The sequence below is a fragment of the Helicobacter japonicus genome (assembly GCF_000762845.2).
GTDB classification, from domain to species: domain Bacteria; phylum Campylobacterota; class Campylobacteria; order Campylobacterales; family Helicobacteraceae; genus Helicobacter_C; species Helicobacter_C japonicus.
On sequence record NZ_JRMQ02000008.1, the window covers coordinates 1 to 57,671 of the forward strand.

At 36.6% G+C, this 57,671-nt stretch carries 54 protein-coding genes and 1 tRNA gene (1 of these 55 running past the window's edge); 24 read left to right on the top strand and 31 right to left on the bottom strand.

Features of this window, described 5'->3' with window-relative positions:
* Positions 1-1,547, bottom strand: a 1,547-nt coding sequence (locus tag LS65_RS06270) for a midas domain-containing protein (RefSeq protein WP_138129795.1), incomplete at its 3' end; no start/stop codon positions are given.
* Positions 1,548-1,626: 79 nt separating this feature from the next.
* Between LS65_RS06270 and LS65_RS06275 the strand changes: the two genes are divergently transcribed.
* The 4 genes from LS65_RS06275 to LS65_RS06290 all read left to right on the top strand — a co-directional run bounded on the left by LS65_RS06275 (position 1,627) and on the right by LS65_RS06290 (position 6,519).
* A complete protein-coding gene (locus LS65_RS06275) occupies positions 1,627-2,172 on the top strand; it encodes a phospholipase D-like domain-containing protein (protein WP_034360748.1) in 546 nt (181 codons plus the stop codon).
* A 154-nt stretch (positions 2,173-2,326) separates the two neighbouring features.
* Positions 2,327-4,594, top strand: a complete 2,268-nt coding sequence (locus tag LS65_RS06280; RefSeq protein WP_034360746.1) for a heavy metal translocating P-type ATPase — start codon at positions 2,327-2,329, stop codon at positions 4,592-4,594.
* 10 nt (positions 4,595-4,604) lie between these two features.
* Positions 4,605-4,817, top strand: a complete 213-nt coding sequence (locus LS65_RS06285) for a copper ion binding protein (RefSeq protein WP_034360744.1) — start codon at positions 4,605-4,607, stop codon at positions 4,815-4,817.
* Positions 4,801-6,519, top strand: coding sequence for an ABC transporter ATP-binding protein (locus LS65_RS06290; RefSeq protein WP_034360742.1), 1,719 nt, complete (start codon positions 4,801-4,803; stop codon positions 6,517-6,519). The genes LS65_RS06285 and LS65_RS06290 overlap by 17 nt, the downstream gene beginning before the upstream one ends.
* On the opposite strand, the gene LS65_RS06295 is transcribed toward LS65_RS06290, so the two are convergent.
* The 7 genes from LS65_RS06295 to glmU all read right to left on the bottom strand — a co-directional run bounded on the left by LS65_RS06295 (position 6,516) and on the right by glmU (position 13,747).
* The gene (locus tag LS65_RS06295) at positions 6,516-8,072 is read right to left on the bottom strand and encodes a phospholipase D family protein (RefSeq protein ID WP_034360740.1); all 1,557 of its coding nucleotides are present in this window, start codon (positions 8,070-8,072) and stop codon (positions 6,516-6,518) included. The two genes, LS65_RS06290 and LS65_RS06295, sit on opposite strands and share 4 nt — an antisense overlap.
* Positions 8,073-8,114: 42 nt before the next feature.
* A complete protein-coding gene (locus LS65_RS06300; protein WP_034360738.1) occupies positions 8,115-8,861 on the bottom strand; it encodes a fumarate reductase iron-sulfur subunit in 747 nt (248 codons plus the stop codon).
* The gene (locus tag LS65_RS06305; protein WP_034360736.1) at positions 8,858-10,837 is read right to left on the bottom strand and encodes a fumarate reductase flavoprotein subunit; all 1,980 of its coding nucleotides are present in this window, start codon (positions 10,835-10,837) and stop codon (positions 8,858-8,860) included. The genes LS65_RS06300 and LS65_RS06305 overlap by 4 nt, the downstream gene beginning before the upstream one ends.
* Positions 10,837-11,595 carry a fumarate reductase cytochrome b subunit gene (locus LS65_RS06310; RefSeq protein ID WP_034360734.1) on the bottom strand — a complete coding sequence of 253 codons (759 nt, stop codon included), beginning with the start codon at positions 11,593-11,595 and terminating at the stop codon, positions 10,837-10,839. The genes LS65_RS06305 and LS65_RS06310 overlap by 1 nt, the downstream gene beginning before the upstream one ends.
* A gap of 220 nt (positions 11,596-11,815) precedes the next feature.
* Complete coding sequence (locus tag LS65_RS06315) at positions 11,816-12,178, bottom strand: hypothetical protein (RefSeq protein WP_034360732.1); 363 nt, start codon at positions 12,176-12,178, stop codon at positions 11,816-11,818.
* A 1-nt stretch (position 12,179) separates the two neighbouring features.
* On the bottom strand, positions 12,180-12,383 hold the full coding sequence (gene thiS / locus LS65_RS06320) for a sulfur carrier protein ThiS (protein WP_034360730.1): 204 nt from the start codon (positions 12,381-12,383) through the stop codon (positions 12,180-12,182).
* A 2-nt stretch (positions 12,384-12,385) separates the two neighbouring features.
* Positions 12,386-13,747 (bottom strand): bifunctional UDP-N-acetylglucosamine diphosphorylase/glucosamine-1-phosphate N-acetyltransferase GlmU, encoded by a 1,362-nt coding sequence (gene glmU / locus LS65_RS06325; protein WP_034360727.1) that lies wholly within the window; start codon positions 13,745-13,747, stop codon positions 12,386-12,388.
* Between the two features lie 185 nt (positions 13,748-13,932).
* Here glmU and fliP point away from each other — a divergent pair, with 185 nt between their 5' ends.
* Complete coding sequence (gene fliP / locus LS65_RS06330; protein ID WP_236096668.1) at positions 13,933-14,661, top strand: flagellar type III secretion system pore protein FliP; 729 nt, start codon at positions 13,933-13,935, stop codon at positions 14,659-14,661.
* An 11-nt stretch (positions 14,662-14,672) separates the two neighbouring features.
* A complete protein-coding gene (locus LS65_RS06335; RefSeq protein WP_034360722.1) occupies positions 14,673-15,875 on the top strand; it encodes a tRNA (uridine(54)-C5)-methyltransferase TrmA in 1,203 nt (400 codons plus the stop codon).
* A gap of 2 nt (positions 15,876-15,877) precedes the next feature.
* Here the strand turns inward: LS65_RS06335 and LS65_RS06340 are convergent, their stop codons facing one another.
* Both LS65_RS06340 and LS65_RS06345 read right to left on the bottom strand, forming a co-directional pair.
* Positions 15,878-17,059, bottom strand: coding sequence for an MFS transporter (locus LS65_RS06340; protein WP_034360720.1), 1,182 nt, complete (start codon positions 17,057-17,059; stop codon positions 15,878-15,880).
* Between the two features lie 18 nt (positions 17,060-17,077).
* Positions 17,078-17,803 (bottom strand): DUF2716 domain-containing protein, encoded by a 726-nt coding sequence (locus LS65_RS06345; RefSeq protein ID WP_034360719.1) that lies wholly within the window; start codon positions 17,801-17,803, stop codon positions 17,078-17,080.
* Between the two features lie 151 nt (positions 17,804-17,954).
* On the opposite strand from LS65_RS06345, the gene LS65_RS06350 reads away from it, so the two are divergent.
* Genes LS65_RS06350 through fliR form a run of 9 tightly spaced genes read left to right on the top strand, consistent with a single transcriptional unit; the run spans position 17,955 to position 25,967 of the window.
* Positions 17,955-18,791, top strand: a complete 837-nt coding sequence (locus LS65_RS06350; protein WP_034360716.1) for a peptidylprolyl isomerase — start codon at positions 17,955-17,957, stop codon at positions 18,789-18,791.
* Between the two features lie 3 nt (positions 18,792-18,794).
* Positions 18,795-19,880: a hypothetical protein gene (locus LS65_RS06355; protein WP_034361810.1), complete on the top strand. Its 1,086-nt coding sequence runs from the start codon at positions 18,795-18,797 to the stop codon at positions 19,878-19,880.
* Entirely contained in the window at positions 19,855-20,295 is a 441-nt protein-coding gene (gene rnhA / locus LS65_RS06360) for a ribonuclease HI (RefSeq protein ID WP_034360714.1), read from the top strand. The genes LS65_RS06355 and rnhA overlap by 26 nt, the downstream gene beginning before the upstream one ends.
* On the top strand, positions 20,288-21,001 hold the full coding sequence (rnc, locus tag LS65_RS06365; protein WP_034360712.1) for a ribonuclease III: 714 nt from the start codon (positions 20,288-20,290) through the stop codon (positions 20,999-21,001). The genes rnhA and rnc overlap by 8 nt, the downstream gene beginning before the upstream one ends.
* 3 nt (positions 21,002-21,004) lie before the next feature.
* The gene (gene aroC, locus LS65_RS06370) at positions 21,005-22,084 is read left to right on the top strand and encodes a chorismate synthase (RefSeq protein ID WP_034360710.1); all 1,080 of its coding nucleotides are present in this window, start codon (positions 21,005-21,007) and stop codon (positions 22,082-22,084) included.
* 52 nt (positions 22,085-22,136) lie between these two features.
* Complete coding sequence (gene gatA / locus LS65_RS06375; protein ID WP_034360708.1) at positions 22,137-23,477, top strand: Asp-tRNA(Asn)/Glu-tRNA(Gln) amidotransferase subunit GatA; 1,341 nt, start codon at positions 22,137-22,139, stop codon at positions 23,475-23,477.
* A 9-nt stretch (positions 23,478-23,486) separates the two neighbouring features.
* Positions 23,487-24,932 (top strand): IMP dehydrogenase, encoded by a 1,446-nt coding sequence (guaB, locus tag LS65_RS06380; protein ID WP_034360706.1) that lies wholly within the window; start codon positions 23,487-23,489, stop codon positions 24,930-24,932.
* A gap of 10 nt (positions 24,933-24,942) precedes the next feature.
* Positions 24,943-25,185 carry an exodeoxyribonuclease VII small subunit gene (xseB, locus tag LS65_RS06385; RefSeq protein WP_034360704.1) on the top strand — a complete coding sequence of 81 codons (243 nt, stop codon included), beginning with the start codon at positions 24,943-24,945 and terminating at the stop codon, positions 25,183-25,185.
* 5 nt (positions 25,186-25,190) lie between these two features.
* Positions 25,191-25,967, top strand: a complete 777-nt coding sequence (fliR, locus tag LS65_RS06390) for a flagellar biosynthetic protein FliR (RefSeq protein WP_034360702.1) — start codon at positions 25,191-25,193, stop codon at positions 25,965-25,967.
* 27 nt (positions 25,968-25,994) lie between these two features.
* Here fliR and carA read toward each other — a convergent pair whose 3' ends face one another.
* From carA to LS65_RS10415, 4 genes are read right to left on the bottom strand one after another with little or no spacing between them, the layout of a single operon-like run.
* Positions 25,995-27,137: a glutamine-hydrolyzing carbamoyl-phosphate synthase small subunit gene (gene carA / locus LS65_RS06395; RefSeq protein WP_034360700.1), complete on the bottom strand. Its 1,143-nt coding sequence runs from the start codon at positions 27,135-27,137 to the stop codon at positions 25,995-25,997.
* Entirely contained in the window at positions 27,134-27,679 is a 546-nt protein-coding gene (locus LS65_RS06400) for a DUF507 family protein (protein WP_034360698.1), read from the bottom strand. Before LS65_RS06400 ends, carA begins: the two co-directional genes overlap by 4 nt.
* A gap of 59 nt (positions 27,680-27,738) precedes the next feature.
* Complete coding sequence (locus tag LS65_RS06405; RefSeq protein ID WP_034360695.1) at positions 27,739-29,742, bottom strand: transglycosylase domain-containing protein; 2,004 nt, start codon at positions 29,740-29,742, stop codon at positions 27,739-27,741.
* A gap of 18 nt (positions 29,743-29,760) precedes the next feature.
* Positions 29,761-31,131 (bottom strand): methyl-accepting chemotaxis protein, encoded by a 1,371-nt coding sequence (locus tag LS65_RS10415; protein WP_138129796.1) that lies wholly within the window; start codon positions 31,129-31,131, stop codon positions 29,761-29,763.
* Between the two features lie 272 nt (positions 31,132-31,403).
* Between LS65_RS10415 and fur the strand changes: the two genes are divergently transcribed.
* Both fur and prfB read left to right on the top strand, forming a co-directional pair.
* Positions 31,404-31,859 (top strand): ferric iron uptake transcriptional regulator, encoded by a 456-nt coding sequence (fur, locus tag LS65_RS06415; RefSeq protein ID WP_034362471.1) that lies wholly within the window; start codon positions 31,404-31,406, stop codon positions 31,857-31,859.
* 100 nt (positions 31,860-31,959) lie between these two features.
* The gene (prfB, locus tag LS65_RS06420) at positions 31,960-33,066 is read left to right on the top strand and encodes a peptide chain release factor 2 (protein WP_034362473.1); all 1,107 of its coding nucleotides are present in this window, start codon (positions 31,960-31,962) and stop codon (positions 33,064-33,066) included.
* 14 nt (positions 33,067-33,080) lie between these two features.
* On the opposite strand, the gene pseF is transcribed toward prfB, so the two are convergent.
* Complete coding sequence (pseF, locus tag LS65_RS06425; protein WP_034362476.1) at positions 33,081-33,767, bottom strand: pseudaminic acid cytidylyltransferase; 687 nt, start codon at positions 33,765-33,767, stop codon at positions 33,081-33,083.
* A 36-nt stretch (positions 33,768-33,803) separates the two neighbouring features.
* Positions 33,804-34,529, bottom strand: a complete 726-nt coding sequence (gene flgH / locus LS65_RS06430) for a flagellar basal body L-ring protein FlgH (protein WP_034362478.1) — start codon at positions 34,527-34,529, stop codon at positions 33,804-33,806.
* Positions 34,530-34,678: 149 nt separating this feature from the next.
* Here flgH and LS65_RS06435 point away from each other — a divergent pair, with 149 nt between their 5' ends.
* The 4 genes from LS65_RS06435 to LS65_RS06450 are packed head-to-tail and all read left to right on the top strand — an operon-like array spanning position 34,679 to position 38,902.
* Positions 34,679-35,659: a DMT family transporter gene (locus tag LS65_RS06435; RefSeq protein ID WP_052061113.1), complete on the top strand. Its 981-nt coding sequence runs from the start codon at positions 34,679-34,681 to the stop codon at positions 35,657-35,659.
* Positions 35,643-36,863, top strand: coding sequence for a threonine ammonia-lyase (gene ilvA / locus LS65_RS06440; RefSeq protein WP_034362479.1), 1,221 nt, complete (start codon positions 35,643-35,645; stop codon positions 36,861-36,863). The genes LS65_RS06435 and ilvA overlap by 17 nt, the downstream gene beginning before the upstream one ends.
* An 8-nt stretch (positions 36,864-36,871) precedes the next feature.
* Positions 36,872-38,203 carry a glycosyltransferase family protein gene (locus LS65_RS06445; protein WP_034362480.1) on the top strand — a complete coding sequence of 444 codons (1,332 nt, stop codon included), beginning with the start codon at positions 36,872-36,874 and terminating at the stop codon, positions 38,201-38,203.
* Between the two features lie 15 nt (positions 38,204-38,218).
* The gene (locus LS65_RS06450; RefSeq protein ID WP_034362481.1) at positions 38,219-38,902 is read left to right on the top strand and encodes a hypothetical protein; all 684 of its coding nucleotides are present in this window, start codon (positions 38,219-38,221) and stop codon (positions 38,900-38,902) included.
* Here the strand turns inward: LS65_RS06450 and LS65_RS10420 are convergent.
* The 10 genes from LS65_RS10420 to serB all read right to left on the bottom strand — a co-directional run bounded on the left by LS65_RS10420 (position 38,899) and on the right by serB (position 46,922).
* Positions 38,899-40,284, bottom strand: coding sequence for a methyl-accepting chemotaxis protein (locus LS65_RS10420; protein WP_034362483.1), 1,386 nt, complete (start codon positions 40,282-40,284; stop codon positions 38,899-38,901). The genes LS65_RS06450 and LS65_RS10420 overlap by 4 nt on opposite strands.
* Before the next feature lie 85 nt (positions 40,285-40,369).
* Positions 40,370-40,445, bottom strand: a tRNA-Lys gene (locus tag LS65_RS06460).
* Positions 40,446-40,565: 120 nt separating this feature from the next.
* Positions 40,566-41,558, bottom strand: coding sequence for a beta-ketoacyl-ACP synthase III (locus LS65_RS06465; protein WP_034362484.1), 993 nt, complete (start codon positions 41,556-41,558; stop codon positions 40,566-40,568).
* Between the two features lie 8 nt (positions 41,559-41,566).
* Positions 41,567-42,559: a phosphate acyltransferase PlsX gene (gene plsX / locus LS65_RS06470; protein ID WP_034362485.1), complete on the bottom strand. Its 993-nt coding sequence runs from the start codon at positions 42,557-42,559 to the stop codon at positions 41,567-41,569.
* A gap of 25 nt (positions 42,560-42,584) precedes the next feature.
* Complete coding sequence (gene rpmF / locus LS65_RS06475; RefSeq protein ID WP_034362486.1) at positions 42,585-42,734, bottom strand: 50S ribosomal protein L32; 150 nt, start codon at positions 42,732-42,734, stop codon at positions 42,585-42,587.
* Positions 42,735-42,736: 2 nt separating this feature from the next.
* Positions 42,737-43,129: a DUF177 domain-containing protein gene (locus LS65_RS06480; RefSeq protein ID WP_034362487.1), complete on the bottom strand. Its 393-nt coding sequence runs from the start codon at positions 43,127-43,129 to the stop codon at positions 42,737-42,739.
* Complete coding sequence (gene ndk, locus LS65_RS06485) at positions 43,130-43,543, bottom strand: nucleoside-diphosphate kinase (protein WP_034362488.1); 414 nt, start codon at positions 43,541-43,543, stop codon at positions 43,130-43,132.
* A gap of 126 nt (positions 43,544-43,669) precedes the next feature.
* Positions 43,670-44,848, bottom strand: a complete 1,179-nt coding sequence (locus tag LS65_RS06490; RefSeq protein ID WP_034362490.1) for a glycosyltransferase — start codon at positions 44,846-44,848, stop codon at positions 43,670-43,672.
* Positions 44,848-46,281 carry a mannose-1-phosphate guanylyltransferase/mannose-6-phosphate isomerase gene (locus LS65_RS06495; protein ID WP_034362492.1) on the bottom strand — a complete coding sequence of 478 codons (1,434 nt, stop codon included), beginning with the start codon at positions 46,279-46,281 and terminating at the stop codon, positions 44,848-44,850. Before LS65_RS06495 ends, LS65_RS06490 begins: the two co-directional genes overlap by 1 nt.
* A 2-nt stretch (positions 46,282-46,283) precedes the next feature.
* Positions 46,284-46,922: a phosphoserine phosphatase SerB gene (gene serB, locus LS65_RS06500; RefSeq protein WP_034362494.1), complete on the bottom strand. Its 639-nt coding sequence runs from the start codon at positions 46,920-46,922 to the stop codon at positions 46,284-46,286.
* A 79-nt stretch (positions 46,923-47,001) separates the two neighbouring features.
* On the opposite strand from serB, the gene LS65_RS06505 reads away from it, so the two are divergent.
* The 3 genes from LS65_RS06505 (at position 47,002) to LS65_RS06515 (ending at position 52,615) form a co-directional block, all read left to right on the top strand.
* Complete coding sequence (locus LS65_RS06505; protein WP_034362495.1) at positions 47,002-47,832, top strand: methylenetetrahydrofolate reductase; 831 nt, start codon at positions 47,002-47,004, stop codon at positions 47,830-47,832.
* An 87-nt stretch (positions 47,833-47,919) separates the two neighbouring features.
* On the top strand, positions 47,920-50,034 hold the full coding sequence (locus LS65_RS06510) for a site-specific DNA-methyltransferase (RefSeq protein WP_034362496.1): 2,115 nt from the start codon (positions 47,920-47,922) through the stop codon (positions 50,032-50,034).
* Positions 50,027-52,615, top strand: coding sequence for a DEAD/DEAH box helicase family protein (locus LS65_RS06515; RefSeq protein WP_034363309.1), 2,589 nt, complete (start codon positions 50,027-50,029; stop codon positions 52,613-52,615). Before LS65_RS06510 ends, LS65_RS06515 begins: the two co-directional genes overlap by 8 nt.
* A gap of 53 nt (positions 52,616-52,668) precedes the next feature.
* On the opposite strand, the gene LS65_RS06520 is transcribed toward LS65_RS06515, so the two are convergent.
* The 5 genes in view from LS65_RS06520 to argC are tightly spaced (at most 43 nt apart) and all read right to left on the bottom strand, a layout consistent with a single transcriptional unit that may run on beyond the window.
* A complete protein-coding gene (locus LS65_RS06520) occupies positions 52,669-53,163 on the bottom strand; it encodes a chemotaxis protein CheW (RefSeq protein ID WP_034362498.1) in 495 nt (164 codons plus the stop codon).
* Position 53,164: 1 nt separating this feature from the next.
* Positions 53,165-55,543, bottom strand: a complete 2,379-nt coding sequence (locus LS65_RS06525; protein ID WP_138129797.1) for a hybrid sensor histidine kinase/response regulator — start codon at positions 55,541-55,543, stop codon at positions 53,165-53,167.
* 43 nt (positions 55,544-55,586) lie between these two features.
* Entirely contained in the window at positions 55,587-56,513 is a 927-nt protein-coding gene (locus LS65_RS06530) for a chemotaxis protein CheV (RefSeq protein ID WP_201274341.1), read from the bottom strand.
* A gap of 20 nt (positions 56,514-56,533) precedes the next feature.
* Positions 56,534-57,433, bottom strand: coding sequence for a metallophosphoesterase family protein (locus LS65_RS06535; protein ID WP_052061115.1), 900 nt, complete (start codon positions 57,431-57,433; stop codon positions 56,534-56,536).
* A gap of 8 nt (positions 57,434-57,441) precedes the next feature.
* Positions 57,442-57,671, bottom strand: partial view of an N-acetyl-gamma-glutamyl-phosphate reductase gene (gene argC, locus LS65_RS06540; RefSeq protein ID WP_034362501.1) — the end only. Its footprint extends 814 nt past the window's final position; only the last 230 of its 1,044 coding nucleotides appear in the window; its start codon lies off the right edge, out of view; its stop codon occupies positions 57,442-57,444.

Here is a 57,671-nt window from a genome sequence, read left to right on the forward strand (position 1 = left end):
GTATCTTCAGCAATTTCATCTTGTTCTATTTGTTCTGTGTTTTCAGATTCTAAAGGCTCACTCACATCTGCTAATTCTTTATTTTCATCTAATGCAGTATCTGCACTCATTTCATCAGATTCTACTTCTTGTGTTACTTCTAAATCATCTCCACTCTCTAAAGATGCTTCTTCTGCTACACTCTCTCCCAAATCATCTAAACCTGCTAAATCCTCTGTTGCTTCAGCAGTTTGAGAATCTACTTCATCCGTAGGCATATCAGCTTCTTCCATATTTTCTAAGTTTTCTAAGTTTGTAGAATCCTCTACATCACCTAATTCTTTAGAATCTTCCAAGTCTCCTAAATTCTCCAAATCATCACTAGGCATATTTGCTTTACTTGTTTCTTCTGCTTCTTTTTCTTCTAAGGTGTCTAGAGATTCTATGGATTCTGGGTTCTCTTCACTTGCTGGTGTGGATTCTGCTTCTTGGTCGTCTGCTTCTATATTTTCGTCTTCGCATAATTTATCTAAACCGCTCAAATCAAGATCTACATTTAATCCATCATCTAATTCATCATTTGATGATGTGTTTGCGGGAAATTCTAAATCATTTTCGATAGAGCCAGAATCCGTATCTTCAGCAATTTCATCTTGTTCTATTTGTTCTGTGTTTTCAGATTCTAAAGGCTCACTCACATCTGCTAATTCTTTATTTTCATCTAATGCAGTATCTGCACTCATTTCATCAGATTCTACTTCTTGTGTTACTTCTAAATCATCTCCACTCTCTAAAGATGCTTCTTCTGCTACACTCTCTCCCAAATCATCTAAACCTGCTAAATCCTCTGTTGCTTCAGCAGTTTGAGAATCTACTTCATCCGTAGGCATATCAGCTTCTTCCATATTTTCTAAGTTTTCTAAGTTTGTAGAATCCTCTACATCACCTAATTCTTTAGAATCTTCCAAGTCTCCTAAATTCTCCAAATCATCACTAGGCATATTTGCTTTACTTGTTTCTTCTGCTTCTTTTTCTTCTAAGGTGTCTAGAGATTCTATGGATTCTGGGTTCTCTTCACTTGCTGGTGTGGATTCTGCTTCTATATTTTCTGGTGTATTTGAAGCAAGCATCTCATCTGTCTCTTCTAGGAGTGAATCTATTTTGCTTAAACCACTTTCGAGATTATCAAGGCTAATGTTTTCGTGTTCTTCATCAAGGGATAATTCAGAATCTTCTAGGGTTTTTTGTGGATTTTTTTTGAGCTGTTCTGTAAAAATATCTAAAATGCTTGTTGGTAAAAAAGGTTTTTGTATGTAGTCATCAAAACCCTCAATGCGCTTAGAACCTTTGTTATAAATAAGGCATTTGCGTTTGTCTTTGAGATTATCAAGATAAATTTTCTTATCAAGCAAAAGGCAATCATCATCAATAATTACATAATCATATTGCGTTAAATCTCCCATTTTGCTTGATTCTGTAATGCTTGTAAGCTGTGCCCCCGCCTTTTTGGCTGTGATTTCAACGAGCTTTTGGACAATTTGGTTAGTATTAATCAGCAAAAATTTCATAGGAACTCCCGCAAGTTTTATTGCTTATTTATGATAAAAACTTAAAATTATAGCTAAATCGATACCACAAGGGAATAAAATGTATCAAAAATTAAGAAAATTGCTTTTTTTGTGCTTCTTTATGGGTATATTCTCTCTTTACGCTTTTGCAAAAGATAGCTTTTATATGCTCCCATACGAGCAAACCATAGCTCTCAATGCTCTTAAAAATACTCTTAAAAATGCGCAAAGTGAGATAAAGATTAGCATTTATAGTTTCACCTATAATGATATTGCCAAAATTTTGCGCGATAGTGCAAAAAGAGGCGTAAGGGTTTATATTATTTATGATAAAGAAAGTAATATGAATAATAATGCCTCGACTTTGGGCTATCTTGCTAAATATAATAATATTTCAGTATGTCTTCTTAGCGGTATGCGTGCAAAAAATAAAAATTATTATGGCATTATGCACCAAAAAATGGCTATTGTGGATAAGAAAACTCTTATACTTGGTTCAGCAAATTGGAGTAAAAATGCGTTTGAAAATAATTTTGAAACACTCCTTATTAGTCATAATGAGGATTTTGTCGCAAAAGCCTTACAAGGCTATGATAAGATGATGAGTGCTTGTGTGCAATTTTAGGTTTGTGTAGGAAAGATTTTAAAATACAAAGTGGTATTTTGAATGCAATTAAGTTAATATACATATACCCCCTATATGTATATTAACTTAAATTTGTTAGAATGTGTAAATATTTATAATGATAAATAAAGATTATCTTTAGGGAGTGTCTTAAATGAAAGAAGATTCATTTTTTATCGAGCAAATGACTTGTCAAGCGTGTTCAAGTGGTATTGAGCGTGCTCTTAGACGTAAAAGTTTTTGTGAAGATATTGAGGTGCATTTACTCACCAAAAAGGCGCGTATTCGCTATGATGAAACACAAACGAACCTAGAGGATATTTTTGCACTCATTAGAAAAATGGGATATGAGCCTCATTATGAAGATAATACCCAAAAAGCTACTGCATTAGATACGCAAGATGCATCTCATAATATGTCTAGCATACCAAATAGATTCTCTGTTAATGCCCTAATAGAATCTTTTGATGCACGTTTTCTCTCCCCCAAAAAAAAGATAATTATTAGCATTTGTGCTACACTCATTACGCTTATACTTTCGTGGGGTGAGATGTTTCATCTTTTCCATTTACCTTTTGAAGTGAGCTATTTTAGTATGCTTTTTTTGAGTTTGGTTGTAGCGCATATGGGACGTGGATTCTATATTCGTGGGTTTAAGGCACTTTTTATGCGCAATCCTAATATGGATTCGCTCATTGCCATTGGCACGACAAGTGCATTTTTGTATAGTTTGCAGGGTATGTTTGGCATAGAATCTCACGCCTATTTTGATAGTGTGTGCGTGATTATAACACTCGTTCTTGTAGGAAAGAGTATTGAAAATGTATCTAAAAAAGATGCGCTTGATAGCGCATCTTTGCTTCTAGAAATAAATCAAAAGAGCATTCAGAGACTTACAATGAGCGTAGATTCACAAGTGATTTCAGAATCCCAGCTCTCTCAAATGTCGTGTGAAAATATTCTTGCTCAAGATGTTAAAGAGGGCGATGTGCTCAAAGTATTGCCCGGTGAGATGATTATGGTTGATTGTGTTGTGCTAGGGGGAAGCTCAAGTCTTGATACAAGTGCGATTAATGGTGAATCTGTGCCTACTCTAGCCCATAATGGCGAGGAAGTTTTTTCAGGGAGTATCAATTTAGATTCTGTATTATATGTGCGTGCGCAAAAAAATGCCAAACAATCTGCTTTAGCGCAGATTCTCTCTCTTGTGCAAAAAGCACAAGAAAGCAAAGCTCCAATCGCTTCGCTTGCAGATAGAATCGCAGGTATTTTTGTGCCAATCGTCATAAGCCTTGCCTTGATTGCAGGGGCATTTTGGTGGGGTATGAGGGATTTTGAATTTGGCTTAAGCATTTTTATTGCTACACTTGTTATCTCTTGTCCTTGTGCTTTAGGGCTTGCCACACCAATGGCAATTTTACACGCTCAAAGTATTTCAAATAAAATGGGTGTATTTTTTAAAGACGCTAAAAGTTTGCAGATTCTAGGTGAAATTACACATATTGCTTTTGATAAAACAGGCACACTCACACAAGGTTTAAGTATAGAGCAGATTCAGATTTTTGATAATTCCAAAAATGAGCAGGAGGTATTTAATCTTGCCTATACTTTAGAATCTACAAGCTATCATATCATCGCGGAAGCTTTCCAGACACATCCTTTAAGTAAAAATGCTACGCTTTATCCTCTGCAAGAATCCCAAAATGTCATAGGACAAGGCATTAAAGCAAAAATCAATGATGTGTTTTATTTTTTAGGCAATATCACACTTTTGCCCAAGCATCTACAAAAGAGTGCTCAAATTAAAGATGACAAAATCACACTTTTTCTCGCTACTGATGAATGTATCATCGCACAATTTTCCTTGCAAGACCATATAAAGGCAGATGCGTCTTTAGCTCTTACATACTTTAAACAAAAAGGGATAGAATCTAGTCTTATTAGTGGAGATAATGCACAAAATACGCAAAAAATCGCACAAATGCTTGATATTAGCGATGTGTATCCACATACATTGCCGAGTGAAAAAATGCGTATTTTACAAGAAAAAAGCACAAAGCATAAGGTGCTTATGGTAGGCGATGGCATTAATGATGCTCCAGCTCTTGCTTCTGCTTTTACTTCAGCTGCTTTTGCTTCTTTGCACGATATTGCCACGCAAAGTGCTGATATTATCATCTATAATCACAAGGTGATGAGTATTTATAACGCATATGCCCTCTCAAAAGCGACTATTTTAAATATAAAACAGAATCTTGGCTTTGCTTTTTGTTATAATGTTGCATTTATCCCATTGGCAATGGGAGTGTTTGGGGGATTTGGGATATTCTTACACCCAATGTTTTGTGCTTTGGCAATGAGTTTATCAAGCCTTAGCGTGGTATTTAACGCCGCACGGCTTAAAACTTTTAAGATTCTCTAAAGGAGTGAGTATGACAATAGAATTATCAGTAAGCGGTATGCGTTGTGGTAAATGTGTAGATAAGATTGAAAAATTTATCGGTGAAATAGAAGGTGTGAGCCTTATTGATGTGAATCTAGAGAAAGCGCAAGTGAGGGTTGAGTTTAATACTCCTGCAACACAAGAGATGATTATTGAAGCAATCCTTGATGCGGGATTTGAAGTCAATGCGAACAATTCTTGATTTTTTTAGGAAGTTTTTTCCATACATTAGAGGGCATTATGGCTCTTTTGCTATTGCCATAAGTGCTTCTATTGTTGTCGCGCTTTGCACCGCAGGGATTACTTATCTTATTGACCCATTGCTTGATACATTATCTGGCAAAACGCCTCGTGCAAACCCATTTTTTAGCTTTGATGAGCTTGTCCAAAATGGCACAATGGCTTTAGCTATGGTATGTATGCTTGTAGGCGTGTATTTTGGTAAATCTGTTGGCACATATATTCAAACATATTTTATGAATTTCATTGGGCAGGATATTGTGCGTCAAATTCGAGATAGAATGCTTGCACATATGCTTAGCCTTGAAATGGCATTTTTTAATAAAATGCGTGGGGGGGAGTTAATAGCGCGTATCACGAATGATATTGGCATTATTCGCTCGGCTGTATCAAATTATATTACAGAATTTATTAGGGAGAGCGTTACAATTATAGCTCTTGTGGCAATTACGATTTATCAAAGTCCAAAATATGCGTTTATAGGGCTTATTGTAATTCCTTTGGCACTTATACCACTTAATATAATTATTAAAAAATTAAAGAAATATTCTCGGAATATTCAGGAAAAAAATGCGGATATTACTGCAAAACTCAATGAAATTTTTAATAATATAGAAGTTATTAAATCAAGTAATGGTGAGGTGTTGGAGCATAAAAACTTTAGCGCACAAAATCTACATTTTTTTAAGATCAATATGAAAGCGGTGCGTGTAGGGGAGCTTGTCGCACCGATTATGGAGCTTTTGGGGGCTATTATGCTTGCTTGTGTGATTTATATGGCAATCGTGGATATTGCTGCTGGGAAATTGACTGCAGGGCAATTTTCATCGTTTGTTGGCGCACTTTTTTTTATTTACACGCCACTTAAGCGATTGGTCAATATCTATGCACAAATGCAATCTGCCATTGTAGCAAGTGATAGAATCTTTGAGATTCTAAACCAAAAGCCACAGATTCACGATGGCACTTTGCCTTTATCTACCCCTATCAATGAGATAATTTTTTCAAATGTGCATTTTCATTATGATAGCGATTCTCACGCACTTAAAGGTGTGGATATGACTTTTAGCAAAAATAAAATTACCGCACTTGTAGGAAAAAGTGGTAGTGGCAAAAGTTCGATTGTTAATCTCATTTTGCGTCTTTATGAAGTAAATGGTGGTGAAGTAAGTATCAATCATCGCAATATTAAGGATTATACGCAAAAAAGCATACGCGATAATATAGCTGTGGTAACGCAAAGAATCTTTATTTTTAATGATAGTATCGCAAATAATGTCGCTTATGGCGGGGTAATGGATACACAAAGAGTGATTGAATCTTTGAAACTTGCTTATGCGTGGGATTTTGTAGAAGCAATGCCACAGGGCATACATACGCTTTTAGATGAGTTTGGCACAAATTTGAGCGGAGGACAAAGGCAAAGAATAGCTATTGCTCGTGCAATTTATAAGAATCCTGAAGTGCTTATTTTCGATGAAGCAACTTCAGCACTTGATGCAAAGACCGAAGAGGCTATAAAAGAGAGTATAAGACATTTGAGTAAGGATAAGATTGTAATCATTGTAGCCCACCGCCCGAGCACGATAGAGCTTGCTGATGAAGTGTTGCATTTGCAAGAAGGGCACATTATTCAAAAAGAGCAAAAGACTAAAGAGATTTAAATTTGACTTTCGGGTAGAAGCTTCGATATTGTTTTAAGGAATCTTGTCCAAATACCTGTATCTGGAGGATAGGTAAAGGTTTTTATTTCTCCATTATGCTCTCCTTCCCAACGCGTTTTACCATTCTCATCATACACGCGCCACGCGCTTTGCATATCTTCAATCAAATCTTTTTTAAGTGCTTGTGCAAAATATGGATTATCAAATATGACTACAGATTCTGTATTGAGATTAATTGAGCGTGGGTCAAGATTAAAGCTACCAATCCAAGTGATAGTGTCATCAAAAACAATGCTTTTGCTATGCAGGGAAGCTTTAGATTTTGAGATTTTATCGCGAAGTTTTGACTTACCTTTACCAAAATATTGATACTCATATACTTTTGCACCTTTTTTGATAAGAGCGTTACGATAACGTTCCCACGCTGCATATACTACAAGAGAATCAGTAGAAGCGAGAGAATTTGTGAGAATTTGCACTTCAACTCCAGAAGAAACGAGAGCATTAAAAATTTTCATACCTTCTTTGCTCGGGACGAGGTAAGCAGCCGAGATATAGAGGTTTTTTTGTGTGCGATTGAATATATCAACGAGTGCTTGTGCAATAGGTTTTTGTATTTGTGGGTCTTGCACTTTTTGGGGTTTATCACCTATGTAAAATGCATTGCCCCAATATAGTTCTTTATATTTATATTTATGAATGAGTGATTGTATTTTTTCTTCATACTGCTCCCATTGTGGGGTTGTTTTGATTTGTTCCATTGAGGCTTTAAATTTTTTAATGGGTGCTTTTACTGGGAGGAGTGAAACAGGAATTGAGCGGTGAAAATTCCAATATTCATAAAAATTTTCTTTGGCGTCCATTGAGGCTTTACCAATAAAAAGCACATCAGTATCGACAAAATTAACATTCATATGTTGGTCAAAATAGTTATCAGCAATATTGCGTCCCCCAATGATAAGAGCAATGTCATCAACAATAAAAAGTTTATTGTGCATACGATGATTGATTCTGTTAAAATCAAATACCATTTCAGGATAACGTAGAATCCTAGAGCGATTTTTGTAGGGGTTAAAGATTTTTACCTCAATATTTGGGTGCGTATCAAGAGCAATAATATCGGAAAAATCAGAATCTAATCCATTATCATCAATCAGCATTTTTACAATTACTCCTCTTTGTGCGGCAAGCCAAATTTCGTGCATAAGGATACGTGAAGCAAGATCGTTTTTGTAAATATAGGTTTGCAAGATAATACTTTTTTCAGCCATACGTGCAAGATAGGCTCGGTGTAAAAACGCATCAACCCCATCGCTTACAAGCATACCACCTGTGAGTTTCGGATTGCTTTTAATTTTTTGTGCAAATGGTGCGCCGATAGCTGTTTTCACTGGGTCAAAAATAGGTGGAGGATTTGACTGAAGTGCAGATGGTTCTTTAATATCTTTGGTTGAAGCCACGATAGAGGAGCAACCAGCAAAAATAAAAAGACAGGCAAGCGCAAGTAGGGCAAAGTTTGATGATGAGAAAAAAAGGGATTGGATAAAATACATAGTAATCTTCAGAATCTGCCCTTGCAAGAAGGGCAGGAGGAATTATTTTTTCATACCTACGCTTACCATTTTTCGGCGTAAATAAGCAATTTTACTTTGCAAGGGAAGCTCTTTAGGGCAAGTGTCGTGGCACGCAATAAGGCTCATACAGCCAAATACACCATCATCATTACCAACTAGCTCGTAGTAATCTTCATCAGTGCGTTCATCGTGTGGATCAAGCATAAATCTCACAATACGATTCATTCCTGCAGCACCTACAAAATCTTCACGCATAACTTTTGTTGCACAACTTGCAATACAGCACCCACATTCAATACATCTATCAAGTTCAAAAACTTCGTCAGCAACTTCAGGTTCAATGGGCACTTCGATTTTAGAAATGTCAGGTTGATGCTGTGTGTGAATCCAGCTTTCAACACGTTTTGTCATACCTGCAAACCATTCACCTGTATTCACACTCAAATCCTTAATGAGCTTAAATGCGGGGAGGGGCATCAGTGTGATAACACCATCAGGGAAATCTTGAGTAAGAGTTTTGCACGCAAGTCTTGGGCGTCCATTAATCATCATCGCACAACTACCACAGATTCCAGCACGACATACAAAGTCAAAACTTAAATCTGGATCTTGTTGCTCTCTAATCATACCCAAAGCAATAAAAACTGTCATTGAATGAGCTTCTTCAATTTGATACTCACGAAAATGTGGTTTTGAAACTGCACTTTGTGGATCAAATTTTAATGCCCGGATAGTAAGTATTCTTCCTTTTTGTTGTGTTGCACTCATTTTTTATCTCCTAATCGTTGGTTTCTTGCTTTGTAATGTGGTTGGAGATTGAATGGCATCAAGGCTTCTTGCAAGGCATATCTATCACCACCTTTAGCTTGAATCTCTTGTGTGATTTTATCAATCTCAGCTTGGCGAATGGCACTATTTGGGTGCTCAATAATCATACCCTTAGCACCATAGCCACGGAATCCGGGGGCAATTTCCATTTTCATAATATCCAAATCTTCATAAGTAACCGTCGGTAAGGTTTGATTTGGGTCTTCCCAGCTTGTGAGAGTGCGTTTTAGCCAATTTGCATCATCTCGTTTTGGATAATCTTCACGCGTATGCGCACCACGAGATTCTGTTCTATCAAGCGCACCTTTTGCTACGCATAATGCAATTTTGAGCATTTTTGGTGTGCGGTAAGCATCTTCAAGCTCAGGGTTATTGTGCATTTTTTTGTTTTGCACGCGCACATTTTTACTGCGTTTATAAAGCTCTTCAAGTTTATTAACAGCTTCTTGTAAGCTTTTGCCATCACGGAAAATCCCTACATCATTATCCATAATATCTTTCATTGCATTTTTTAATACATAGACATCTTCGTTGCCTGTGCTATTAAGCAATGAAGCAAGATAATCTTGTTGTTTTTGCACAAATTTTTCAAGCGTAGCCGTTTGCACATCAATTTGTGCTCCTTGGCAGTATTCTGTAAAGTATTCACCAATAATCATACCAGATACCACAGCCTCACTCACAGAGTTTCCACCGAGACGATTAAATCCGTGTAAATCCCAGCACGCTACTTCACCTGCAGCAAAAAGCCCTTTAAGGTATGTCTCACCTCTATAATTTGTGCGAACCCCACCCATAGAGTAGTGTTGCATTGGTCGCACAGGAGCCCAAACTCCCGGAGTAGCTGGGTCAATACCTGCAAATGTTTTACAAATATCTTGCACATCGCGTAAATTTCGTTCTACGTGAGCACGTCCTAAAATTGAAATGTCAAGCCATAAGTGGTCGCCATAAGGAGATTTTACACCTTTACCTTTGCGAATATGCTCAAGCATTCTTCGTGAAACAACGTCACGGCTTGCAAGTTCTTTTTTCTCTGGTTCATAATCAGGCATAAAACGATAACCATCAACATCTCGTAAAACACCACCATCACCACGACAACCTTCTGTAAGTAAGATACCGCTAGGCACAATAGGAGTAGGGTGGAATTGCACAGCTTCCATATTGCCAAGTTTTGCTACACCTGTTTCCATAGCAATTGCTGCACCTGTTCCCTCGCAAATAACAGCATTTGTAGTATTGCGATATACTCTACCATAACCACCTGTGGCAAGTAAAGTGCCTTTTGAAACATACGCGCTAAGCTCACCTGTTACTAAATCACGCACAACAGCCCCATAGCATCTTCCATCTTGATGGATAAGAGAAATTGCCTCTTTTCTGTCCTGAATATCTACCCCAAGTTTGTAAGCCTCATTTGCGACTGCATAAAGCATTGTGTGTCCAGTTGCATCAGCAGTATAGCAAGTTCTCCATTTTTTTGTCCCACCAAAGTCGCGTGAATGGATATATCCGTGTCTAAAATCATCTTCTGTAATTGTTACTTTTTCACCATTAATAACCGCGGGTCTATCACCTTTTTGAATCCTAGTCCAAGGCACACCATATCCAGCCAATTGGCGAATAGCTTTAGGCGCAGTAGTAACAAACATTCTCGCCACATCTTGGTCGCAACCCCAGTCGCTTCCTTTTACTGTGTCTGCAAAGTGCAAGTCTTCATTATCGCCATCACTTTTTACAGAGTTACCAAGACTTGCTTGCATACCACCTTGAGCAGCCGCTGAATGGCTTCTTTTAACCGGCACAAGAGATAATACAATGGTATTTAATCCTGCTTGTTTTGCTGCGATAGAAGCTCTAAGTCCAGCTAGTCCCCCGCCAATAATTAAGGCATCACTATAAATTACTTTCATTATCTACCCCCAAATTCTATTGCATCGTAGTGTTTGTAATTGATATCAGGATTTGTTTGGCTGATACCATAACTCATATAAGCAGCAAAGGTAGCCAATCCTAAAATGATAAAAAATGCACTCATAAGCCACTTGATTGTGCGGAGTGCTTTTAATCCTAAGCCTTCAAGCCAACCCCACTTAATACAGAGACGATATAGCCCGATAGAAGCGTGAAGCTCCACAGCAAAAAGAAGCACAATGTATAAAATCCAGAAATGCTCACTCCAAAAGCGATATGCTGAACCATTTGGTCCAATTGTTTCAGGTTGTGTAAGCATAATAAAGAGATGCACAGTTGCAGTAAAGAAAAGCACAAAACCTGTGAATGCTTGAATTGCCCAAAGCGATGTATCGCTATGTTTCATAAGATTCTTATGCACTTTTAAAGCTAAAAATTGCCGATAATTAATAGGGAATTTTCTCACTGCCAAAAATGCGTGTGCTACAAGTGCAATGATGATTACCACCGCAACAATACTTACGATAAGAGGATTGCCCCCTTCAATTAAAAAGCTGCCTTCAAAAAACTTTGCTACAGCATACATTGCTTCGCGACTAATAAGAATAGAAGCGACAAAAAACATATGTAAAATCATAAACAAAGCAAGAAACAGCCCTGTTGCACTTTGCCAAAAATCAAGCTTTGCTGGATTTTTACTTTTTTTTCTTTGAGGTGTTACTCCTGCGTAACTCTCAATAATCTTATCCTCTCGCATATATCCTCCTGTTTGTAGTTTGACCTATTAAGCTCGCACAAGTGCTTCATAAAGATTCTCTCAAGGCATAAAGCACTTTTGTGGGATTCTCAAAAAAGGTTGAAGTTTCATTATAGATAAATAATGATTAAAGTTTTTTTATACTTCTTTTTTTCTCGCAATATTTTGAATCTAAATCATCATTTCTTTACTCAAAAACTTGTGAGGATAAAAGAGTTATTTAGGGAGCAAGAAGCATATCACTAAAGCTTTTAACACCCTTTTGAAAGACATTTGCCCCTGTGCTAAGAGGTGATGAGGAGAGCTGTATATGGCATTGCATACAGGCATTAAGCATAGTGTGGCTTTTTGCAAGTTGAGGAGATTGAATCTTCTTTATATCGTGGCACGCAAAGCAGTCTGCACCACACCCACCCATATCAATTTGCGCCATTTTTTCATCAGTGTGGCAATTTTTACACATTGTCATAGGACTATGTCTTATATCTTGTGCGTAGTTTAGATTCTGATGGCAAGCTTTGCAATCGCCTGTGCAAGAGAAAGCGACAACATTTAAAACACACAGAATCCATATAAGGCGCATATCACCCTCCTCCTACAAAATCTAAAATTTCTATTTCATCACCATTTTGTAACACATAGCTTTCCCATAGTGATTTTTTAATCACTTGCATATTAATTGCCACTGCCATTGCTTTATGTGTTATACCTAGATTCTCTATAAGTTTTAAAAGTGTGCAATTTGCATCAAGTGGGTATTTTTTGCCATTGAGGAGGACAAAGTTCATTTCTATTCCTTTATGTTAAAAAATTTAAAATAACCATTTTTAATGTGTTTTTGTGGAGTGCGTGATAGCACTAAATCACCCTCTTGCACATCTTTTGTAATTGTGCTTCCTGCACCAATAAGTGTGTGAGATGCAATACTTACAGGGGCGATGAGTTGTGTATCACTGCCTATAAAGACATTTTTACCAATAATGCTTTTATGTTTTGCTTTGCCATCATAGTTGCAAGTAATTACTCCTGCACCGACATTACTTCCAGAATCTATCTCGCAATCACCCAAATAGCTTAAATGTCCAGCTTTTACACCATTTAATACACTCGCTTTGGTCTCGACAAAGTTACCAATGTGTGTAGCTTTAATATAACTTTTTGGTCGTATATGTGCCAAAGGTCCTATGTCGCTAGATTCTATAATGCTAGATTCTATAATGCTATGCGCTTTAATATGAGAATCTTTAATTTCACATTCTCCGCTAATTTGCACACCTTGCTCAATAATACATTCTCCACTAAAGCGCACTTGAGATTCTATATAGATTGTATGTGGCAAGTGCATAATCACACCTTGCTCCATTGCGTTCGTCCTTAAACGATGAAGCATTACTTCTTGTGCTTCTGCAAGTTGTGCTTTAGAATTTACACCCATAAATTCTTCCTCGCATACCTTGAGTGCAGAAATTGGCACATTATCTTGTGTAGCATAAAAAATCACATCAGTGAGATAAAATTCTTTCTGTGCATTAGAATCTTCTAAGCGGAATAGATAGTTTTGCAAAATATCCTTATTGATTTTATACACACCAGCATTGACATCTTGAATAAGTAATTCTTCCTCATTTGCATCTTTTTGTTCGATAATTTTTTGCACTTTATTATCTTTTAATACGACTCGTCCATAGCCGTTTGGATTAGCCAGATGAAGAATACTCATTACAATGGGTGAGGTATGTGCGCATAGCTTTTTGAGCGTTTGGGCACGCACCAAAGGCATATCACCATTAAGGATTAGAATCTCATCATATTTGCAAGCAAAAAGTTGTTTTGGATTGTGAGAAATTGGCGTTTTAGAATCCTTTGAGCCTTGCATAAGCGCACCACCTGTGCCGGGAAAATGTGCTACATCTTGAGTATGAAAGTGTAGCTTGCCCTCATCATAGACTTTTTTATAAGCTTTAAGCACATTTTCTTTGATGAGTGTTTCCTGATGAAAAAGCACGATATGCACATCATCGCTCACCATTAATGCCTCATCAATGCTATAAAAAAGCATAGCCTTGCCACAGATTTTATGGAGCACCTTTGGTGTTTGTGATTTCATTCGTGTTCCAGCTCCTGCGGCAAGAATTATCACAGAAACATTCATTATTTTTCCTTTTTAAGAGAGAATCGCTTTTGTTTTATGTAATTTTAACACACAAAATTTTATAATCTTTCCTCTTATTTTTATTATTTACATAAATATTTGGAGTGGTTTTGAGAAAGTTTTTTTGGCTTTTTTCTTTGTGTGTAATATGTGTATATGCTCAACCAAACACAAATTTAGCTCCAGTGCTTCCTGCACCTTCAAGTATTGAATCTGTGCCATCTTTGCCTAGAAATCCTGTATTGCCTTCAGTTGATTTATCTCTTAGTGCTCCACAAGAGCCTAGTGAGCTTGTCGCGACTTTAAATATCGTCCTTATCATCACACTTCTTGTGATTGCTCCATCACTTGTGCTTGTGATGACAAGTTTCACGCGTATTATTATTGTTTTTGCTTTTTTACGCACAGCACTTGGAACGCAGCAATCACCACCAACACAGATTCTTGTTAGTCTTGCGCTCGTGCTTACTTTTTTTATTATGGAGCCAGTTGTGAGCAAAAGTTATGAGGTGGGCATTAAGCCTTATAGCGAGAAACAAATCTCTTATGATGAGGCATTTGAGCGTGCAATTGTGCCCTTTAAGGATTTTATGATTAAAAATACGCGTGAAAAAGACCTTGCGCTTTTTTTTAGAATCCGTAACCTTGAAAATCCCAAAAGTGTTGATGATGTCCCCATTAGTGTATTAATACCTGCTTTTATGATTAGTGAGCTTAAAACGGCTTTTTGGATAGGTTTTTTGCTGTATCTGCCTTTTTTGGTGATTGATATGGTGATTAGTTCTGTGCTTATGGCAATGGGTATGATGATGTTGCCACCAGTAATGATTTCACTCCCTTTTAAGATTCTCGTATTTGTGCTTGTTGATGGTTGGAATCTTTTGATTGGTAATCTTGCGCAAGGCTTTAAGTAGCGCATTTTATAATGAATTGTCAATATTTTGGTATCTGTGGTGGATGCAATAATTTTGCTCTAGATTACACATCTCAGATTCGGCAAAAATATGAGCGCACTTTAGAAGAATTTGTATCTTTTTTAGCACCACAAAATGTTGATATTGAAGTATTTAGCTCACCACAAAGTGGCTTTAGAGCAAGGACAGAGTTACGATTTTTTCGCTTAGAAAATACCTTAAGTTTTGCAATGAGTGCTTTAGAATCTTCCCATAAGGTTCCCATTACTTCTTGCCTTATTTTGCGCCCGATTTTACAATCTCTTATGCCGCTTTTGTGTGATTTACTCAATACAAAAGAAGTGCTTAAGACTAAGCTTTATGCGTGTAATTTACTTTGTAATTTGCCAAATGGAATAGAAAGCAACACAAAAAGTAATGAAAATATGAATAATGAAGAGGTTATCATCACGCTTATTTATCATAAATATTTAGATATTTTGTGGGAAGCAGAATCTCTTGTATTGCAAGAGAAGCTAAAAAACGCGCTTGGTGTGCCTATACACATTATTGGACGCAGTAAGAATCAGGTTCTTCCTCTTGGTAAAACTTCTCTTTGTGAAACATTATATCTTTTAAATGGAACACATCATTACACTTTTTTCAAACAAGAAGGAGCTTTTAGTCAGCCAAATCCTTTTATTAATATCAAAATGCTTGAGTTTGTCGCCTCTTCTCTTAAAAATTTTTATCCTACACCACAATATGATGCTTTGGAGTTGTATTGTGGGAGTGGAAATTTTACGCTTATGCTCTCATCATATTTTCAAAAAATATTAGCGACTGAAGTGGTAAAATCTGCCATAACACAGCTTAAGATAAATATGACTTATAATCAGATTCATAATATTTTTCCTGTGCGGCTTAATGCACTTGAGAGCATTCAGGCTTTGCGTGAGGAGCGTGCATTCTTTCGCCTAAGAGAAATTGATTTGAAATCATTTCGTTTTGATTGTGTGTTGATTGACCCCCCTCGTAGCGGTGTGGGTGATACAAACATTTTACACTTTTTGCAGGACTTTGCTACGATTATTTATATCTCGTGTAATCCTCTTACGCTCTTGCAAGACTTGCAGATTCTATCACTTACGCATAATATCGTGAGATGTGGGCTTTTTGACCAATTTCCTTATACATTGCATAGGGAATGTGTGATGATTTTGCGTAGAAAATAATTTTAAGTTTTTGTAGCTTCACTTTTTTGCATCACTAAAATAAAAGCAGGGAGTGCAAAAAGTGCTGCAAAAAGGGGATTAAACCCCACGCCCAAAAATGGTGCAACAACGACTAAGCCACCGATTTGATTTGCTAATGCGATACCTACATTAAAGGCGGCTTCATTCACACTCACCGAACTATCCATAGAATCTGGTGTATATTTGCGTGCCATATTCATTGCATTGACTTTAAGTGCTGGGATTGAAGCAAAGGATAAAAAACCCATAAGGGCAAGATTTATAACGACAAGTGCTTGTGAATACGCACTTACACTCACAAGGGCGTAAAAAATCATTTGAAGCAAAATGACAATTTGTAAAGCGCGTTGTGAGCCTTTGTTGTCTGCAAGTCTGCCACCAAAAAGATTCCCCAAAATCGCAAATACTCCATAAAGTAATAAAATATATACAATGGCTTCTTCACCAAAATGGCTTTTTTGCGTAAGCAAATCTGTTACATAAGTATAAAGCACAAATGCTCCGCCACAGGTGCATATCGTAATACTATATGCTTTGAGTAAGCCTTTATGCAAAAAGGCTTTTATAAGGGAGCTAAAATGTGTTTGTGTGCCTGTAAGATTTGGCATAAAAATAAGCGCACTTATAAAGGCAATAAGGGTGCAAAGACAGATAAGTAAAAAAATTGCTTTAAAACCAAATAAATGTCCAATGAATGTCCCTAAAGGCACGCCACTTACAAGAGCTATGGTTAGTCCTGAAACCATAAATGCAAGATTACGAGAGACTTTTTCTTTGGGAGAGACCTGCATAGCTGCAAGAGTAGCAATTACAAAAAATACCCCGTGCTGTGTTCCTGCAATAAATCGAGCAAAAACGCTTAGCGCAAAATTATCACTTACAAAAATCACAAAATTTGCTACTGCAAAAACAAAGAGATTAAGAAGTAACTGCCATTTGCGATTAAAGCTACTTAGGGGTATGGTAAGAATTGGTGCGCCAATTACTACACCCACCGCATACATTGTTGTTAAATATCCTGCTTGATTAGAATCTATATTAAAATGTGCCTTAACATCTTGCAAAACACCAGCAATGATAAATTCTGTAACGCCCATACAAAAAGAACTAAGGGCTAAAACTAAAATTGTTTTGCTTGCGGTAGTGAGAGCAATTTTATTCATTATGTCCTTTCTATATTTTTATTCTAATTTTTTATTATTTTGTAAAAGACCTGCCATCTCTATGATTTCAAAACCAAATATTTTTTCATCATAATATCGCATTTCCTCTATGAAATGTTCGCCAAAAATGGTGATTGTAGTCTTTTTGCCTCTGCTTTCAAAATCAAATAATCCTATCATACCAAAGGCAACTTGATTGCTCTTTGTGTCGTATTTAAAAAAAGCAAAATGGTCTCCATTTGGATAGAATGTAGGGAAGTAAAAATTGTAAATTTCATTTTCTCCATAGGTAATTGAATAAGGATTATACCCATAATCCCCATCGTAATAATATGGAAAATACTCTCCACTAGGCTTTTTGGGATAATAAGCATAGCACGAGTGTTGCCAATCAAGCACAATAATCTCATTTGCTGCTTTTTGCTCCTCTTTTTGAGCATAGGATTTTAAACTTGTAAGATCATATTTATCTAAAACTTTCGCAAAAATTTGCGGCATACTCTCTTGAAAGGCTCTATGATTAACTTTATCAAAATCAGCAATATAAATAATATAGGGCAATTTATGTGGAATCTTTAAAATGTCCCAATGTGGTATCGCATCAAATCCAATTCTTTTATACATAAAATCTGTTTCCTCTTCCCCTAACACCTCATAATTTTCATTTGGCACAATAAGCCTCTTTTTTAAAAATATCTCGCGTTTGCTCTGTGCTTCCTTTGCTAAATATGTTCTTAATCTCATTCTTCCTTTAAAAACCTTATTTCATTATTACTGCAATGATTACAAGAGCGACATTATATTATAATTTTCAAATAGAGTAAGATAAAGATAGAATCCTCTTTGCCGCTTATTGCTTTACATATGATAAAATATGCTTTTGCAAAGGATACAAATGAAAAATATCATTTATGGATTATGTTTGCTCTGTGCGTGTATGTTTAGTGTGTATGGAGAAGTGGTAGCCGGTATAGCCTTACGCGTGAATGGATATGCCATTACATTATATGAGATTCAAAACTTGCAAAAACAGCTCAATATCTCTCGACAAGAAGCGGTTGATATGCTTATTAATGAGCGATTAAAAGATGATGAAATCGAGCGGTTTAAGATAAATGTCGATGATTTTAAGGTTGATGAAGAAATTACAATGATTGCCGCAAATATGAATCTTAGTAAAGAACAGCTTCTTACGCAAGTAACACGTGATATGACTTTGCAAGAGTATCGCTCACAAATTAAAAAACAACTCCAAACTAGAGAACTTATGCAGAGAATCTTATCTTCTAATGTGAGCATTTCAAGTGAAGATGAATTGTTGAGTTATTATACAAAGCACAAGAAAGAATTTTTTATTCCCTCGCAAATGCGTGTAGTGCGCTATTTTTCTCAAAATGATAATGATTTACAAAAAGCTATCGCTTCACCTAAAAAAAATGTGCAAGGAGTGCAAAAATTTAATGAAACCATCTCGCTTTCTTCTTTAAATCCGCAAATTGCACAGGTTTTTATGAATACGCCAAATAATGAATTTACACCCGTTCTAGCCACAGGTGGGAATGGTTTTGTGAGTTTTTTGATTAAGGAACGTTTAGGCGAAAATTTACTTGATTTTGAAGAGGCAAAGCCCCTTATTCAGCAAAAGATTATCGCACATAAAGAACAAAGTGTTATTAGTGAGCATTTTAACAAAATCCGTTCAAGTGCAAATATTGTTACCTTAAGAGAATAAGTGATGTTTTCTTACACAGACCCACTTGTTGGCATTATCATTCTTGTAGCAATTATTGCGCTCGTAACATTTATTGATTACTACCGCAATCGCTACAAAGATAAGCAAAAAGAAAAATCTTTAAAGAATCTAACTAAGTCTTATGAATTTGTGGGACTTACGCAAGGTGTGGAAGAATTTCTCGCGCTTTCAGATAATCCTATCCCTACTCTACAATTTATTGCTAATGCTTATATCCAAAGTGGCAATACACAAGAAGCAATCAAAATTTATTTAAGCATTTTAGAGAAATTACAACATTCTCCAGAAAGTAGCAAGGCAAAGATAAAAATTGAGATTTTACAGAATCTTGGGAATGCGTATTATAGTGCGGGATTTTTACAAAGAGCAAAAAATGTGTATTTGGAGATTCTCAAAAATTATCCTAGAAATCCACAGGTGCTTATTTATTTGCTTAAAACTTATGAGTATTTGAATGAATACAAAAATGCTATTGATGCGCTTATGTGTATTGAAGAAATTTATGAAAATATGCCTCCAAGCAAAAATGAGCATTTTTTTTATGCCCTCGAACTTAACAAGGCTTATTTGCATACACTTTTACTTATTAATAGCCACGATATGCCTATTGCAGAAAAAATTATCAAGCTTAATGAGATAAAGGATAATGAACCAAAGCTTGAAAAAATTGTCCTTTCATTTTTTAAGAGCGTCAATCACTCACTTTTTTGGGAGGAGATGATTAAAAGTAAGCATCAAGAGAAATATATTGATATACTATGGCAATTTGATGATAAAGATGTGCCATTAGAGCAACTTACAGATAAGCAAATCCTTGATGTATATCGTGCAAAGGGATTAGTAGTGGATAATCAAAGTTGCGAAATCTTTGAATTAGAAAATATGAGAATCTTAAAACGTTATTCAAATGTGCCAGTGGATTTAGACTTTGAATATCGTTGCCACGGCTGTAAGCAGATTTTTCCTTTTGAAAATGCACGTTGCTCGCATTGTGGGGAGCTACTCAATAGTGATGTATTATTAAAAATACGAAAGATTGATAATGAAGCAAGTTACCCTTTATTGTGATGGAAGTGCGCTGGGAAATCCGGGTGCTGGTGGTTGGTGTGGGATTTTAAGCTTTGGTTCAAAGCAGAAGATTCTAAGAGGTGGTGAGGCACACACGACAAATAATCGTATGGAGCTTTTAGCTGTAATAGAATCTCTTAAGGCTCTCAAAGAGCCTTGTGTTGTCGAATTGTATAGCGATTCTTCTTATGTGTGTAATGGTATTAATGAGTGGCTACCTAAATGGCAGGCAAAGCAGTTTAAAAATATTAAGAATCCTGATTTATGGCAAAGTTATTTGCAAGTCTCTGCCTCTCATTGTGTAAATGCTCATTGGGTAAAGGGGCATAATGGTATAGAACAAAATGAATTATGCGATAAGCTTGCTAGGGAATCTGCAAAAGGTTTTTTAGCCAAAGGAGAGGAGAATGTCTAAAACTACGACTTTGCCTAAAGCACCTTATTTGCTTGAAAAACAAATTGGTTATACCTTTAAGAATCCAAACCTTTTACTTGAAGCTCTTACACATAAGAGTTGCAAAAAACCTTACAATAACGAGCGTTTAGAATTTTTAGGCGATGCAGTGCTTGATTTGCTTGTGGGAGAATATTTATTTTATAAATTTCCTCATTCACAAGAGGGTGAGTTGAGCAAGCTGCGTGCGTGCATTGTAAATGAAAAGGGTTTTATGAAGCTTGCCAAGTCAATAGAATTAGGTGATTTTTTGCATATTGCTTCAAGTGAGGAGAGTAATAAAGGACGAGAGAAAGCCTCCATTTTATCAAATGCGTTTGAGGCAGTAATGGGAGCAATTTATTTAGAATCTCAACTCACTTGTCTCCGCGATATTGTCTATAATTTACTTGAAAAAAATTATGCAAAAATAGATATGAATACTCTTTTTATGGATTACAAAACAGCCCTACAAGAGCTTACACAAGCTCTTTATGGAGAGATTCCAACTTATAAGTTAGTGAGTGAAAGCGGACCTGATCATAAGAAAATTTTTGAAATAGCTTTATGTATTCAAGGTATAGAGTATGCAAAGTGTAAGGGACATTCTAAAAAAGAAGCACAGCAAAAAAGTGCGCAGATTGCCTATGAAAAAATCTCACAGAAAAACTCATTACACAAGGAGTAAAAAATGAATACCTTTGGCAAAGCATTTCGTGTAAGCACTTTTGGAGAATCTCACGGCAGAGGCATAGGCTGTGTGATTGATGGAGTTCCTGCTGGGTTAGCTATTGATGAAGTGTTTTTAGAATCTGCTATGCGTGAGCGTGCTCCCGGAAGAAATGCTTATGCAACAGCACGCAAAGAGCCCGATAAAGTAGAGATTCTAAGCGGTGTATTTGAAGGTTTAAGCACGGGCGCACCTATTGGGTTATGGATAGCAAATACAGCAACAAAAAGTAGCGATTATGAGAATATCAAGGATATTTTTCGCCCCGGACACGCAGATTTTACATATTTTAAAAAATATGGTGTGAGAGATTATCGCGGTGGAGGACGCAGCTCTGCTCGAGAGAGTGTGGCAAGAGTAGCTGCAGGAGCAATCGCACAAATGCTTTTAAAAGAATGTTGCATTAAAGTAGAGAGTGGAATTTGTGCTATTGGCGATGTATGGGCTAAGGAGTATGATTTTGAGTATGCAAGAGAAAGCGAGATTTTTGCATTAGATAAAATGTGTGAAGATACACAAAAAACATTGATAATAAATGCTAAAAATGCCCATAATAGTATAGGTGGCGTGGCACTTATTCGCGTGTGCGGAGTTCCTGCTGGGTTAGGAGAACCACTCTATCATCGTCTTGATGGTGCATTAGCAGATTCGCTTATGGGGCTTAATGCAGTCAAAGCGGTGGAAATTGGAGATGGAGTGAATGTAAGCGCGCAATATGGTCATGAACATAATGATGAAATGAATGCACAAGGATTTATGACTAATCACAGCGGGGGTGTGTTAGGTGGAATTAGTAATGGTAATACACTTCTATTGAAAGCTTATTTCAAACCAACGCCAAGTATTTTTATCCCACAACACACACTCAATACGCAAAATGAGGAGCAGATATGCCATATCAAAGGGCGGCACGACCCTTGTGTAGCAGTGCGTGGCAGTGTGGTAGCTAAGGCTATGGTATCGCTTGTATTAGCTGATATGCTTCTTTTGCATACGACTTCACAATTATGCTTTATTAAAAAAGTATATGAATCTTTATAGCTATTTTAAAGCAAGAAGATTCTATAATTTCACGCTTATCTAAGGAGATACAATGATAACACTTAAAGAAGCACTCACTAAGAGTGAAGATGAGCTTAAAGAAATAAAAAAGATTATCACGCAAAAAGTTAAAGAAAATATAGAGCTGAATGCGTATATCGGCGAGATACAAGAGAGTAGTAGCGGTGTGCCAATTCTCATTAAGGATAATATTAATGTTAAGGGTTGGGAAATTACTTGTGCCAGCAAAATTTTAAAAGGTTACATCTCTCCATATAATGCAGAAGTGATTAATAAACTTCATAACAACAAAATGTGCGCCTTTGGACGTGCGAATATGGACGAATTTGCGATGGGTAGCACGAGCGAATCAAGCTGCTATGGTAGGGTAAAAAATCCTCTTGATACTTCGCGTGTGCCAGGTGGAAGTAGTGGAGGAAGCGCAGCAGCAGTAGCTGCCGGACTTGCCATTGCTTCACTTGGGAGTGATACAGGTGGTTCTATAAGACAGCCAGCAGGATTCTGTGGTTGTGTGGGTTTAAAGCCAAGTTATGGGAGAGTTAGTCGTTATGGCTTGGTTGCTTATAGCTCAAGTCTTGACCAAATAGGACCAATTACACAAAATGTAGAAGATGCTGCACTTTTACTCGATGCAATAAGTGGATATGATGAGAAAGATTCTACAAGTGTAAATCTCCCTTCTCTTAATACTTTTAAGAACCTAGATTCGAATGCACGTTATAAAATTGCTGTGTTAAAAGATTTTCTCAAAGATGCGACTTTAGAGGTGCAAGAGGCTTATAATCAAACCATTAAGGTATTAGAGTCTATGGGGCATACTATTGTTGAAAGATCTATGCTTGATACGCGCTATCATATTTCTACTTATTATATTATTTGCACGGCAGAGGCGAGCTCTAATTTAGCGCGTTTTGATGGTGTGCGCTATGGTTCAAGGGCACAAGGAGAGAATCTTAAGGATTTATATTACAATACACGTAGCGCGTATTTTGGAGAAGAGGTTAAAAGGCGCATTTTGCTAGGAAGTTTTGTGCTAAGTAGTGGATATTATGATGCTTACTATCTTAAAGCACAACAGGTGCGTAAGAAAATCTGTGCAGAATATGAGGCAATTTTTAATGAATGTGATGCGATTTTATTGCCTATTGCCCCAAGCGTTGCTCCTAAATTTGGTGCATCACATTCTCCGTTGGAGATGTATTTGAGTGATATTTATACCATTGGTGTGAATCTTGCCGGCCTCCCTGCGTTGTGTATGCCCGTGGGAAAAGATGACAATGGTTTAAGTATTGGTATGCAGCTTATTGGGGCGAAGTTTAGAGAACAAATTATTCTAAATGCTGCCTACGGATTAGAAAAAGAACTTGCATAAGGAAAAGCAATGAAAATCATACAAAAAGCTCTCACCTTTGAAGATGTCCTCCTTATTCCCAATTTCTCGGAAATTCTTCCTCAAGAAGTCAATACACAAACCCAATTAAGCAGGAATATCACACTTAATGTTCCTCTTGTAAGTGCAGCAATGGATACTGTTACTGAATATCGCACAGCTATTGCTATGGCGCGATTGGGTGGAATTGGTATCATTCATAAAAATATGGATATTGCTGCACAGGTTGAACAGATTAAACGCGTGAAAAAAAATGAAAGTGGTGTGATTGTCGATCCTATCTATATTCGTGCAGATAGCACACTAGCTGATGCAAAGGCAATTACTGATAATTATAAGATTTCGGGTGTGCCTGTGGTTGATGAATATGGCAAACTCATAGGGATTCTAACAAATCGTGATGTGCGCTTTGAGCACGATTTGAATAAGCTTGTAGGGGAGCTTATGACAAAAGATTCTCTTGTTACTGCTAAAGTTGGCACGACCTTAGAAGAAGCAAAAGAGATTATGCACAAAAATCGTATTGAAAAACTCCCCATTGTTGATGAAAGTTACACATTAAAAGGGCTTATTACGATTAAGGATATTCAAAATCGCATAGAGTATCCACATTCTTGTAAGGATAATTTTGGGCGATTAAAAGTGGGTGGTGCTATTGGGGTGAAGCAGTTTGATAGAGCAGAGGCTTTAGCTAATGCAGGAGCTGATGTGCTCGTGCTTGATTGTGCGCACGGACATTCTATTAATGCGATTAAGACTTTAGAAAAAATTAAATCTAAGCTTGATGTTGATGTAATAGTTGGGAATGTTGTAACTGCACAAGCCACACAAGATTTGATTTCTGCGGGGGCAGATGCTATTAAGGTGGGTATAGGACCAGGTAGCATTTGTACCACACGTATTGTTGCAGGTGTGGGTATGCCACAAATCTCTGCTATTGATATGTGCGCTCAAGTAGCAAAAAAATACAATGTGCCTATTATTGCTGATGGTGGTATTAAGTACTCAGGCGATATTGCTAAAGCTCTAGCAGTTGGTGCTTCAAGTGTGATGATAGGCAGCCTTCTTGCGGGCACTGAAGAATCCCCGGGTGATTTAATTATCTATCAAGGCAGACAATACAAGAGTTATCGTGGTATGGGAAGTATGGGTGCTATGGCTCGAGGCAGTGCAGATAGATATTTTCAAGAAGGCACAGCACAGGATAAGCTTGTTCCAGAGGGAGTAGAAGGGCGCGTGCCATATCGTGGTAAAGTAGGCGATGTTGTTCATCAGCTTATTGGTGGTCTTAAATCTTCAATGGGTTATTTGGGAAGCAAAGATATTAATGAGTTGTGGGAGAAAGCGAGTTTTGTGGAGATTACATCAGCGGGATTAAGAGAATCTCACGTGCATGATGTAGATATTACAAAAGAAGCACCAAATTATCACGGCTAAGGATTCTAAAATGTCAAATCAAAAAACACAAAATCAAGAGCAAATAGACTATTCCCCAGAAGATATTTCTACAGAAGAGCAAGGATTTGAAGAAATGCTCGAGAAGGCAAAAGTGGTGCTTAATAAACTTAATTCTCAAGAGGTTACGCTTAAAGAATCTCTCGCGCTCTATGAAAAAGGTATGCAAAGCCTTAAAAATGCAGAGGAGATTCTAGAACAAGCAAAATTGCGTTATCAAGAGATTAAAGATTAGATTCTATGGAGCTTGTCGCTTACATTACCCAACCCCATAGTGTCGCCGTATTTTTGCTTTTGGTGGCTCGTTTTAGTGGTGTGTTTGCGTTTTTTCCTTTTTTTGATAATCAGCTTATCAGTATCAATGTCCGCGCAGCTATGGTATTTTTTATGAGCGTGGCATTTTTTCCTATCGCAAGCACACATTTGCCCGATATGACAATGGTTGAATTCCTTATTGCTGCTTTGTTTGAGATAATGCTAGGATTCATTGCTTCTATTTGTTTGCAGATTGTATTTGCAATGTTAAGCTTTGGTGGGGAACTTATCAGTTTCACTATGGGGCTTACAATGGCAAGTGCTTATGACCCTGTGAGTGGGACACAAAAGCCTATTATTGCACAACTCATTGCGATTTTGGGTTTGCTGATTGCACTAAGTCTTGATTTTCATCACACGATTTTTCTTATCATTTCGCATAGTCTTAATGCTACGCCACTTGGGAGCTTTGTCTTTGAACCAAAGAGTGTGGCATATTTTGTCAAAGCCTTTGGTAATATCTTTGCAGTAGGATTCTCTATGGCTTTTCCTATTCTAGCGATTATCCTTCTTTCTGATGTGATTTTTGGTATGATTATGAAAACTCACCCACAATTTAATCTCCTTGCCATTGGATTTCCTGTGAAAATCGCTATTGCCTTTATTGTGCTTGTTTTTACAATTTCTACAATTATTTATACCTTTAAAAATGAGCTTAAAAGCGCATTTCTTGCAGTGGGAAAAATATTTTTAGGGCAGTAAAGATAGAAACTTTACTTATGATATACTTTAACCTTTAGTGCAGAGAGTAGCAAATTCTTCAAAAAGCACACGCGCTTCTTTTGGTCCAGGACTTGCCTCTGGGTGATGTTGGACAGAAAAAATAGGCTTATTTTTGTATCGCACACCCTCAATTGTGCCATCAAAAAGATTGCGATGTGTGATTGTGGCAATTTCTTGTATAGATTCTGGGACGCAATAGTTGTGATTTTGAGCAGTTATTTCTACTGCGCCTGTTTGGAGATTTTTAATTGGGTGGTTACCTCCGTGATGCCCAAATTTAAGCTTATAGGTGGGATAGCCGTGCGCAATAGAGAGGAGCTGATGCCCTAAGCAAATACCAAAAATAGGGATATTTGCTTCAATGAGCTGTTTGATTTCTTCTATTTCTTTGTGCAACACGAGAGGGTCTCCTGGTCCATTAGACAAAAACACTCCTTGAATCTTTCCTGATTGAAAGTTTGAAATAATATCTTTTGCACAAAAATAATGAGGCAAAACTTCTACTTCTAATCCTACTGCATTTAATTCATTAAGGATATTGCTTTTTGCGCCAAAGTCAATTGCTACGACTTTAGCGCGAGGCGTAGGAGGTGTGCTAAAGTCAAATTGTGTGAAGTCAAAAATGGAATCTGTATGTGTATAAGGGGTTTGTGTAGAAACCTCTTTGATAAAGTTAATCTCTCCTATCGAAGGTGCAGATTCTAAAGCTTTTTTAAGCTCTTGTGTATCTTTTAGCTCTGTGGAGGCAATCATCATCATTGCACCTTGCGTAGTCAGCATTTTAATTAATCCACGCGTATGAACATTGCAAATTCCCATAATATTATGTTCTTTGAGATAGGTGGCAAGACTTTGCTGTGAGCGGAAGTTTGAAGTAAAATCATTATAAGAAGAAAGGATAATGCCTACGCAAGAAGCACGCGTAGATTCACAATCTTGGCTATTTGTGCCAACTATACCAATTTCGGGCATTGTGAAAACGACAAATTGCCCAGCATAGCTTGGGTCAGTGATAATTTCTTGGTAGCCTGTCATTGAGGTATTAAATACCACTTCACCTATGAAACTTCCTTGCGCACCAAAGCTCTTTGCCTGAATATGCAAACCATTGGCAAAATACAAATGCACATCTTGGAAAAGATTGCTCATAGTAGCCCTCTTTTGCGTAACTCTTCTTCATAGAGTTTGCTAAAGACAATTTCATATTCTTCTGTGCCATAGGTAAGTTTGCGTTTGTATTTTTTGAGCTTTTCAATAACGGCTTCTTCTGCTTTGTCATAGATTTTCGAATATTCATTAATGGCTTTAAAGATAATGTTTTTGATAATAGTTTCAGAAGCATTGATTTTGATATAAGCGTGCAAAGCACTTAGAATCTGATGAGAAAGATCACTGCATCGCTCTTCCCACGCAAGATAAAAGTTTTGTTCATTTGCAATTTGACGCTTACACATTCTAAAAAGCTCTCGTTCGTCCATATTAAAATCTTCAATTTCATCGCTTCGCTCTTCAAGAATTTCGCGCACTTTTTCTTCAATGGCTTGTTCTTTTTGAATATTGCTTTGTAAGTATTCTAATGCGACTTGAGCAATATTTGCAATAGGGACAAGAATCTCTGTATGTGGAGAGTTGCCTAAATCAATACTTATTTTATTTGCGATATATGGGGCGTGTTGCATTTTTAATCTCATAATTTATCCTTTTTAAATTGCGTATTGTAACGCGTTTTAGGTAAAAATGCCTTTAACCCTTAAAATAAAAGTTCTTCATCAATATTTATAAGAGGAGTTTTGCTAGGAAGTGGAGAATCTTCTGTATAGTAGAAATCACCATAATCAAGAGTTTTGAGCCTTACACCATTGGGAATAGTAAATTTACGAGTAATTCCTGGGTCAAAAGTAAGCACTTTAGAGAAAAAATAAGCAAATGCTGGTGGAGCCACAATACCGCCAGATTCGTGAGGACCTATGGGAGTATTATCATCGCGTCCATACCACACAATTGCTTGCACATCGGGTGTGAATCCACAAAACCACGCATCAACATTACGATTTGAAGTCCCTGTCTTGCCTGCCACCTCTAAGCCTACTATACGTGCTCTTGAGCCTGTGCCACGATTAACGACATCACGCAAAATATCAATAGTTAAAAATGCTTGAGCAGGAGTGGTGATATGACGCGATTGTGTAGGGGAACTATACACATTTTCACCTTGCCTATTTGTGGTAGATTGTATAAGTGTGGGATTTAAAATCGTGCCATAATTAGAAAACATTGAGTATTGTCGTGCAACTTCCATAGGGGAAAGCTCAAAACTCCCAAGCACAATAGACATATTTGGTGGGATATTTTCAAAACCATCTTGTTGAAGGGAGTGGTAAAGATCGTTAAAACCAATATTTTGATCTACGAGGTTAATTGTGGCGAGATTGCTTGAAGTGCGCAAAGCATCTTTAAGTGTCATAAAACCATTAAATTTACTTGAATAATTTGATGGACGCCATACTTTACGCTCTGCTTCTTCTGTTGTATCGCTTGCAGCTTCACTTGCGCCTTTAGTTGTAAATTTACGCGGGACATCTGGGACAAAAGTCGCTGGAGATTCACCCTTGTCAAATGCAGTTTGATAAATAAAGGGTTTTATGGAACTTCCAAGTTGTCTTTTGGCTTGAGTAGCACGATTAAACTTATTTTTGACATAATCTACTCCACCAACCATTGCTAGAATCTCACCGCTGTGCGTATCTGTAACGACCATTGCGCCATTTAGAGTATCGTGAGTAAAATCATCATTAAAGGTTTTGGGATAACGTTCTATAAGCCTTTTATTGATTGTCTCATAACCATATATGAGAGCTTCTTGCGCAGCAAATTGATAATCAAGGTCAATATTAAGCTTAATGTAGTATCCGCCAGTTTTAATATCATCAATATGAGAAAGTTCTCGCAAAACTTCATCTACCACATAAGGAGCGACATTCTGTGTAAGTGTTTGGTTAAAAACTTCCGGCACTTCTTGAAGCGCATTTTGTTGCTCTTCTTTTGAAATCCACCCAATATCATAAAGTCTATCAATAATATCATTTGCCCTTGCCATTGAGTATTCTTTATTTTTTGTAGGGTCATAGAAGCTAGGAGCTTTGGGCAATCCCACAAGCATACAAATTTCTTTGAGTGTTAATTCATTGAGAGTTTTATGAAAATATCCTAATGCAGCTGTTTTGATTCCATGGTAGCCGTGTCCAAATGAGATTCTATTAAGATAAAGTTCTAAAATATTTTCCTTGCTTAGATGTCGTTCAATATGAATAGCAAGCATTGCTTCTATAAGTTTGCGTTTGAGTTTCTTTTCTGGGCTAAGGGCAATATTTTTGATAAGCTGCTGTGTGAGTGTGCTGCCACCTTCGACATAGCGCATATTCTTGATATTTTTTAGCATAGCACGTGAAATTGCATCGGGATTAATACCAATATGTTCAAAAAAAAGTGTATCTTCCACTGCAAGGAGAGATTCTATTATGCGTGGAGGTATTTCATCAAAGGTTGCATAGAATCTAAAGTTTTCATCAGTAAATACATTAGCAATAAGTCTATCTTTTCTATCTACGATTTGTGAGGCGAGAGCAAAGTTATAGTTTTTGATTTTGCTTATTTCTGTTTCAACATCATAAAAAAGTTTGATAAGGTATCCACAGATACCTATGCTCACTACGATAAAAAGCACAAAAAAACTATATTTTATCCTTTGCCACATAAAGTTTTATGTCCTAACTTATTCTTCACCTTGGCTTTCTTTTTGGCTTGAGGCTGGTGCAGATGGGTGCGAATCTGGTGACATTTCTTTTTCAAGCTCTTTGATGTCTCGCAAAATTTCTTCTTGTTTTTCGATATACATATCATAAATAGCTTGCATTACGCCATCAGAACTCTTTTCCATTGCAAGGATTTTAGAATCAATGAGACTTTTTGGACAGCTAAGTGTTGTGTCAGCAAAGGTTTGTGCCAATGATATTGCCTCTGTATGCACACCTGCGTGGTAGGCATCAAGTGCTTTGTAGCCTTGTGTATGAGCAAATGCATTTTTACCATCACCTTCAAAATACCATTTACCCAAGCGGCAATTATGATGATCTACGCAATTGAAACTACTATTTAAGCCAAAGATGTATGAGTAGAGATTGTTTTTATAAACTACGTGGTCAAGCTTTGCCAACACACAGAAGATTCTGTTGCTGAGATTAAATGTGCTATGTTTTGTGATAAGGCTACCGATTTTGAGATTGCTTACAATAGAGTTAAGTTCCATTACGCCTTCACGCACATTACCTGTGGCGACATTTGTTTCTTCTGTGCTTGTTTGAATATCATTTGCTTCTTGTTGCATAGACTTAACAACTACGGCAATTTCTTTTGTTGCTTTTTGTGTTTTTTCTGCTAGTTTCCTCACTTCATCTGCAACAACAGCAAATCCTCGCCCGTGTTCTCCTGCTCTTGCTGCTTCAATAGCTGCATTAAGAGCAAGTAAGTTTGTTTGTTCTGCAATATCATCAATAAGTGAGATAACGCTTGTAATTTCATTGCTTCGTTGCATAAGTGAATCTACTAAATCAGAGGCAATTTGCATTTTTTCATAGAGAACTTCGATTTCTTCTAGAGCTTTTGTGCTTTTATTCATCCCATCTTCTGCAGATGTTGCCGCTTTTATGGAGTATTCCGCAACACCAGCAGATTCTGTAAGCACATTTTGTAATGATTCTTGAGTGCCAGTAATCCCTTCTCTCAAACTTTTTGTATAGACTTCAAAAAGATTTGTGCCTGTGCTATTATTGGTAAGGAGTTGAAGAGGTAGTATAGAATAATATACAGTGCCTTCTACTTCAGTATTTGTAACGCTATACTCATCACGCTCACAATGTACACTTGTAGTTTGCTCATTGAGTTGTGGAAGGATACAATCAATTTTTTTGAGGCTTTCTGCAATGTTGTTTTTATATACAATTTCGCCATTTTTTATTCCTATGATTGCTTCTGCTTGAGAAAAACCTACAAGCACTTTGTAGAGTTCAAGCTCTTTAGTAAGATGTTCAATGTGTGCATCTTTTTCCATTATTTGTTGTCGAAGTGCTTTGCTGGAACCAAACATTATCAAACTCCTTATTTTTTTGAGATTATAGCAGTATTGTGCCATTTTTGAGTAAAAATTTTTCAAATTTTTAAATATTGTGGAGCCTTTATAACAGAATTTTGTTAAGAGCAATGCGATATGTTAAAAAAATGCACATTTTAAAAGAGAGAAAATACTTTTATAATTATGATAAGGTTTCTTACTTGCATTTTTGGATAAATTGTTGCTATAATTAAAGAAAAATAAGAATCATATTGCATCACCTCACCAATCTTTAAAGGAGTAATATTATGAATGCTAATCATCGCATAGAAACCTTAGATTCTATTTTTGAGCGTTTGCGCTCTTCTATTAAAAAAAATGGGCTTAAAAATTCTAAACAGCGCGAGGAAATTATTGCTGTGCTTTATAAAAGTGGCACACACTTAAGCCCAGAGGAAATTACAAATATCATCAAAACAACGGATAAAAATGCGAGTATTTCATCAGTATATAGAATCTTAAGTTTTCTTGAAAAAGAGCATTTTATTACTGCACTTGAAGCAGACAAAAGTGGCAGACGCTACGAGATTGCAGCAAAAGAGCATCACGATCATATCATTTGTCTTACTTGTGGTGATATTATAGAATTTGTTAATGGAGAAATTGAGCGTTTGCAGCTTGAGATAGCAAAGCAATTTGGCGGACAGCTTATTAGCCACGATATGCGTCTTTTTGTGAAATGTTCTAAATGTCAAGGGCTTTAATCTTTCGAGAATCTTTATCAACTCAAAAAAACAATGTAGATTCTCCTGCAAATGTGTATGAGTAAGTCATCTTAAAGCAAGAGAAACAAAAAGGGAGAGTATGGATTCTTATGAATATGGTGAATTGCTGAAAACTTTGCGAAGTAAATGTGAAAATATTGCAAAAATTCTCAATCCTGCAGATTTAGAAAAAGAATTACACGAAATAGAAGCCTTACAAAGTGATGAATCTTTTTGGAATGATGCGCATAGAGCTGCGGAAGTAGCAAAGCAAAAGCGTAAATGTGAGAGGATTCTAGGCACTTTCAATACAATGAAGCAAGAGCTTGATGATGCGCAAGAGCTTTATGAAATTGCTTTAAGCGAGGCGGATTCTACTACTTTGGAGCTCCTTTTTGAATCTGCTCCACTTTTGCAAAAGCATATTCAGGATACTGAGATTCAAGTTATGCTTAGTGATGAAAGTGATGGATTGAATGCAATCATCACGATTCAGCCCGGTGCAGGTGGGACAGAATCACAGGATTGGGCAAGTATGCTCTATCGTATGTATTTGCGTTGGAGTGAGCGTAGGGGATTCAAAGTAGAATTGCTTGATTTGCAAGATGGTGAGGAAGCTGGTATTAAAGGTGTGGCTTTTATTATAAAGGGTGAAAATGCCTATGGTTACGCAAAATGTGAAAATGGTGTGCATAGACTAGTGAGAATCTCCCCTTTTGACGCAAATGCTAAACGACATACAAGCTTTGTAAGTGTGCAAGTAAGCCCCGAGATTGATGATGATATACAAATTGACATTGAAGATAAAGATATCCGTATTGATACTTATCGTGCAAGTGGTGCAGGCGGACAGCACGTAAATAAAACAGAATCTGCCATTAGAATCACACATTTTCCAACAGGCATAGTCGTGCAATGTCAAAACGATAGAAGTCAGCATAAAAATAAAGCCACTGCACTTAAAATGCTAAAGTCTAAACTCTATGAGCTAGAGAAGCAGAAAATGACAGAGGGAAGCAATACCGATAAAAGCGAGATTGGCTGGGGACATCAGATTCGCTCCTATGTTTTAGCACCTTATCAGCAAGTTAAGGATTTAAGAAGTCAATATGCTACAAGTGATACAAATGGTGTGCTTGATGGCGATATTGATGGACTTATAGAATCTGTGCTTGTGCATAATAATACGCAAAATAAAGATGAATAGAATATATAAATGATTTAAGTAGAAAAGAGTATTTTATACTTCATTTCTGCTAACTGCCAATCTTGTAATGTGTCAATATCTTGCGCTTCTAGTGAAGAGATAATCACCGCACACGAATGAGGTGCAAATATGGGGAGCTGCTCTCTCCACGCATTCACCTTACCCCAATAAAATTGTCCCGCATCGTGATAGATAGATTCTAAATCTTGTGAGCGTGTGAGATAATGTGTGGGAAAAAGCATTTCTATATCACCATTTTTGATATAAAAGCCTCTATGGGGGTTATAATCATAGGCAAGAGCACAGAAACTAAAGTATTTTGTAGAATCTGCAAGTAAAGACTGCAGGGCATTAGAGAGCGTTTGTGTGCGCAAAAGTGGTGCAGTGGGGTAAATCACACAGAGCAAATCATCATCGTGTAGATTCAGCATATTTGCTGCGTGTGTCGCAACCGATGTTGTTGGCGTGAAATCATCGCTTAATTCTTTTGGGCGCATAAACGGCACATTTGCACCATAATTACGCGCAATGACTGCAATCTCTTGTGAATCTGTGCTGACTACCACTTCATCAAAAAGTGTAGATTCTAAAGCAGTGGCAATAGGATAGGCGATGATTGGCTTGCCACAAAAATGCTTGATATTTTTGTGGGGGATTCGTTTGCTCCCTCCACGAGCAGGGATAAGGGCAATTTTTTTCATCACCTTACCTTAAATTACGCCAAAGTATTTAGAATCTTAGAAAGGATACAAAGATTCTATGCCATCACTTATGGGCTTTTTGTGGTTGGTATCGCTGATTGGTCCAAGAGAAGTGTAGGCGATTTTAGCATTTGCAATATGTTTGCTTTGCACGACATTATCCTTATCAATGTCAAATGAGCGCACAACACCACTAAGTTCTAGAATCTGCTTTTCACCATCGACAAGCACTTCACGCCGCCCGTGGATAAAGTATGTATTGTTATCAAGCACTTTGATGATTCTAGCGGTGAGTGTGGCATTGAGTGCTTCACTTTTTGTTTGTGCTCCTCCACCTTGAAAGTTTGAGGTATTGTTTGCTTTAGTAAGATTATAGGCTGCTTGGTCGTTTAGCTCTTGCACAATTTGTTTATGTTCTTCATCATTGCCTGTATATTCTATTGATGGAGGAGTTACATTTCCACCACTTGCACCATTATAGTTTTTGTTTGTTGTGAAATTTGCATTTGCAGATTCAGTAATAACTACAGTGATAAGGTCATCTGGTTTCATCGCGCGTCTATCGGAGAATAGCGGTCTGTCTCCACTGCCAAATAAACTTCCTGCACGAGGCAATTCGGGAATATCATTATCTGCAGATTCTCGTTCTTCTACCCATTCTGGTGCATTAAAATCAATATTTGCTTCAAAGCCAAAACTTTGATGAGACAACACTATTAAGAGAATGAAAAATCCAAGAATATATATACCTTTCTCGCGCATAAACTATCCTTTTGTAAAACTTTATTGTAAATTAAGCAAAGGGCATTCCATAGATTCTAAGTGTGTTCTTTTTGGCTTTGAAGTTTAGGAGTTTGCCAAAAAAACAGAATCTTTAACTATCATTTTACTTTAAGCACAGGGAGGTTGCGATGAAGCAAAATATTGTGCGAGGCATTTTTGCAATGCTATTTTCTTCATTTTTGTTTGCGCTTATGAGTGCGGAAGCGAAGATTCTTACACAAGAGCTTCCTGCTATGGAAGTTGCATTTTTCCGCGCTTTTCTTATGGTTCTTTTATTGCTTCCTGTGGTTTTTAGTAAGCCACTTAAGAATCCCGCACATAAAAGCGGTGGTTGGTGGTTTATATTTTCTCGCGCAATGGCTGGGGGGTTAAGCTTTGTCGCACTTTTTTATAATATCTCTACAATCTCACTTGGCACAGCTACGGCATTTACGCAAAGTATGCCTTTGTATATTGTGCTTTTATCTCTTATCTTTTTGAAAGAAAGATTTAGTTTTGGTGTGATTTTCTCTACTATTGTTGGATTTGTCGGTGTTTTACTCATTTGCGACCCAAGTATTGAGGGATTAGAGCTTATTAATATTGTCTTTGGGATTTTAAGTGGGCTTTTTATGGCAATAGCTTTTTTGAATCTGCGCGCTATAAAGGATTATTTTAATTCGTGGGTGGCTGTATTTTCCACAGGATTAGCAATGAGTGTTATTGCACTTATTGTAAGCACTTTTTCTATTCCCCCCTTTAATGAATCTTGGGTTATGCCTCAATCGTGGCAGTGGCTACACATTGGATTGCTTGGACTTTTTGGCACTATAGGGCAGCATTTTCTCACACACGCTTATATGCTTGCTCCTGCTGGTATAGTAGCACCCATTGATTATACGCGTTTAGTATTTAGTGTGATACTTGGTGTGATACTTGGCGATAGTTTGCCAAATTTTACTACAAGTAGTGGTATCGTGCTTATTATTATCTCTGGTATTGGTGTGGGGTTACCCATTCTCCTTGCTGATATTAAGACATACAAAATATATTCAAGTTCTCTTAACACAAGAGAGGGTAAAATCCCTCGTAAAAAGCCCCCAAAGGAAAGAAATGAAAAATATATATGAAAAAGCCCTTCAAGCGCAAAAGCGACTAAAAAATGTAGTGATGTCCTCTGCACTAGGCTATGCACCCGTGCTTTCTAAAATTGCAGGGGCGGAGATTTATCTTAAAAAAGAGAATCTTCAGCTTACAGGGGCTTTTAAGATTCGTGGTGCATTTAATAAAATCGCCTCTTTGGTGGAGGGAGATTGCGCGCGCATACAAGGTGTGATAGCAGCAAGTGCTGGGAATCACGCTCAAGGTGTAGCCTATGCGGCAAAACACTTTGGCTTAAAGGCAGTGATTGTAATGCCTGAAGCCACACCTTTGTTAAAAGTGAGTGCGACAAAGGATTTAGGGGCAGAAGTGGTTCTAAGTGGAGATAATTATGATGAGGCTTATGCTAAGGCATTAGAAATTGCACAGGCTGAGAATCTTGTCTTTATCCACCCCTTTGCTGATGATGAGGTGATAGCTGGGCAAGGCAGTATTGCATTAGAGATGATTGAAGAGCGTAAAGATATAAGCGTTGTTGTCGTGCCTATTGGCGGTGGTGGGCTTATTGGGGGTATAGGGAGCGTGTATAAGCAGTTATGCCCGAATGTGCGTGTTATTGGCGTGGTGGCAAGCGGTGCTGATGCGATGAAAAAGTCATTTGATCAAAATGAGATTGTAAAGACAGATTCTGTGCGCACTATTGCTGATGGGATTGCAGTGCGTGATGTGAATGAACATAATTTTGCACTTTTAAAGCAATGTGTTGATGAAATTGTGAGTGTTGATGATGAAGAGATTGCAAATGCGATTTTATTTTTACTTGAAAAGCAAAAGCTTGTTGTTGAAGGTGCGGGAGCGGCAAGTGTGGCAAGTGTGCTTCATAAAAAATTTGTCATACAGCCAAACGATAAAATCGCTCTGCTTTTAAGTGGTGGAAATATTGATATTACGATGTTAAGCGTTATTATTGAAAAAGGTTTGTTGAAATCAAATCGTAAGATGAAGCTAAAAGTTGTGCTTGTCGATAAACCCGGCAGTTTGCAGGGGCTCACTAATATTTTAAGCTCTGTGGGTGCAAATATCGTGCAAGTAGAGTATGATAGGACTTCTGTGATGCTTAAATATGGTGATGCGCTCATCACTCTTGCTCTTGAGACAAAAGGTGAGGAGCATAAAACTATTATACGCGAGAAGTTAAAAGCTCATAATTATACTTTTAGTGAGATTAATTAGGTGAGTGTATGTTTAAACGTATATGGACTAGGTATAAGGATTCTAATTTTCGCACAAATGTGATATTTTGCCTGATTTTAGGCATTAATTTATGTTTTTTATTCCTTGCTTGTGGGGATATGAGTATTCATCATAAAGAAGCTGCAGGATTGTTTTATTCTGATGATTTGGCATTTGTGCTTGCAAGATATTCTATTGCGCTTTTCGGGCAGAATGATTATGCTCTGCGTGCGCCTTTTATTTTGATACACGCGTGCAATATGTTTCTTTTCTATAAGATTTCTAGAATTTACCTTAAAAAACCACGAGATGCGTTAGTAGTGGTGATGATTTATGCCCTTTTACCAGGTATTATTTTTAGTGCGTTATTTGTAATAAAAAGTGGGCTTATTATTTGTGTAACGCTTTTGTGTTGTTATTTTCAACTTAAAAATCAAAAGATAATGCTTTATGCTGTGATGTTGGTGGCCGTATTTTTAGACGGGAGCTTTGCGATTTTGTTTTTTGCATTATTTTTCTTTGCGCTTAAGAACAAAAATGTGTTTGGTATGTCTCTTTCACTTTTATTTTTTGCACTAAATATGTATCTTTTTGGGTTAGATATTTCGGGTGTGCCGCGTAATCATTTTCTGTCAAATCTAGGTCAAATGATGTTTTTCTTTTCACCCCTTTTGCTTTTGTATTACTGCTATACGCTTGTAAATGCACTAAGAAAGCAAAACAATATACTTGTAAGCATTGGTGCGACTTCTATGTTTTTTGTTATTTTGCTTTCCATTCGCCAAAATGTGGATTTGGAGAGTTTGTTTCCTATGAGCGTGGTTGCACTTCCTGTGGCTATACGGCAATTTTTTTCGGATATGAGAATCCGTCTAAGCCCTTTTAGGACGAACTATGTGAGACGTTTTGCTGTCATTTTCACACTTCTTTTAATACAAAGCTTTGTCTTATACTACAATAAGATTCTCTATCTTTTTGGTATAGAGCAACATTTTGCAAGCTCATATTATATCAGTAAGGATATTGCTAGAGAATTGCATCAAAGGGGTATTGAATCTGTGGGTGTGGGCAATGATAAACTTGCTTTAACTTTAAGATTTTATGGAATAGAGCAAGCAACAACGCCTTATCTACTTCCGATAAAAAATCTTAATGAGCATTATGAAAATGAGATTCCTATTGTATATTTAGGCAAAAAGGTTGCTTCTTTTGTGTTACTTCCCACCAAGCAAAGCTCCCCTATTACTACCACGCAAGCAAGACTAAAGCAAAAAAGTAAAGATTCTAAAAAACCGCGCGAATCTCCCATACCGCCTACACAAAATACTCATACACCATAGGCAAATTCTAAGCATATGAAAATTTTTGAGTATATCATCGCTATAAGCCTTTTACTTATTCTTTTTTTGCTCTCTCCTAAATATACTTCTAATCATTCTTTAGAAGTTGCACATAGTAGTCTTTTGGCACATCTTAAAATGCTTCAAATGACTGCTTTAAGTGATGATAGTGCATTTTTACAGGGTGCAGATACACGCGATATGCTCCGTAACTATCCTTCACTCAATGCAAACGCTTTGCTTTCTCATCATCATAATGCGATGTGGCAAGTGCAATTTCATCTTGGCAAGGTCTATACTACACATAGCTATAGTCTATATATTGATACACCACGATTTGCTTCAACTACACATTTTGATTCTCGCCCTATGGCTGGGGATATTATCCTTAAAAATATGGATAGAAAATGCCTAAGTGCATACAATAACACAAACACTGCACAGGAGTGCAAGAATAATGCTTTTATGTTTGTGCGTTTGGGAGAATATTTTGGTGTGGAGCATATTCTTATAGAATCTGATAGCTTTTGCAAAGAAAGACAAGGTGCGCGTGTTTATTTTGATAGATATGGCACACCTTATTGCGGAAATATACCTACACCATTGCGCTCGCCTTTTAAGGTTACACTTCTTAAGGGCACGTATATGAAAAGTGTGTGTATTTTACCGCAAAATGGGCTTATTACCACGCAGTGTTAATTGTTTGAATTTTGTGCTTCTAGTATCTCTATGAATCTATGGCTATGTTGTTCTAGTGTGTTAAGATTCTCAATAATGATTTGTGAATTTTGTGTTGTGATATTTTCGTGAAGAAGCATAATGGCATTTTTGACACAATCAAGCATTTCTTTTTGTAAGTTAGATAGAGAGCGCATATCGATATGGAGTGTCTCTAGATTCTCTTCTTGGGCTAAAAGCTTACCTGTGGGGAGTGTATGTTCAAAATCTAATATTTCTTTACCAAGATTGAAGCTAAGATATACGCTTGATTTATATACTATATGCTCAAGTTTGCTTATACTTAATAAAAGTCGCTTCGAGAGCTGCTGGAATGCCGTAAAGAGATTAGAAGTGCTTTGCTCCATTGTATCAAATATATGATTGAAGTGATTTGTGCGCTCACTACTCTGCTCTGCAATATTTGCAATTTTTGATGAACTTGCTGTGATTTGCTCAATTTCTTGTTGCATTGTCTGTATCACAATAGAGATATCATTTGTTGCTTTATGAGTGCGCTCGGCTAATTTCCTCACCTCATCAGCCACGACAGCAAATCCTCTTCCGTGTTCCCCTGCTCTTGCTGCCTCAATAGCTGCGTTTAAAGCAAGGAGATTTGTTTGTCCTGCAATGTCTGTGATGATGCCAAGCACCTCGCTAATATCACGCGATTTTGAAGCAAAATTATCAATGATAGTGCTATTTTCAGTGATAAGTTCTGTGAGGTCGCTAATGGAATTTGTGATAGATGATACATCTTCCTTAGAATTAAGCGAGAGAGTTTTCATACTTTCTACATTCTCATCTACAAGTTTCATATATTCCATATCGTTTTCTAAATCTGCACTAATAGTTGTTAGGTCTGTGTTTTGATTTTCTAAACTCATATCCATAAGCGACTTAGCAAGAGCATTTTTGACATTATCTTTAGCATTTTGTTCAATGCTTGAAAGTGCTTGATTGATTGCTTGAATATTGCTCACAAAGGCTCCCTTAAGTCCTTGCTCAAATGCTTTGCGATAGAATTTTCCCTCTTGTGCGCAGCGAATAGACGCGCTAATTTCACGCATAAAAGCTTCAACATTATCAATAAGAGTATTGACATTGTCTGCGAGTTTGTGCAAATCTTTATCAACATTAATATGAAGCAGACGCTTTTCAAATTTACCCTCACGATAATATTGTGAAATATTCACGACTTGCTGGATAAAACGTGCCCTTTTAGCAAAGTGATGGTAGCCAAGATATGAAAAAATCATAATCAGAATATAGCAGAGGATATGCCAACTTATCCCATAAAATATAATATCTATACCGATACCAATCAGGCTAAGAGCCACCACGAATGCAGTCATTATTTTCATAGTTCAAGCCTTGAGTAATATTTTAAAATTGTATCTTTGTTTTTCCGTTTTTGTGAGAATCTACAAAAATGGCAGAAAAGGTAAATGGTGGACGCGCAGAGGATCGAACTCTGGACCCACTGATTAAGAGTCAGTTGCTCTACCAGCTGAGCTACGCGTCCATTAAGCTTATAAGATTTGTTGTGTAAGGATTGAAATCCTATAAGGAAGCATAATTATACTTTGTGGAATGTTAGTTTTTGCTTTATTGGAGGTAAGATTCTATAAATTTATGTATAGAATTAAAGTGTTTTACCACCAAAATACACGAGTGCAGATCCCCAAGTTAGACCTCCACCAAAAGCATCAAGTAGCATCAAATCACCATATTGAAGTTTTTTTTCTTCATAGACATCATTTATTGCCATAGGGATAGAGGCTGCTGAAGTGTTACCATATTTATGCACACTTATGACAATTTGTTCTTCTGTAAAATGAAGATTTTCACCTACGGCATTAATAATACGCAGATTAGCTTGATGAGGGATAAAAAATGCGACATCTTTTGGTGCAATATTATTTTTTTCCATAATGTCTTTTACATCAGACACAAGTGTTTTAACTGCAATTTTGAAAGTTTCATTGCCTTTCATTTGCACATATGAATCCGCAAATTGCGTTTCCTGTCCAAAATATGTATGTGTGCGTGGCACACAAAGAAAATCTTGATATCTGCCATTTGCTCCAAGATGCACATCAAGGATAGAGGCATTTTTATCTTTAGTGGCACTGATGACACACGCACCTGCCCCATCACCAAAAAGCACACAAGTGCTTCTATCGCTAAAGTCAAGCACCGAACTTAACTTTTCTACACCAATAATAAGAATTTGTTTAAAAGTGCCAGATTCTATAAATGATTTTGCAATGCTAAGAAGATAGATAAAACCACTGCACGCTGCAGCAATATCAAAAGCCGCTTTATTTTCAATACCAAGCTTAAAAGAAGTAACACAAGCAGTGCTAGGCATATTGAGATAGTCTGGACTAAGTGTTGCTACAATCACTGCATCAATATCTTTTGGGCTAACACCTGCGCGTTCCATCGCGAGCTTACCTGCTTCATAGGCAAGGTCGCTTGTTTGCTGACCATATTGTGCGAAATAACGTGTTTTGATGCCTGTGCGTTTAGTAATCCATTCATCACTTGTGTCAAGTGTCTTTTCAAAATCCGTATTATTTATGGCGGTAGGAGGGATGTAAGAGGCAATTGATTTCATTGAGGCGTATAACATTGTAATCCTTATTCCAGACTTTTTTGTGCAAAAGTAGTGGTAAGCTTGGCACAAATATCAGATGAAATAGCGTGTAAAGCTTGATAAATAGCACATTCAATAGCACGAGCGTTGGAACTTCCGTGACTAATAATCACAACTTTTTGCACACCAAGCAATGGTGCGCCACCATATTCACTATGATCCATTTTTTTCTTTAGTCGTTTAAATACACCACCCAAAAAGAGTGCGCCAAACATTGAACAAATACAAGATTTAATTTCTTTTTTCAACACATTGCTTATTGCAAAAGCTACACCCTCACTTGCTTTTAATACAAGATTCCCACTAAATCCATCACATACAATCACATCAACACTGCCATTAAAAATATCTCGTCCTTCGACATTACCTTTGAAAAAGTCAAAGCTTTTTAAAAGCTTAAAGGTAGCTTTGGTTAATTCATTGCCTTTGTTGTCTTCTTCGCCATTAGATAGAAGTCCAACGCGTGGATTTTCAAAGCCTACAACATTTTTTGCGTATTCATAACCCATAATGGCAAAATCTACAAGATATTCGGGCTTACAATCTGTATTTGCTCCTGCATCAAGAATAATACTTGGTTTATCAGTGATATTTGGCATAGTAGTGCATATTGCAGGGCGAGATACGCCTTTAATGCGTCCAATTTTAAGAGTAGCTAAGCTCATCGTTGCTCCGCTGTGTCCAGGTGAGACAAGTGCATCTGCTCCACCATTTTTTAGAATCTCGGTAGCTTTAAAGATAGAAGATTCTGTCCGTTTAGTAGCACTTGAGGCAGATTCTTCCATACGAATATAATCTATGCAATGCACGATTTCTACGCGTGATTGAAGATGTGAGGGGATAAGGGGAGTAATTTGTGCTTCATCGCCAACAATTATAGCAATAAATTCACGAGATTCTAATGCCTGTAATACTCCTTGAACGATAGGTGTTACTCCATTATCTGCGCCCATAACATCAATGGCTATTTTTAGCATAAGCACTCCTTAAAGAAACTTAAGATTATTTGTAGCTGCCTGTAAATTTACTGATATGATGAGGCATTTTCCAGCTGCCATCTTTGTTTTTAATAGGTTTTGCAAGTGCCACTTTATAGTGTGTGCGTCTTTTTGCTGCTCGTGTTTTGCTTACGCGTCTTTTAGGAACTGCCATTTTTACTCCTTCATCTCAAAATTTTTAGTGTGATAATCACTTCGTATAGATGTGATTTCACTTTCTAAAATATAATGTAAGTCAATAAAGCCATCAAAGAATTCAATAACATCAAAGCTATCAAGCCTTTTGCTTTGGCTTTGTGAATCCCAGATACCATCTGAAATATACAAAACCAAAGGATAATTAATCGTCTCTGCATACATTTCACCGCTATTATCACACACAAGCTCAAGTTGTCCAGAAATGTTTCCATTTAATTGTAAAATTTGAGAATCTATACGTTTTATCTGCCCTTTAAGCGTGATATATTCGGTGATTGTTTTGCCCTCATTATCAATGCTAAGGGCAATATCTTTAGGCGAAGAAGAGATTTTTCTCATCGCGATTTTCAATTAACAAATCTCCCTTGCACCAAAGAAAAATGCTATTTCATTTTTTGCATTCTCAAGACTATCGCTTCCATGCACCGCATTTGCATCAATACTATCTGCGAAATCAGCGCGAATTGTCCCTTTTGCCGCTTCTTTTGGATTTGTTGCGCCCATAAGCTCACGATTTTTTGCTACCGCATTTTTGCCTTCAAGCACCATTACAACTACTGGTCCGCTTACCATAAAATCAACTAAATCTTTAAAAAATGGTCGCTCTTTATGAATGGCATAAAAAGTTTCTGCTTCACATCGTGTAAGTTGTAGTTTTTTTATTGCTGCAATGCGGAGATTATTGCTTTCAAAGCGGTCAATAATTTTGCCAATCACACCTTTTTTGACTGCATCGGGCTTGATAATTGAGAGTGTTTGTTCCATAAATTTTCCTTTCTTTATTGGTATGTGGATTAAATGCTAAAAACTTCAGATTTTATCTAAAAAAAACTTGCTTTAATATAAATATTGATGTAGAAATAAAAAATAATTTTAAGGATATAATGTTTATCAAGTGTTAATGGCTTCAAATAGTATAGGATTTGTCGTAAAATCGGTGATAGCTTCTTCATACATATTAATGATGTTATCAATGCTTTTCTCAAGTGCATATTTTGCTGCACTTTTGGCATATTGCTCTTTCATCTGCTCTCGTTCTTTAGAGTGTTCTATCCAATAGTCAATTTTTGCGCTTAAATCCGCTATATTATTTGTTTTAAATAAGCTTCTTTCATCAAGGGCAAATTGTGTAGTAGCACTTATTTTAGAATCAGCAATAATAGGCACTAATCCAATAGAAATTGCCTCTAGGCAAGAAATAGCCTCGCTTTCAACTTCCGCGGTATGCACATATAAATGGCAACATTTAAGCTTTTCAATGAGTATGTTATTATCAATAAAGCCAAATTCAGGTGGATTGATTAAAAGTTTATCGCAGAGTTTGCGTAAATATTGCTCTTTTGGTCCAATTCCGTGTAGATGCAATTTGATATTGTTTGCATATTTACTTTGAGCAATAGCTTTTATCAAAATATCTTGCCGTTTTTCTTTAGAGAATCTCCCCACTGAAATAATATGAAAAAATGTATCATCAAATGGTTTCACGCAAGATCGCGCTGTATTAATTTGGAATCCATTACTTATAACAAATTTTTTCCCACCATATCCTGCTTTTTGTATTTCTTCTTCCATAAGCTGACTTGGGCAGTGGATATGATGTGTGTAACGATAAAAAGCTTTATAGAATCTCCTAAAAAGATAAGCATTAAACCACTCAAAGTTCATATTCATATTATAACTGATATGTTGAGGTTGGAGGTGAAATGCACTTATGTAGGGAATCTTCATCTTTCTACACAAATGAACCCCTGCAATTTCTAATGCGAAAGGCAAATAAAAATGTGCAATATCACAACCTTTAAGGGCAGATTTTAAAATGTGAGAATCTGGTGAGCCAAAAATCATATGTTGCTTATGCGAAATTTCTGTAACAAGCGGAATATATCTTTCTTTGACAAAATAAAACTCTTCACCGCCATTTTGCTCATTACTTTCTTCTTGTGTGGGGCTTGTTGTAATTATACGAACGCAGTGTCCTCTCTTGGTTAAATCTCTTGCAAAGCGAAAGGCTGTCATAGAAGTGCCATTGCTTCTATCTTTATAACTATCTATGACTATGGCTATAATCATTATTCACGTTGATAATCATCGCTCAAGCGCACGATGTCATCTTCACCTAAATATTCTCCCATTTGCACTTCAATAAGCACAAGAGGAAGGATTCCGGGATTTTCAAGTCTATGTACCTCACCCATAGGGATATAGGTGGATTCATTTGCTTTTAAAAAGCTTTCTTTTTCACCAATAGTGATGATTGCCGAGCCACTTACAACAATCCAATGCTCATTGCGATGATAATGTTTTTGTAGGCTCAATCTACCCCTTGGTTTGACGATAATTTGTTTAATTTTGTAATTTTGAGATTCTAATAAAATTGTATAGCTTCCCCAAGGACGATGAGCGGTTTTGTGAATCTTGGTAATTTCAGGGTGAGAGATTTTTAGCATATTGACAATATCTTTGACTTGCTGCGAGTATCCTTTTTTTGCAATTAAGAGGCAATCATTTTCATCAATAATCATTAAATCCTCTATCCCAATTCCTGCTACAAGTTTGTTTGACATAACAAAATTATTGACACAATCTTTTTGAATAAATGTATTTTTACTTGCATTATGTGCTTCATCAGTCTGGTATTCGCTTGATAGAGATTCAAAGCTTCCTATATCATTCCATACAAAATCTCCAGCCACACAAGCAACTTTTTGACTTTTTTCCATCAATGCGTAATCTATACTAATATCAGGGAGATTTTCGCTCATTTTAGTGTCTAAGCGGATAAAATGCTCACTCTCCTTGTCTTTACTTGCTTCAAGGGTAAGTTTGCAGCCTTCATAGATTTGCGGACTATGCTCTTTGATTTCTTTTAAAAAAACTTCCGCTTTAAAACAAAACATACCGCTATTCCACAAATAATTACCATTTTTTACATAGTTTGTAGCATCTTCAAGGGAAGGTTTTTCAATAAATTTTTCTACCACATTATCTTTTGCTTTTATGTAACCATAGCCTGTGTGCGGACAAGTTGGCTTAATACCAAAGGTAACCAAAAATCCTTTTTGTGCTAAATCTATAGCTTCTTGTATGGCTTTTTGGTAAGCGGGGGCATCTTTTATGAGGTGGTCGCTTGGGAGAGCAAGGATTATATCGTCTTGTTTTTTTGAGAGCGTAAAATCTTCAAAGACTTTAAGAGCTGCAAAAGTAAGAGCGGGAGCAGTATTTTTGCTTACAGATTCTAAAATAAATTCTTGTAATGGAATCTTCGCTTTATGTGCTTGTTCTTGAGCAATGAAGTAGTGATTATCATTGGTAATGATTTGAAAGCTACCATCGTGGCTTTTACACAAAAATTCATTGCGCACAAGTGTTTGGCTAAAAAGTGAGTGTGATGGTGTTTGAGAATCTTCTGAAGGGAGCAGAGATACAAATTGTTTAGGCAAAAGCTCACGTGATAGAGGGAAAAGTCTTGTGCCAGAGCCACCACAAAGAATTGAGATCGTCATATTTACTCCTTAAAAGGGATATTGAGTGCTTTGGGGATTTCTCTTAAATCTTTTGTATCAATGATAATGTTTGCCTCTTTTTTAAGAATCTCCTTTGCACAAAAGGCTATGCGCACATCAGCATAGGCAAACATACTTAAATCATTTGCACCATCACCCACTACAATGCTATCTTTACGCGTGATGCCGAGTAGATTCTGCAAACGCTTAAGCATTATACCTTTAGAATCGCTAAACATCATCTCTCCACCTACTTCACCGGTTAGGATAGAATCTTTATGATGTAAAACATTGGCAAAACTCGTATCAAGCCCCAAAATATCTACAAAATAATCAGTAGCAATATGAAATCCTCCGCTAAAGCATACGACTTTGTAGTTTTGTGCCTTCAAAGCTCTCACACAAGGTAATGCACCATTCATAAGTGGTAGATTATGCGCTATCTCTGTGGCTTTTTGTAAGCTTAATCCTTTTAAGAGTGCTACACGATTTTTAAGACTTTGGTAAAAATCAAATTCCCCATTCATCGCTTTATGAGTGATTTTTTCAACTTTATCGCTAACATTATGTGCTTTGGCAAGTATATCAATCGTTTCGCCGTCCATAAGAGTAGAATCAAAATCAAAAACAACAAGCTTCATATTAAATACAATGTCCTTGCAAAAAAAATGCTAAGATTATAGCATTTAGGATTTAAATTGCAATTAATGGGGAGTGATGATGTTTGGGTTTGAGTTTCTGCCACAAGATAGAGAAGAAGATATAACGACACTTAGGGCAATGCGTAATGGTGCGCAAAATTATCTTAAGCAAAAGGTGGATTTTGTGCTTATCCCTGCAAATGTGCGCAAAAATGCAGGTGTAAATGCAATTTTAAGTGCCTATATGCTCTCACTTCATTTTAAAGATATGTTTTTTGTGCCTACAATAAGTGCAGCAGGACTGGATAAAATACAGATTCTTTCCCAAATCCTAAGCTTAAAATATGCAAATTTCACTTGCGTAGCCCTTATTGGTGGAGATGATACAAATAAAGTAAGAAATGAAAAAATAGATGGTATAGAGCTTATTCAAATGACAAGAGATGCATTAGGCAGCGATATAAGCATTATAAGCGGCACTCCCACAGACATAAATAACCCTACAACAAGAGAGCGATTAGTGCAGAAACTTTATCTTGGCGTAGATAGGATTATCACTCAACCTATTTTTTGTCCAAATCAAGCAAAGGAGTTTATCCGAAGTTTTACAGAGTTAAAGAGGCAGAGCAAAAGCAGTGCAAAACTGAGTTTGGGTGTATTTGGGATTTTTAGTTTGCAAAGTGTGAGAGCGATAAATGAAGCACATTTAGGCTTTGAAGTGCCTAAGAGTTACATAGAGCAAATGCAAGGGGAAGCAGGGCAAGAAGATTCCAATACAAGTTTAGTGGCATTTAAGCATTTATGGGAGAATTTGCAAAAAATAGGACAAGAAAATGATGTTTATCTCTATCTCTCCACACCAAAACATAATGATTTAAGGGCTTATGGAGTGCAAGTGAGTGAGAAATAAGCTTAAGGAAATGGGTATTACCAAAGAATAAAGGCTTTTAAAAGTAAAAGAGTGTAAAATTGCGTGAAATTTTAGTGAGAGGTGATTATGAAAGCTTTGCTAGCGCGTTTGGAGGAGAAATTTGAATCTATTCAAAAATTAAAGATTCTTGCTTTAAAACAAGATGAAGTTTTACTCACAACTTTATTACAAGATTCTAAGCTCAAAGAGACATTTTTCACACAAATAAGAATACTTTCTATTCCTACCCCCCCCCCATTAAATGACACTAAAAAGCAAGAAACTTCCCAACATTTCAACTCACAAGATTCTCAAATATTTATTTTTAAACAAAGCGATTTTTTAGAATTCCTCAAACTTCGCATTTTGGATAAAAGCTACACAAAGTTTGCTAACAAAATTGGATTAAGTGTCAATAATGAGCTATTAAGGATAGATTCTCAAGTGGTGCTTAATTTCCCTTACAAAGATTGTGTGCTTAAAGGTGGGCAGAGTAAAGATGAGGAGAGAAGCAAGGAGATATTTTTTAATGAGATTTTAGCTCACGATGAGATAGATGTACTTTTTGTTCCAAAAGTGCTACACAAATTTGAACTTATAGGTAGCAATTCGTCTCTTACGCAAGATACTAGAATTGCAGACTCTACTCGCCTTATGAAAGATTCTTTTCGTAAAAATTCCCCCAACCTCCTCATCAAAGGTAATAATCTCATAGCCTTGCATTCTCTTAAGAATAATCCTGCTATCTATGGCAAGGTAAAGATTATTTACATTGACCCGCCATACAATACAGGCAATGATAGCTTTAATTATAATGATAAATTCACTCATTCGGCGTGGCTTAGTTTTATGAAAAATCGCCTTGAGATAGCGAGGGAGTTTTTGCGTGATGATGGTGTGATATTCGTGCAATGTGATGATAATGAACAAGCTTACCTTAAAGTGCTAATGGACGAGATATTTGGGAGGGAGAATTTTATCGGGTGTATTGTGTGGCTTAAAGGCAATGCGCAAAATGATGCTGTTAATTTACAAAAAAACCAAGAATATATCCTTTGCTACGCTAAGAATATAAAAACAAATCCACTTTATAAAATCAAGCAAAAAGTAGAGGTAAGGGCTTTTAAAGATGATAAAAGCGGGAGATTCTATTATGAGGGTGCAGGGCTTACAATGGGTGGAGGAGACGGCGGAAGTTTAGAAAATAGACCAAATTTAGGCTATACATTTTATTATAATCCACAAACACAAGACATAAAGCCTATTTTAGATTATGATAAAGATTCTGTAAAAACTATCACAAACCACGAGGAACTCTATAACGATGATAAAGAATTAATAGAGCAAGGCTATGTGCCAATACGACCTCCAAAAATGGGTGCTGGAAATGGGTGCTGGAAATGGGCGTTGGGAAAAACGCTTAATGAGATTGATAGAATCCTTATTAAAAAAAGTAAAAATGGCTATTCTGTTTTGCGGAAAGAATGGCTAGATTCTAAAAAAGTGAAGCAAGATGAAAAGGGATTCTATGCGATGATTGAGAAAGAAAATCCGCCTAAAAGTTTTATTGATTTTGTAGGTAGTGGCGTAGGTAGCAAGGAAAATAAGGCGATTTTTAATGCCAAAGTATTTAACAATCCTAAACCAGAATCCTTACTCAAAAGAATCATAGAGCTATCCACTAAAGAGGGAGATTTGGTAATGGATTTCTTTGCAGGAAGTGGCACGACATTAGCAGTAGCGCATAAAATGAATAGAAAATGGGTAGGGGTAGAGCAAATGGATTATATAGAAACAATCACAAAAGCAAGACTAGAGAAAGTCATAGCAGGAGAGCAAGGGGGAGTGAGTAAGGCAGTAGGTTGGCAAGGCGGGGGTGAGTTTGTGTATTGTGAATTAATGCCACTTAATGCAGTGTATAAAGAGCAGATTATAAAGGCTAAAAACGCAGTAGAGTTGGAATCTATCTATAAATACTTGCAAGAAAAGGCATTTTTGGATTATAGGGTAGTTTTACAAGAAATGTTAAAAGATAAGGAATTTAAGGAATTAGACTTAGAATCCAAAAAAGAAATCTTAAAATTAGCCTTAGATTCTAATATGGACTATGTTCCTTTAGGGGATATAGCAGATAGCACTTATAATATATCAAGTGAGATTATCGCGCTTAATAGGGCATTCTATGGAAAAGAAAATGAGTGAGAATAAATTACAAGAGATTATCACAAGGGAATATGGCAAAAGGAATATAGAAAAAATAGAAATCCCCGCATATATTACGCAGAATCTAAGCAGAGAGTTAAGAGAATATCAAAAAGAAGCTTTGAAACTTTATTTGGCTCAAAGGGAGCTTTGTGCAGACAAAACTTTGCAAGGCAATCACTTAATGTTTAATATGGCAACAGGCAGTGGCAAGACGCTTATAATGGCGGCTTTAATGCTACACTGCTACAAAAATGGATATAGGTATTTTGTGTTTTTTGTTAATTCTATCAATATCATTGAAAAGACAAAAAGTAATTTTTGCGATAGTGAGAGTGAAAAATATCTTTTTGCAAAGTATATTAACATTGATAATAAACGAGTGTCAATCAATGCGGTAAATAACTTTAATGAGGCAAGAGAGGATTGTGTCAATATTGTGTTTAGTTCAGTGCAAGGGCTTTATAGCCTTTTTACACAAGAGAGAGAAAATGCCATAACTTTTGCGGATTTGCAAGGGCAAAAAATTGTCTATCTCGCCGATGAAGCACATCATTTAAATAGTGAGACAAAAAGCTATTTAAAAGGTGAGGAAGCACAAATAAAAGAGAGTTGGGAGGGCGTGATAAAAAAAGCTTTTGAAGCCCATAGTGAAAATTTAATGCTAGAATTTACCGCTACGATTCCAAATCATAGTGCAGTGCAAGAAAAATATAGGGATAAAATTGTTTTTGAATACAATTTAAAGCAATTTAGTGCGGACAAATATAGCAAGAGAATCTATCTTTTGCAATATAATGGTATTGAAAAGCAGGAGCGGTTTTTAGGCTCTTGTGTTTTAAATATTTACCGAATGCTTTTAGCACAAGAACATAATGTGTTTTTAAAGCCTGTGGTGTTATATAAAAGCAAAACGATAAAAGAATCAAAAGAGAATGAGGAAGCCTTTAAGATATTTATAAAAGAGCTAGATTCTATGCAAATTGCGCAATTTTTGGCAAGCTATGCACATCTTTCAAAAGGCAATGAGAGTGAGCAATCTTTGTTTTTTGAAGCACAAGAATTTTTTGAAAGAAAAAAAATAGATTCTAAAGATGTTTGTGTGATGATACAGGAGCTTTTTAGTGAGGAAAATGTCCTTAATGTCAATGAAGATAAGCAGTTGCGTGAGCAGCAAATATTATTGAATTGTTTAGAAAGCAAAAGCAATGAGGTGAGAGCTATTTTTGCAGTAGATAAACTCAATGAGGGTTGGGACGTGCTTAATCTCTTTGATATAGTGCGTTTAAATATTGGTGCGATAAATGACACAACAAAAGAAGCACAACTTATAGGGCGTGGGGCGAGATATTATCCATTTAAGATAGAATCTAGCGATGAGGCATTTAAAAGAAAATTTGATAGTAGCACTTCTTCACTTCGTGCGCTTGAGATTTTAAGCTATCACGCAGCGAGTGAGAATGAATTTATCACAAAATTAAATAATGAGCTTATATCAATAGGGTTAAAGCAGAGTGATAAAAATAAAATTACACTTAAGGTTAAAAAAAGCATAAAAGAGGGAAATTTCTACAACTTGGCATATTTTGCGACCAATAAAAGATACAAAAAATCAAGCACAAATACGCTTTTTTCTGAAGAGAGTGTGTGTAAAATCATAGAGAGGACACAAGATATAAAAATCCCACTCATAGAAGTAAAGGGAGTGATAGAAGATGAAATGCTAACAAAAGAGATAGAAACTAGTCAAACTTATCATAGAGATGAGGAATTTTTAATTTTATCGCCGCATATTATTGCAAAGGCTATGAATAAGCTAAGCAAGGATTATAGCTTTGATGTATTGAGTGCAAAATTTAATGCTATAAGTAAGCAAGACTTTATTGAGAAATATTTGAGCAATCTTAATATCAAGTTACATTCTCGCCAAAGCGAAGAGGGTATAAAGATACCTCAAATTGCTTTGAAAATAGCTATTTTTGTGTTGGAACATTTTGCACAAAGTATTCATAATGAGCTAGATTCTTATGAGGTGGGCAGATGGGAAGAGAAGCCTTTAAGCATAATCAGCGATAGAGAAATGTATAGAGATGAAAAAAATAGCGATGTGCAAAAAGAAATAAATTATGAGTGGTTTATTTTTGACACATTTGTAGGGAATGAGCTTGAAATAGAATTTTTAGATTTTATAGAATCTCAAAAAGAGCTTGTAAATAAACATTTTAGTCAATGGCTTATTGTGCGAAATGAGAGATTTGCCGAATGTGTTGTGTATGATGATAGAAAAAAATTAGAAAATGGAGAAGTCAATAAGACTTATGCGCAACGATTTGAACCCGATTTTTATTTTTTAGGCAAAAGAGTGGGGGAAGTTTCTATTATATGTCAGTGCATTATTGAGCCAAAGGCAGAACATTTGGTAGATTATGATAAATGGAAAGAGGAGTTTTTAGAAAATCTCTTATCACGAACAAGCGTAAAAACTAAAAATATTTGCATAGATGTGAATGGAATGCCTTTTTATAAGAAGAAAAATAATGAAAAATTTAGAGAGAAGTTTGAAAATTTTGTAAAAAAATAATCTTGTATTTTATATCTCTCCAAAGTGGAGAGGCTAAATAAAAACAAAAAGAGCTAAAAGTCTCGTTTAAGTAAATTTTCTACACTTAGAATTGTGATGAGACGATCCTCTCGCTTACCAATACCTTGCAGAAGATTCTGGTTTTCATTAAAAGTTTCAGGGATTGGCTCAATATCACTTTCAGGGATACGCACAGCACTTGTGAGTTTATCAATCATAAAGCCAATCATTTCATCTTTTTGAGTAACGACTAAGAATCTCGTGTCCGCATCTTGCTTAACAGCAGGCAAACCAAATTTGAGACGCATACTGATTAATGGCAAAACCGTTCCACGTAGGTTAAATACACCAAGCACATAATTAGGCACTGCTGGAACGCGTGTGTATTCGATTGGTTTAATGATTTCTTTGACATTTAAAATAGGCACAGCAAATTCCTCATTGCCAATCATAAAGCCAATGATATGGAGAGTTTCCTCTATAGGAATAGAGTCGTTGTCTTTGTTTTGTTGTTTATTTAGAACTTCTTTTAATTTGCTTTCACTCATCTTATTCTCCATCAATAGTTAGGTTAATATTGCGTTTTACAACATTGACAAGGTATTCTGGCGTGTAAGGTTTGGTAATATATTCTGTCATACCTGATTCTACACCTCTCATTCGGTCAGTCTTGCTATTTCTGCTTGTAACAGCAATCAGTGGAAGGTTCTTGAATTTATTGTATTTCCGCACTTCGGAAGCAAAGGTATAGCCATCCATTTTTGGCATTTCAATATCTACAAGAACCGCATCAAGATGTTTGTCGCCATTTTTTACAATATCAAGTCCATCTAAGCCATTTGAAGCTTCAAGAACGGTAACACCAAGTGTTTTAAGACATTTTTTCATAATAGCCCTATCTGTATTGCTATCATCAATAGCTAATACTACATAATCACTTGGCGAATGTTTTGCATTTGCAGTAGTGTTTTCTTCAGCAGTTTTTGTAATATTGACTTTTACTTCTTTTGCCATTTCCATCATTGCTGCCACATCGACAATCATTGTAATCTTACCATCACCACGCACTGTTGCCCCAGCGATTCCCTCTGTTCCTTTAAGATAGTAGCCAAGAGATTTAATAACCACCTCTTCCTGTCCTACGAGATAATCTACAACTACACCCATTTTTTGTTCTGCTAAACCGATTACAACGACATAGACATCATTTGTGCCCTCTAATACAGAATCCACCTTGAAAATATCAGCTAAACGCACGATTGGAAGCACTTCATCACGCAATCGCAATACACTTTTGCCATCGACTGTGTAGATTTCATCTTGACTTACACGCACGGTTTCAATAACTGATGCAAGAGGAATTGCATAGTATTCTTCTTGCACTGCCACAAGCAAAGCTTGGATAATAGCAAGCGTAAGAGGGATTTTAAGTTTTTGCGTTGTTCCTACGCCTTTTTCGGATTCAATATCAATGATACCATTGAGTTTTTCAATGTTGGTTTTCACCACGTCCATTCCTACGCCACGTCCAGATACATTTGTAATTGCTGCTGCAGTTGAAAATCCGGGTTTAAAAATAATACCATAGGCTTCTTTATCGCTCATATTGTCAGCTTCTCTTTCACTAAGAATACCTTTTTCAATACCTTTTTGTTTAAGCATTTCTGCATCTAAGCCTTTACCATCATCGGTAATTTCAATTACAATGTGGTTTCCTTCGTTATATGCTTTTAGATTTACTGTTCCTGTTTCTGGTTTGCCTGCTGCCTTACGCACTTCTGGAGTTTCAATCCCGTGATCGCAAGAATTACGAATAATATGGACAAGTGGGTCGCCTATTTCTTCTACAATGGATTTATCAAGCTCTGTTTCTTCACCGCTGATGACAAGGTCTATATTTTTATTAAGCTCACGAGAGAGGTCGCGCACCATACGAGGGAATTTATTAAATACTTTTCCTACAGGTTGCATACGCGTTTTCATCACAGCAAGCTGCACATCTGTTGTAACAGAAGAGATAGATGCCACTACTTGATTGAGTTCTTCAAGGAATTTTTCCCCATCGTATCGCTCTTCAACATCACCATAAATTTTAATCAAGCGGTTTTTGCCTAGAACAAGCTCCCCGATAAGATTCATAAGGTGGTCTAATCGCTTCACATCAACACGCACAGTTTGTTCCACATTTGCTGCAGGTGCTTTTTCGTCTCCACCTGCTTTTTTAGGGGCAGCTTTTGCAGCCGCAGGTTTTGGTGCTGGTTTAGATTCGGGCTTGGCTTCAGCAACAGGTGCTTTTGGAGCTTGCACAGCAGGTGTTGCTCCTCCTGCTTTTTGTGCTGCACGCGCTTGTTTGTCTGCCTCTTGTCGTTTTTTCAGTAATCTTTCGATTTCTGCTTCGACTTCCTCACCACTCATATGGGAATAATCAAGCTCTGGCTCATCAGCAAGAGGATTGTTTGCTGCTGCACCACTTGACGCACTTGGTTCAGCTGCTGCTGGAGCTGGAGATTCGGCAGGTTTAGCTTCTTCTGCCGCTCCGCCATTAGATATGGTTTGAAGACGTGCAACTGTGTCATCAATTTCTATCCCGCTATTAGCATCAGTGCCACTATCGCGTATTGCGCTAAGAAGAGACTTCATTAAATCCACAGAATGAAGCACCACATCCATAACATCGGGAGTAATCTTTAATTCATCACGCCTTGCTTTATTAAGCACATCTTCCATATTGTGTGTCAAACGAGTCAAAATATCAAAATTTAGAAATGAACTTGAACCTTTGATTGTGTGGGCTACTCTAAAGATTCTGTTAAGCAAGTCAAGGTCTTCAGGGTTGCTCTCAAGCTCCACTAAATCTTGATCAAGTTGCTCAATCATTTCAAAAGCTTCTACGAGGAAGTCTTCCATTATTTCTTGCATATCATCCATTGTGAATCCTCATAACGAAATTTTTTAAAAAGGCATTTTACTATTATTTTGACAAAATTTTGCTTATCTCATCATAAAATAGTTTTGGGTCAAATTTAACCAAATAAGCTTCAGCTCCAATTTTTTTACCTTTCTCAGCACTGATTTTATCGCTAATTGATGAGTTAAATAGAAGCGGAATCTTGCTAAATCTTGCATCATCTTTTACTTGTGCTGCAAAATGGAATCCGTCCATTTTGGGCATTTCTATGTCAGAAATAATAAGTTTTAAACGTTTGCTAATACTATCACCCCAACGTTGATGGAGCTGTTCTAAACGTTCCAATCCCGCCGCACCATCTATTGCATCAATGACTTCAAAACCAATATCTGTCAGCATTTTTTGCAAAAGTTTGCGTGCGATAGAGCTATCATCGACAATAAGCACAGTGCCTTCAAATTTTTGTGTAGGTTTAAATTGTTCGACATCGGCACTATCACCACTAGGCATATGAAAATCAAGGTCATCAATAATGCCCTCTAAATCGAGAATAAGCAAAGTGCGTCCATCTTCTATACGTGTTGTGCCTGTAATTTTTCCTCTTTGCTCATCATTACTTAGACTAAACATCGCAGATTCTATATCTGCCCAACTTACACGCCTAAGCCTTCTTGCTGAATGAACGACAAAACCTAATTGTTTATTGTTAAATTCTGTAACAATAACTTTTTTTTGAGTTTTTATATCTTCTTTTGATTTGATATTCATCCATTTGGTTAAATCAATAAGAGGCAATATATCTCCACGCAAGTCAAACATACCAAGCATATATTCTGGACTGCCCGGAGTTTCAAAAATTTCTTCAGGATAATCAACAATCCCACTGACTTTAGCAACATTGATACCATATACACCTTCGTAGGTTTGTCCATCTTTATCTTCATAGAGCCTAAAATCTACAAGCTCCATTTCGTTGCTAGCAATTCGCATAACATCGATTTTATCGCTTTTCACTTATCCTCCTTGTGTATGTTTAAGAAGTCAAATAAAGATTTTATAGCAAAAATGCTTCCATTGACATAAAATGAAGGCAGAGATACATACAAAATTCTTTTATTGGTATCCGTGTATGTTTGCCCGATATGAAAATGCCCTTCTATAATTACATCAATATGGGAATCTGTATTTGCACCATAGACTGCATTGAGCATCTGAAGACGCTTTTGTATAAAGTTTTCATACGCTGCAATGCGTGTTGGTGCAAATGCGGACATTTCTACTTTGCCTGCACGAATATTTTTTTGATTGACTTTTGTAATAATATATGAATAAAGATTACCAAAAGTTACAATATCACATAAAGACATAAGAAATCTTGTGAATCTTGTTTGCATAAAGCGTATGTATAGCTCGTATTTTATGTTTAAAAATAAGTCGCCGTGTGCGAGCAAAATATGCTTTGTTTCCTCTTTGTGTTTAAAACAAAATACCATAGGCTGCTCTGTGCGCTCTATAATTTTTATATGTTGAAACAATTTTTCTTTAAAGCTTTTGAGTTTAAAGTCGTGATTCCCTTCAAACCACCATATTTGTGTCAATTTGCTTAAAGATTCTATACATACAAGTAATTTTTGATTTGATTTATAGCTTGAATCTACTCCACCAAGCAAAAGATGAGCAATATCGCCCATAAGAAAAATTTGCGAAGGGATATGCTGTGAGTTAGCTAAAAGACTTTCAAAATAAGCAATGAGTGATTGTGAGGCGATTTTACTTTGCTCATTGGTTGTTGTAGGCATAAAATGCGAATCTGCTATGAAAATAGCATCATTATGGATAAGTGGTGCATTTTCCCATAATGTGGCTATTTTTAGATTATCTGTGCTGTTATATGCACTATCATTTTGCATATATAATCCTAAAACAAGCCATAAGGCACTTTCGGCACACCTAGGCTCTCATCTAAGCCGCACATAAGATTTGCATTCATAAGTGCTTGTGAGCTTGCCCCACGCAAAAGATTATCAATGGCTGAATTGATATATAAATTTTTGCCACTTGTAGCGACAAAAATATCACAAAAATGGCTTCCTACAACTTGTGCAATGCTCACAGGATTCTCTCTTATACGGATAAATGGCTCATCTT

Excerpts from the sequence above, each read along its gene's own strand:
- LS65_RS06275 (WP_034360748.1), top strand. The coding sequence starts at position 1,627 with ATGTATCAAAAATTAAGAAAATTGCTTTTTTTGTGCTTCTTTATGGGT.
- LS65_RS06490 (WP_034362490.1), bottom strand. The coding sequence starts at position 44,848 with ATGATTATAGCCATAGTCATAGATAGTTATAAAGATAGAAGCAATGGC.
- LS65_RS06310 (WP_034360734.1), bottom strand. The coding sequence starts at position 11,595 with ATGCGAGAGGATAAGATTATTGAGAGTTACGCAGGAGTAACACCTCAA.
- LS65_RS06280 (WP_034360746.1), top strand. The coding sequence starts at position 2,327 with ATGAAAGAAGATTCATTTTTTATCGAGCAAATGACTTGTCAAGCGTGT.
- pseF (WP_034362476.1), bottom strand. The coding sequence starts at position 33,767 with ATGAAAAAAATTGCCCTTATCCCTGCTCGTGGAGGGAGCAAACGAATC.
- LS65_RS10420 (WP_034362483.1), bottom strand. The coding sequence starts at position 40,284 with ATGAAAATAATGACTGCATTCGTGGTGGCTCTTAGCCTGATTGGTATC.
- xseB (WP_034360704.1), top strand. The coding sequence starts at position 24,943 with ATGTCAAATCAAAAAACACAAAATCAAGAGCAAATAGACTATTCCCCA.
- plsX (WP_034362485.1), bottom strand. The coding sequence starts at position 42,559 with ATGCTAAAAATAGCCATTGATGTTATGGGCGCAGATAATGGAGTAACA.
- LS65_RS06495 (WP_034362492.1), bottom strand. The coding sequence starts at position 46,281 with ATGACGATCTCAATTCTTTGTGGTGGCTCTGGCACAAGACTTTTCCCT.
- LS65_RS06345 (WP_034360719.1), bottom strand. The coding sequence starts at position 17,803 with ATGAGATTAAGAACATATTTAGCAAAGGAAGCACAGAGCAAACGCGAG.
- LS65_RS06450 (WP_034362481.1), top strand. The coding sequence starts at position 38,219 with ATGAAAATTTTTGAGTATATCATCGCTATAAGCCTTTTACTTATTCTT.
- LS65_RS06355 (WP_034361810.1), top strand. The coding sequence starts at position 18,795 with ATGTTTTCTTACACAGACCCACTTGTTGGCATTATCATTCTTGTAGCA.
- rnhA (WP_034360714.1), top strand. The coding sequence starts at position 19,855 with ATGAAGCAAGTTACCCTTTATTGTGATGGAAGTGCGCTGGGAAATCCG.
- LS65_RS06290 (WP_034360742.1), top strand. The coding sequence starts at position 4,801 with ATGCGAACAATTCTTGATTTTTTTAGGAAGTTTTTTCCATACATTAGA.
- LS65_RS06405 (WP_034360695.1), bottom strand. The coding sequence starts at position 29,742 with ATGTGGCAAAGGATAAAATATAGTTTTTTTGTGCTTTTTATCGTAGTG.
- prfB (WP_034362473.1), top strand. The coding sequence starts at position 31,960 with ATGGATTCTTATGAATATGGTGAATTGCTGAAAACTTTGCGAAGTAAA.
- LS65_RS06435 (WP_052061113.1), top strand. The coding sequence starts at position 34,679 with ATGAAGCAAAATATTGTGCGAGGCATTTTTGCAATGCTATTTTCTTCA.
- fliR (WP_034360702.1), top strand. The coding sequence starts at position 25,191 with ATGGAGCTTGTCGCTTACATTACCCAACCCCATAGTGTCGCCGTATTT.
- LS65_RS06525 (WP_138129797.1), bottom strand. The coding sequence starts at position 55,543 with ATGGATGATATGCAAGAAATAATGGAAGACTTCCTCGTAGAAGCTTTT.
- LS65_RS06505 (WP_034362495.1), top strand. The coding sequence starts at position 47,002 with ATGTTTGGGTTTGAGTTTCTGCCACAAGATAGAGAAGAAGATATAACG.
- LS65_RS06510 (WP_034362496.1), top strand. The coding sequence starts at position 47,920 with ATGAAAGCTTTGCTAGCGCGTTTGGAGGAGAAATTTGAATCTATTCAA.
- LS65_RS06295 (WP_034360740.1), bottom strand. The coding sequence starts at position 8,072 with ATGTATTTTATCCAATCCCTTTTTTTCTCATCATCAAACTTTGCCCTA.
- ilvA (WP_034362479.1), top strand. The coding sequence starts at position 35,643 with ATGAAAAATATATATGAAAAAGCCCTTCAAGCGCAAAAGCGACTAAAA.
- LS65_RS10415 (WP_138129796.1), bottom strand. The coding sequence starts at position 31,131 with ATGTTTGGTTCCAGCAAAGCACTTCGACAACAAATAATGGAAAAAGAT.
- carA (WP_034360700.1), bottom strand. The coding sequence starts at position 27,137 with ATGAGCAATCTTTTCCAAGATGTGCATTTGTATTTTGCCAATGGTTTG.
- gatA (WP_034360708.1), top strand. The coding sequence starts at position 22,137 with ATGATAACACTTAAAGAAGCACTCACTAAGAGTGAAGATGAGCTTAAA.
- LS65_RS06520 (WP_034362498.1), bottom strand. The coding sequence starts at position 53,163 with ATGAGTGAAAGCAAATTAAAAGAAGTTCTAAATAAACAACAAAACAAA.
- LS65_RS06285 (WP_034360744.1), top strand. The coding sequence starts at position 4,605 with ATGACAATAGAATTATCAGTAAGCGGTATGCGTTGTGGTAAATGTGTA.
- LS65_RS06335 (WP_034360722.1), top strand. The coding sequence starts at position 14,673 with ATGAATTGTCAATATTTTGGTATCTGTGGTGGATGCAATAATTTTGCT.
- LS65_RS06300 (WP_034360738.1), bottom strand. The coding sequence starts at position 8,861 with ATGAGTGCAACACAACAAAAAGGAAGAATACTTACTATCCGGGCATTA.
- LS65_RS06340 (WP_034360720.1), bottom strand. The coding sequence starts at position 17,059 with ATGAATAAAATTGCTCTCACTACCGCAAGCAAAACAATTTTAGTTTTA.
- flgH (WP_034362478.1), bottom strand. The coding sequence starts at position 34,529 with ATGCGCGAGAAAGGTATATATATTCTTGGATTTTTCATTCTCTTAATA.
- LS65_RS06400 (WP_034360698.1), bottom strand. The coding sequence starts at position 27,679 with ATGAGATTAAAAATGCAACACGCCCCATATATCGCAAATAAAATAAGT.
- LS65_RS06530 (WP_201274341.1), bottom strand. The coding sequence starts at position 56,513 with ATGCGAATTGCTAGCAACGAAATGGAGCTTGTAGATTTTAGGCTCTAT.
- thiS (WP_034360730.1), bottom strand. The coding sequence starts at position 12,383 with ATGAACTTTGTCCTCCTCAATGGCAAAAAATACCCACTTGATGCAAAT.
- rpmF (WP_034362486.1), bottom strand. The coding sequence starts at position 42,734 with ATGGCAGTTCCTAAAAGACGCGTAAGCAAAACACGAGCAGCAAAAAGA.
- aroC (WP_034360710.1), top strand. The coding sequence starts at position 21,005 with ATGAATACCTTTGGCAAAGCATTTCGTGTAAGCACTTTTGGAGAATCT.
- LS65_RS06445 (WP_034362480.1), top strand. The coding sequence starts at position 36,872 with ATGTTTAAACGTATATGGACTAGGTATAAGGATTCTAATTTTCGCACA.
- ndk (WP_034362488.1), bottom strand. The coding sequence starts at position 43,543 with ATGGAACAAACACTCTCAATTATCAAGCCCGATGCAGTCAAAAAAGGT.
- LS65_RS06305 (WP_034360736.1), bottom strand. The coding sequence starts at position 10,837 with ATGAAAGTAATTTATAGTGATGCCTTAATTATTGGCGGGGGACTAGCT.
- fur (WP_034362471.1), top strand. The coding sequence starts at position 31,404 with ATGAATGCTAATCATCGCATAGAAACCTTAGATTCTATTTTTGAGCGT.
- LS65_RS06465 (WP_034362484.1), bottom strand. The coding sequence starts at position 41,558 with ATGTTATACGCCTCAATGAAATCAATTGCCTCTTACATCCCTCCTACC.
- rnc (WP_034360712.1), top strand. The coding sequence starts at position 20,288 with ATGTCTAAAACTACGACTTTGCCTAAAGCACCTTATTTGCTTGAAAAA.
- LS65_RS06315 (WP_034360732.1), bottom strand. The coding sequence starts at position 12,178 with ATGCGCCTTATATGGATTCTGTGTGTTTTAAATGTTGTCGCTTTCTCT.
- LS65_RS06350 (WP_034360716.1), top strand. The coding sequence starts at position 17,955 with ATGAAAAATATCATTTATGGATTATGTTTGCTCTGTGCGTGTATGTTT.
- serB (WP_034362494.1), bottom strand. The coding sequence starts at position 46,922 with ATGAAGCTTGTTGTTTTTGATTTTGATTCTACTCTTATGGACGGCGAA.
- glmU (WP_034360727.1), bottom strand. The coding sequence starts at position 13,747 with ATGAATGTTTCTGTGATAATTCTTGCCGCAGGAGCTGGAACACGAATG.
- guaB (WP_034360706.1), top strand. The coding sequence starts at position 23,487 with ATGAAAATCATACAAAAAGCTCTCACCTTTGAAGATGTCCTCCTTATT.
- LS65_RS06515 (WP_034363309.1), top strand. The coding sequence starts at position 50,027 with ATGAGTGAGAATAAATTACAAGAGATTATCACAAGGGAATATGGCAAA.
- LS65_RS06535 (WP_052061115.1), bottom strand. The coding sequence starts at position 57,433 with ATGCAAAATGATAGTGCATATAACAGCACAGATAATCTAAAAATAGCC.